Genomic DNA, 54633 nt, shown 5'->3' on the forward strand with positions numbered 1-54633 from the left:
GGCGAGCCCGAACAGTCCGATCCGGGCCGCGCTGAGGTGCCACGGCTCCGCCGCGAGCGGCAGCGCCAGTCCGCTCCACAGCGTCCCGAACGAAGCGAACAGGAAGAACGTGATCAGCCCGCGCGAGAGGAACAGGCGCTCGCGGACGAGCCCGCCCATCGACGCCAGCACCTCCCGGTAGGCCGGGCGCGCGGTGCGCGGGTCGGGCGGCAGCGTGACCCGCACCAGCGCCGCGAGCAGAACCAGGAGCACGGCGAGCACGACGTAAACACCGCGCCACCCCCATGCGGTGGCCAGGGCACCGGCGGCGACGCGGGAACCGAGGACGCCGAGGACCACGCCCGAGGTCACCACGCCGAGGTCACGGCCGCGTTCCCCGGGCCGGGACAGGGTCGCGGCGTAGGCGACCGTCGTCTGCACGACCACCGCGAACAGCCCGGCGAGCGCGAGACCGGCGAACACCATCCCGGCGTGGGTGGCTGTCGCGGCGAGCGCCGCACCCAGCGCCGTCAGCAGGAGGTGTCCCGCGATGAGGGTGCGCCCGTCGGCGACATCGCCCAGGGGCACGAGCACAGCGAGCCCGGCCAGGTACCCCAGCTGACCGGCGGCGACCAGCCAGCCCAGGCGTGCTTCCGGCAGCCCCAGGTCGGCGCCCGCCTGGGCGAGAACGGGCTGCACGGCGTAGAGCGCGGCGACGGCGACCGCGCAGACCGCGGCGAACAGGGTGCGCCGGCCGAGTCCCATGGGGTCTCCAATCGGTAGCAATTTGCAACTGATCGGAGCGTAGGGCAGAATAGTTTCAAACAGCAACTCTTCAGGAGGTGTGGTGACGGGAACCGCGATCAGCGGCGGGGACGTGGCCTGGACCGACCCGGCCTGCCCGGTGGCGCGCACGGCCGACCTGATCGGGGACCGCTGGAGCCTGCTCATCGTCCGCGACGCCATGGACGGCGCGCGGGCGTTCACCGATTTCCAGCAGCGCACCGGGATCGCCCGCAACATCCTCACCGACCGGCTCCGCCGCCTGGTCGACCGCGGCATCCTCGACCGGTGGACCGCGCCGTCGGGCAAACGGCAGCTCTACACCCTCACCGAGGCGGGCCGCGACCTCTTCACGGTCATCGTCGCCCTGCGCCAATGGGGCGAACGGCACGCCTTCGCCCCCGGCGAACCCCACTCCACCCTCGTCGACGACCACGGCCGCCAACTGGCCCCGCTGCGGCCCGCCGACGCGGACGGCAATCCCGCCGACGTCGACACGACCTCGGTGCGCAAGGTGCCCACACCCTGAGCCGGACTCAGAACCCGACCGCGTCGTCCGTGGTGACCGTCGGTGTCAGCGAACGCCTCCGCCAGCGGGGTCTCCAGCGTGCGCTCTGCGGCCTCGGGGTACATCTCCGGCACGTGATCGGCCGTGTGCGTGACCGCCAGCGGCCGGTGGTCACGCTCGATGTAGAGCGGTTCCAGCGCCTGCATCCGCAGCAGCAGCCGGGACAGCGCCGCGGTCAGCGCGTCCTGCTCGGCCGTGGGCAGCTCCGCCCACTTCGGCGCCGCCGAGGCCGCCCGACGTGCCCGCGAACCCGTCGGAGATCGCCAGCGCGCGGTCCACCAGCGGCGCGACGGCCCGATCGACCTCCGCCAGGTACCCGGCCACCGGTTCCAGCGCCGGTCGCAGCGACCCGCCCGCGAACGGAATGTCGAGCCCGGCGAACCGCAAGGGCGCGCGCCGGTGTTGTACTCGCGCAGCCACCGCACGAGGCCCTGGTTCGCCCCGGCCGTGATGGTGCCGCTCAGCCCGGACAGGCCCCCGGCGTCCCCGGCCAGCCATTCGCCGAGCGCGACCAGGCCACGACCTTCGACGGCCTCGATCCCGCCCGGGCCCCCTGGAGTTGATCAACAGTGCGTGAGGAAATGCTCCAGGACCCGCTTGCCGAAGTGCAAACCATCAAGGGGCACCCGCTCGTCCACGCCGTGTGCCATCGCCCGGTACGGGAAGCCCTCGGGCAGCCACAGGGGAGCGAAGCCGTAACAGGCGATGCCCAGCGGGCTGAACGCCTTCGCGTCGGTACCCCCGCCCATGCAGTACGGCACCACCACCGCGTCCGGGTCCTGCGAGCGCAGCGCGGCGGCCATCGCCTCGAACCACGGCGAGTCCACCGGAGCCTGCACGGCGGGCTGGTGCGCGACGAACTCGCGGGTCACGTCGGGGCCGAGCAGCTCGTCGATCTGCGCGAGCAGCCCGTCCTCGGTGCCCGGCAGCGTCCGGGTGTCCACCTGCGCCTGCGCCAGGCTCGGGATCACGTTCACCTTGTACCCGGCGTCCAGCATCGTCGGCGTGGTGCTGTTGCGGATCGTCGGCTCCACAAGGGACGCCGCGGGGCCGAGCCGGGCCATCGTCCCCTCCACATCGGACAGATGGACCGCCACGCCGAGCGCCTCCCCGGTGCGCACCAGGAACGCCTCCACCGTCGGCGTCAGCGCGACCGGCCACTCGTGCGCCGCGATCCGCTGCAGAGCCGCGATCAACCGCACCACGGCGTTCTCGTGGTTGGGCCGGGAGGCGTGCCCGGCGCGCCCGCGCGCGGTGAGCCGCAGGTGCGCGGTGCCGCGCTCGGCCGTCCCGACCGGGTAGAGCCGCTTGACCGACCCGTCCGCGGCGGGCACGTGGTAGGTGTAGCCGCCGGACTCGCTGATCGCGGCCACGCACCCGTCGAACAGTTCGCGGTGCTCGGCCGCCAGCCAGTGCGCCCCGTACTCGCCGCGGTCCTCCTCGTCGGCCACGAAGGCCAGCACCAGGTCCCGCCGCGGCTTCAGGCCGTCCGCCAGCGCGCACAGCACCATCGCGATGAAGTCCTTCATGTCGACCGCGCCCCGGCCCCACAGGAACCCGTCGCGCACCTCGCCGGCGAACGGCGGCACCGTCCAGTCGGCGGCGTCGGCGGGCACCACGTCGAGGTGGCCCTGCACGAGCAGCGCCGGCAGCATCGGGTCCGCGCCCGGGACACGGGCGACCACGTTGGTCCGCCGCGGGGCCGACTCGAGGATCACCGGTTCGATCCCGGCGCCGGCGAGCACACCCGCGACGAACTCGGCCGCGTCCCGCTCGCCCTCGGCGTCGCCGTGGCCGCGGTTGGTGGTGTCGAACCGCAGCAGCTGCGCGCACAGACTTTCGACGTTAGCCATACTTCCCCTGCACCGCGCCCGCGGCGATCGCCGTGACCACCTTGAACGCCTTCATCGCGTCGGTCATCGTGGCCGCGTCGAAGCCGACCCGGCGCACGCCGGTCTGCTCGACGGTCGGCACCACCGCGGCGGCCTGCGCCAGGTGGCTCGCGTCGAACTCGACCTCGATGCGGTGCGTGGCGGCCGTGCCCGGTGTCCGCACCGCTCGGTCCATGCTCGCCCGTGCGGCCGCGCTCAGCATCTCGGCGGTCCTGGACGGGGGAAGGCAGATCGCGGCGTAGCGGCTCACGCACTCCTTCACCGCGACCCGTTCGGCGCCCGGCGCGTAGCCCGCGGCGTCGTCACACGCCTTGTCGTCCCCCGACACCAGCAGCACGGGCACGCCGTACTCGGCGGCGAGCGCGGCGTTGAGCCTGCCCTCGCTCGCGGGCTCGCCGTCCAGCCACACGCCGGTGATCTGGTTCTCCAGGTAGGTGTGCGCGAGCACCCCGTCGGCACCGGCGCCGGCGTGGTAGCCCAGGAACACGACACCGTCGACGCCGGAGTCGATGCCCTGCATCATCGACAGCGGCTTGTGCCGCCCGGTGAGCATGCGGGCGCGCTCGTCGAGGTCCTCCAGCAGCAGGTTGCGCTGCGCCGAGTGCGCCTCGTTGACCAGCACGTCGGTGGCACCGCCGTCGAACAGGCCGCCGATCACGGCGTTGACGTCGCCGGTGAACAGCCGCCGGAAGCGCTGCCACTGCTCGGTGCCCGGCACCACGTCGTCGGTCCAGGTGACGCCGGTGGCGCCCTCCATGTCCGCCGAGATCATGATCCGCATGGTCCAGACCTTACGTCACGGCTCGGCAACGTCGCCGGTGAGTCGTTGACTCCACGTGCTTGGAAGTGGTTACTTTCCGGTTCGCAGAAATCGCAGGAGAGGTGGGGACCCGTGGGGATGCGTTTCCCGAGACGAACGCGCGTGGCCGCGGCGGTCGGCGCAGCGGTGCTGGTGACCGGTCCGTTCGTGCCGGCCGCCCAGGCCCAGAACCAGGGCGGCACCGTGCTGCGCGTGGCGCTGGTCCAGGAGATCGACCACCTCAACCCGTTCCTCGCCTCCTTCGCCTCCAGCACCATGGTGGGCCGGATGACGTGGGAGTTCCTCACCCTGCCCTCGGCGCAGGACAACACCCCCGCGCCCGGCCTGGCCGAGTCGTGGACCACCTCGCCGGACAAGCTGACCTGGACCTACCACATCCGCGACGGCGTGAAGTGGTCCGACGGGCAGCCGGTCACCGCGAAGGACGCCGCCTACACGTTCACCCGGATCATGACCGACGAGAACGCCCAGGAGGCCAACGGCACCTACGTCGAGAACTTCGAGTCCGTCACCGCGACCGACGACCACACCCTGGTCATCCGGACCAAGACGCCGCAGGCCAGCATGACCGCGCTGGACGTGCCGATCGTGCCCGAGCACATCTGGGCGAACCAGCCGGACATGACCAACCCGGCCACCGACGGCGTGCCCGTCGTGGGCGTCGGCGACGGGCCGTTCCTCATCACCGAGTACCGCCCGAACGAACTGGTGCGCCTGAAGGCCAACCCGGACTACTGGCGCGGCAAGGCCAAGATCGACGAGCTGCAGTTCATCACCTACAAGAACTCCGAGGCCGCGGTCAGCGCGCTGCGCAACAACGAGGTCGACTTCGTCAACCGGCTCACCTCGACCCAGTTCGACACGCTCAAAAGCGCCGGCGGCATCGCCACCAACCAGGCCACCGGCCGCCGCTACCGCGAGCTGATCCTCAACCACGGCGCCCAGACCCTGTCGCGCCAGCCGATCGGCGACGGCAACCCGGTGCTCAAGGACGTCCGCGTGCGGCAGGCCATCGCCCGCGCCCTCGACCCGCAGACCCTGGTGGACAAGGTGCTCGGCGGCTACGGCCAGACCGGCGGTGGCATCGTGCCCGCCTCGTTCCCCACCTACCACTGGGAACCGCCGGCCGGCCAGAAGTACACCTTCGACGCCGCGGCCGCCAACGCCCAGCTCGACCAGGCCGGCTACCCGCGCGGCGCCGACGGCACCCGCGTCGGCCCGGACGGCAAGCCCATCGAACTGCGGCTGCTCGGCCGCGCCAGCGAGGACTTCGCCCAGCGCGCCTCCGACTACGTCGTCAGCTGGCTCGGCGACATCGGCATCCGCGTCACCAAGCAGCTGGTGTCGGACAACGAGGTCGACGAGCGCACCAACAACGGCAACTACGACCTGGCGTTCTCCGGCTGGGGCACCAGCCCCGACCCGGACTACATCCTGTCGAAGCAGACCTGCGCGGCCCTGCCCGCCGTCGCCGGCAGCAGCAGTAGCACCTCGTTCTTCTGCGACCCCGAGTTCGACCGCCTCTACGCCGCCGAGAGCACCGAGTTCGACCCGGCCCAGCGCGCCGACCTGGTCAAGCAGGCCCAGGCCCGCTACTACAGCCAGGTGCCCAGCATCGTGCTGGACTACGACAACGTCCTGGAGGCCTACCGCTCCGACAACTTCGCGAGCTTCACCAAGCAGCCCGCCGACACCGGCCAGATCATGGAGCAGAGCGGCTACTGGGGCTTCTACGGCGCCACCCCGGCCGAGGGCGGCTCGGGCGGAGGCGGCGGCCTGTCCACCGGCGCGTGGATCGGCATCGGCGCCGGGATCGTCGTCGTGCTGGTGATCGCCGGCACCGCCGCGGGCCGGCGCCGCAAGTCCGCCGACGACACGGAGTAGCGGCGTGACGAACGCGGTCTCCACCGCCGCGGCGGAGCTCGACGAGCCCCGCCGCGGCACCGGTACGGCCCGGTTCCTCCTCGGCAAGCTCGGCGGCGCGGTCGCGAGCCTGCTGCTCGTGGTCGCACTGGGGTTCCTGCTGTTCCGCATGATCCCCGGCGACCCGGTCACCACCCTGACCCGGGACCGGCCGACCAGCCCGGACCAGCTGGCGCTCCTGCGCGAGCGGCTCGGCGTGGACAAGCCGCTGTACCAGCAGTTCCTCGACTACGCCGGTGGCCTGTTCCGCGGCGACCTGGGCACCTCCTACGGCTACAACCGGCCGGTGGCCACGCTCATCGGGGAACGGCTGGGCCCGACCCTGCTGCTGGTCGGCACCGCGACGGTGCTGGCCGTGGCGCTCGGGCTGTGGCTCGGGGTGCGAGCCGCGTGGCGGCGCGGCAGCCTGTTCGACCGCACCCAGACCGGCATCGCGCTGACCCTGTGGTCAATGCCGCAGTTCTGGCTGGGCCTGCTGCTGCTCATCGCCACCCAGGGCGTGTTCCCCAGCGGCGGCATGCGCTCCCCGGACACGCCGCCGGAGTTCTTCCCGCAGCTGCTCGACGTCGCCCACCACCTCGTACTGCCGTGCGTGACGCTGCTCGCGGTCATCTACGCCCAGTACATGCTCGTCATGCGCTCGTCGCTGCTGGGCGAGATGAACGCCGAATACCTCACCACCGCCCGCGCCAAGGGCCTGCGCGAGGACCTGGTGCGCCGCCGCCACGCCGTGCCCAACGCGCTGCTGCCCACGGTGACCCTGGTGTTCCTGCAGTTCGGCCTGGTGGTGTCCGGCACCGTCACGGTCGAGACCGTGTTCTCCTGGCCCGGGCTGGGACTGCTCACCTACGAGGCGCTGCGGGTGCCGGACCTGCCGCTGCTGCAAGGAGTGTTCGTGGTCATGGCCGGCTCGGTCATCGTGATGAACCTGATCGCCGAGGTGCTCTACCGCGTGCTCGACCCCCGGGTGCGGGCCCGATGACCGCCCCCGCGTCGATCGCCTGGCAGCGCCGCCGCGCCGCGGCCGCCGGGGTCTGGCGCGAGTTCGCCACCGACCGCGGCGGGCTGGCCGGTCTCGGCGTGCTCGTGCTCGTCGTGCTGCTGGCCGTGCTGGCGCCGGTGATCACCGACTCCGCCGGCCTGGACGTGGTCAACGCGCCCGGCCGCCCGCTGCAGCCACCGACCGGGGAGTTCCTGCTCGGCACCGACATCGACGGCCGCTCGGTCCTGCTGCTCACCCTGTGGGGCGCGCGGGTGTCGCTGCTCGTGGGGTTCGCGGCGACGATCCTGTCGGTGTTCATCGGCACGCTGGTGGGCATCCTGGCCGCGCACTTCGGCGGCTGGGTGTCCGCGGTGCTGATGCGGTTCACCGACTTCTTCCTGGTGCTGCCCTCGCTGGTGCTGGCGATCGCGCTGTCCACGGTCCTGCCGCACGGCGTGCCGACGATCATCGTCGCCGTCGGCGTCACGTCGTGGCCGACCACGGCCCGGCTCGTGCGGGCCCAGACCCTGACCATCGAGTCGCGCCCCTACATCGAGCGCGCGCGGGCACTCGGTGGCGGGCACCTGCACGTCATCGGCAAGCACGTGCTGCCCGGGGTGCTGCCGTTGGTGCTGGCCAACACCACGCTCGTGGTGGGCAACTCGATCATCGCCGAGTCCACGCTGTCCTTCCTCGGCCTCGGCGACCCGACCGCACCGTCGTGGGGCCAGATGCTGCAACGCGCCCTGTCCTCGGGTGCGGTCACCGGGGGAGCGTGGTGGTACCTGGTCCCGCCGGGCCTGGCGATCGTGGTGATCGTGCTGTCGTTCACCCTCGCCGGACGCGCGCTGGAAACGGTGCTCAACCCGCGGCTGAAGGGGGAGCACGCGTGAGCCCGCTGCTGGAAGTCAAGGACCTCAACGTCTCCTACCGCGACGTGCATGCCGTGCGGGGCGTCGGGCTGACGCTGGAGCCGGGGGAGACGCTGGGCATCGCCGGCGAGTCCGGCTCGGGCAAGTCCACCGTCGCGATGAGCGTGCTGCGGCTGCTGCCCAGGTCCGCCGCCGTGACCGGCGAGATCCTGCTCGACGGCGAGGACGTGACCACCATGCGCTGGGGCCGGCTGCGCGCGGTGCGGTGGGCCGAGGCGTCGGTGGTGTTCCAGGGCGCCATGCACGCGCTCAACCCGGTCCGCCCCATCGGCGAGCAGATCGCCGAACCGATCCGGCTGCACGACCCGTCCGCCGACGACGTCCGCGCGAGGGTCGCCGAACTGCTGGACTCGGTGGACCTCCCGCCGTCGCGCGCCGGGGCGTACCCGCACGAGCTGTCCGGCGGGCAGAAGCAGCGCGTGATGATCGCGATGGCCCTGGCCTGCCGGCCCCGGCTGATCATCGCCGACGAGCCGACCACCGCGCTCGACGTCATCGTGCAGGCCCAGGTGCTCGACCTGCTCAGCAGGCTGGTCGCCGACCGCGGCCTCGGCCTGGTCATGATCAGCCACGACCTCTCGGTGCTCGCCGCGACCTGCTCCCGGATCGCCGTGATGTACCGCGGCGAGATCGTCGAGCAGGGCCCGTCGGCCGCGGTGATGCGATCGCCGGAACACGCGCACACCCGCGCGCTGGCCGCCGCGTTCCCGACCGTCGGCGATCCGGTCTCGCGGTTCGCCCCGGCGACCAGCACACCGCTGCCGCCGGAGCCGGACACCCCACCCGACCCGGACGTGCTGCTGGCCGCCGAAGACCTGCGGGTCAGCTTCCGCGACCGCCGCGGCGCCCCCATCCACGCGGTCGCCGGGGTGAACCTCGAGGTGCGGCGCAACGAGATCGTCGCGCTCGTCGGCCAGTCCGGCTCGGGCAAGACGACGCTGGCGCGCACGCTGCTGGGCCTGCAGAAGCCCACCTCCGGCGTGGTCCGCTTCGACGGTGAGCCGGTGCCCGCCTCCGGTGCCGCGCTCAAGGCGTACCGGCGGCACGTCCAGCTCGTCCTGCAGGACCCGGCCAGCGCGCTCAACCCGCGCCACACCGTCTACGAGGCGGTCGCCGAGGGGCCGCGCATCCACCGCCTGCCCGGCGACGAACGGCAGATCGTGGTGGAGGCGCTGGAGGCCGCCGAACTCCGCCCCGCGGAGCGGTTCCTGCACCGGCTGCCGCACGAACTGTCCGGCGGGCAACGGCAGCGGGTCGTGATCGCCGGGGCGCTCGCACTGCGGCCCGGCGTGCTCGTCGCGGACGAACCGGTGGCGTCCCTGGACGCCTCCGTGCGCGGCGAGATCCTCGGGCTGCTGCTGCGGCTGCGCCGCGAACTCGGCCTGGCCGGGCTGGTGATCACCCACGACCTCGGGCTGGCGTGGAACATCGCCGACCGGGTCGCCGTGATGTACCGCGGCGAACTCGTCGAGGTGGGCACGGTGGAGGAAGTCCTGCTCGAACCGCGGCACGACTACACCCGGTCCCTGCTCGCCGCGCTGCCCGGTGGGACCGCGCGCACTTCACTACAGTCCTGAATGCCCGCGAGTCAAAAAAAACTTCGTTCCCGCCGGGAACCCGCAGGGGAACGGTGTGTAATCTCCGTGGACGAAATGGCGACCACTACTGACCCCGCCCCCGGGGCGCCCGCGCCGGCGCACCCGGCGGCCCGCGTGCGCGTGCCCTCACGGTTCCCGTACCGCACCGTCGCGATGGGCACCCTCGGCAGCACCCTGCTCCTGCTCGGCGCACTCGGGGCCGGCGGCATCCTCATCCGGGACCCGGTCCTCGGGCACGGCCCGCTGTCCTGGGTCCGCTACGGGCACGGCCGGATGCTGGCCAACGCGGTCGTCTACGGCGGGTTCGCGCTCGTCGTGTGGGCGTGGGTGCGGCTCGGCCGCTACATGCTCGCCGGGCGCGTGGGCAGCCGCCCGATCCTGGTCGCCGCCGCGTGCTGGATGGCGCCGCTGCTGATCTCGCCGCCGCTGTTCACCCGCGACGTGTTCTCCTACCTCGGCCAGGGCGCCCAGCTGCTGCACGGGCTCGACCCGTACGCGCACGGCCCCGCCGAGCTCGAGGTGCTGCCGAACGTGGTGCAGAACGTGCACCCCGTCTGGCAGACCACCCCCGCGCCGTACGGGCCGCTGTTCCTGCTGATCGCCAAGGGTGTCGTCGCGCTGACCGGTGACAACGTCATCGCCGGGGTCATCGTCACGCGCCTGGTGCTGCTGCTGGGCCTGGCGATGATGCTGTGGGCGCTGCCGCGGCTGGTGCGGCACCTGGGCGGCAAGCTGCCGATCACGGTGTGGCTCGCGGTCGCCAGCCCCATGACGGTCATCCACCTCGTCGGCGGCCCGCACAACGACCTGCTGATGCTCGGCTTCCTGACCATCGGTGTGCTGGCCGCGCTGGAACGCCGGCACGCGGTGGCGATCGTGCTGGTCACCGTCGGCATGCTGATCAAGCCCACCGCGGCGGTCGCCCTGCCGTTCCTGGTGTGGGTGTGGGCCAACCACCTGCCCCACCCCAGCCGCGTCCGCAACTTCTTCCAGGCCGGCGCGATCTCGGTGGGGCTGTTCGGCGTCGTGTTCGTGCTGGGCACGTGGGTGTCGCTGGGGTCGTTCAACCTGGGCTGGGTCACCGGCCTGCAGGCGCCGACGCTGGTGACGAACTGGCTGAACTTCCCGACCGGGCTCGGGCAGCTGGTGCACACGCTGGTGAACCTCGTGATCACCGTGCCGGAGTCGCCGTTCGTCACCGTCGCCCGCGCACTGGCGATGCTCACGCTGGCGGTGTTCGGCGTGCGGCAGTGGTGGAAGGCCCGCCGCGGCGGCAACGAGGCGATCTTCCGGATGGCCATGACGCTGCTGGCCACCGCGGTCCTCGCCCCGCCGACCCTGCCGTGGTACCTGACCTGGGGTTTCGTGATCGCCTCGGCGTTCCCCTGGCGGCGCAGGCACCTGGCCATCGTGGTCGCCGTGGCGTCGTTCCTGGTGCTGGCCTACTACCCGACGGGCGAGCAGGCCCTCTACGACTGGTGGTTCGTCGTGGTGGTCACCGCGCTGTCGGTCTACGCGGCGGCGTCCCTGCTGCGTCCCGACCCCCTCGGGCTGGTCGGCGCGTGGCGGCGGCAGCGCGAGGTGCCCGACTTCGTCGGCACGGAGTGATCGCGCCCGGTCACTCCGCCCGGCCGGCCCAGCCGCTCCACCGCGTCACCCGCGTCCGCACCACCGGGCCCTCCGGCGGGCGCCGCGCGTACTGCTCGTACTTGCCGCGCAACAGGGCGATCGCGTCCGGAGCCGAGGCCCCGATCGTCGCCGTGCCGTCGGCGCGGCACCACCACAACCGGGTCCAGTCCTCGTCGTAGGCATCGGCCAGGAAGCTCACCGCCGGGTTCGCCGCGATGTTGCGCAGCCGCCGCAGGTCGGTCGTCGACTTCGGTTTGTGGTCGACCGCGAACACGATCTCGTCGCCGGACACCGCGAACGTCACCGGCACCAGGTGCGGCCGCCCGTCCGCGGACACCGTCGCCAGCCGCGCGACCCGCGCCGCGGCGAACCGCTCCCTGGCCTCCCGCGGATCAAGTCGCATCGGTCACCACGGTCAGCGCTGCCGTGTCCAGTACGGCCTCGACCCCGAGCGGCACGGTCAGCGACCCCTCGACGTGCCCGAACGGCACCCCGGCCAGGATCGGCACGTCCAGGGGCCCGAGCCGGTCCAGCATCAACGCCCGCACGTCGGTCGCCTCGCCGCACCCGGTCCACGTGCCCAGCACGATCCCCGCGACCCCGTCGAACCATCCCGACCGCAGCAGCTGCGTGAGCATCCGGTCCAGCCTGTACACCGGCTCCGTCACGTCCTCCAGCACCACGATCCGGTCGCGCGCGCCGCCCTGCTCGGGGGTGCCGACGCCGGCGGCGAGCAGGCTCAGGTTCCCGCCCGTGAGCCGGCCACGAGCCGTGCCCGCGACGAGCGCCTCCGTGCCGGGCAGCGTGACCGGACCCGGCGAGAACAGCGCGCGCCGCAGGTGCTCGCCGCCCACGTCGTCCCAGAAGTCGCCGGCGGGCATGGGCGAGAACAGCGTCGGCAGGCCGAGGTGCCGGTGGATCGCCGCGTGCAGGGCCGTCACATCACTCGACCCGGCGAACACCGTGGCACCGGCCCCGCGCAGGGCCGGCCAGTCGAGCAGGTCGAGCATCCGCTGGGTGCCGTAACCACCGCGGGCGGCCAGCACGATGCCGACCTCCGGGTCGAGCCACGCCTCGGTGAACAGCTTCGCCCGCACCGCGTCGCTGTCGGCCAGGTAGGGCGCGTGCCGCGCGCCGGGCGTGACGAGGTTGCGCACCCCCACACCCCAGCCGTCGAGCACCGCCAGCGCCCGCTCCAGCCGCTCGGGTGCCACCGGCCCGGCGGGCGCGACCAGGGCGACCGTGGTCATGAGCGCAGCTCCAGCTCCGGCACGCCCGGCGTGGCGAAGCCGAACACCTGGCCGTAGAACGACAGTTCGGCCTCCAGCGCCGCGATCATCGTCTCCGCCCTGCGGAAGCCGTGCTGCTCGCCCTCGAAGGTCAGGTAGGCGTGCGGGATGCCGCTGCCGGCCAGGGCCCGCACGAACCGGTCGGCCTGCTCGGGCGGGCAGATCTGGTCGTCGAGCCCCTGCAGGAGCAGCACCGGCCCGGCCAGGCGGTCCGCGTGCCGCAGCGGGGAGCGCTCGACGTACCGCTGCCGGGCCTCGGGCAGCGGGCCGACGAGCCCGGCCACGTACTGCGACTCGAAGTCGTGGGTCTCGCCGCCGTCGCCGGTCCACTCGGCCAGGTCGAGGATCGGGTACTTGATCGTCGCCGCGCGGTAGGTCGTCACGCTCGTCATCGACGCCGCCGAGGTGTAGCCGCCCGCGCTGCCGCCGCGGACCGCGAGCCGCGCCGGATCCGCGGTGCCCTCGGCCGCGAGCGCCTCGGCGACGGCCGCGCAGTCGTGGACGTCGACCACGCCCCACTGCTCGCGCAGCCGCTCCCGGTAGGCGCGGCCGTAGCCGACCGACCCGCCGTAGTTGACCGCGACGATCCCGATGCCCCGGCTGGTGAAGTAGGCGAAGTCCAGGTCCAGGTCGCCGAACACCCGCCCGGTCGGCCCGCCGTGGACGTGCACCAGGTACGGCGGCAGCTCGCCCTCGGGACCGGTGAAGTCCGGGTTGGCCGGCCGGTAGACGAAGGCCGGGATCGCCACACCGTCCGGGCCGGTGAAGGTCCGTTCCTCGGGCACCGGCAGGTACTCGGCCGGCGGCAGCGCGTGTTCGGCGTCGGCCAGTTCGGTGACCGCCCCGCCGGCGAGGTCCACGCGCACGACGGCGGTTTCGTGCCGGGGCCCGGCGGCGATCCCGGCCACGCCGTCCGCGGTCCGGGCCAGCGTGGGCGCCCAGCTGGTCAGGTGCTCGGCGACGGGGGTGAGGGTCCCGGTGTTCTCGTCGAGCACGGCCAGGCGCCCGGAGTCCAGGACCGCGTGCCGCCCGCCGCCCAGCGGCACGAACCAGTTCGAGCCGATCTTCCACAGCGGCCCGCCCAGTTCGCGCTCCACCGGCACGATCGCGCGGGCGGTCCCGTCGAGGGCCACGCGGTGCAGGTTCCACCACCCGTCCGGGTCGAGCAGCGCCAGGAGGGTGTCCGCGTCCTCCCACTCCAGCTGGCAGACCGAGACGCCGGGCCCGCCGGCGAGCACCCGGTGCGGGCCGAACCCGCCGTCGGCCCGCACCTCGGCCACGCACAGCTCGGTGGAGTCCCACGGCATGTCGGGGTGCTCCCACCCCAGCCACGCGGCGTGGCGGCCGTCCGGGGACAGCTGCGGTGCGGTGAGGAAGTGGTGGCTCGCGGCCAGCGGAACGACCTCGCCGCCGGTCAGGGACACCAGGTCGCGGCGGATGTCGGTGCGCCGCGGCCCGGTGCTCGTCTCCCGCACCGCCCACACCGCGTCGCCGGGACCCGGACGAAGGTCGCCGTACCGGACACCCTGCGGGGTGGGCGGCTCGGGTGTGACCGGAACCACCTCACCGCTGTCCAGGTCGCGGCGGTGGACGCGCTGGTCGTCCCAGTGGGTGAAGTACAGGACGCGGCCGGCCACCAGCCACGGCCGCCCGCCGTATTCGTGCACCCGGTTCCGGGCGTTCCACGGTGCGGGCAGCATCTCCTCGGCACCGTCCTGACCTGCGCGGAGGAGGGTCAGCCTGCCGCCCTCGGCGGGGCGGGCCTCGGCCCACCAGACGGTGCCGTCGACGACGTCGAGCCATTGCGCGCCCCCGCCCGCCGCGGCGACGTCCGCGGCGGGGATGGGCGAGGTCCAGGTGCCGTACGGCGCGGTTTCAGCCACTGCCGCACTCTAACTAAGATGCAAGCAGGGGCGGCGGATGCCGATCATGAAACGGTGGCATAGGGTCGGGGGTGCCATGGCTCGTGTAATCCACGTCTTTCGCCAGCCCGACCGGTTCGTCGCAGGGACCGTCGGGGAACCGGGCGACCGCACTTTCTACCTGCAGGCCACCGAGGACGTCCGGACCGTCAGCGTGACCATCGAGAAGCAGCAGGTCCAGGTCCTCGCCGAGCGCCTGTCGTCGCTGCTGGAGGAGATCGTCGCGCGGTTCGGCGCCGAGGTGCCCGAGACCGTGCCGGACGACCTCGTCGACGTCGACCCGCTCGAGGTGCCGGTCGAGGAGGAGTTCCGCGTCGGCACGATGGGCCTGGGCTGGGACGCGGAGACCAGCGCGGTCGTGATCGAGTTGCTCGCCATGACCGAGGGTGAGGTCGACGAGACCGTCGTGCTGGACGACACCGAGGAGGGCCCGGACGCGGTGCGCGTGTTCCTCAGCCCGGTCGCGGCGCGGGCGTTCGCCGAGCGCGCGGACCGCGTGGTGCGAGCCGGCCGCAAGCCGTGCCCGCTGTGCGGGGAGCCGCTCGACCCGGAGGGGCACATCTGCCCCCGGCAGAACGGCTACCGGCGCAACACCGACCTGACCGACGAGAGCTAGACGGTGGCCCCACCGGTCGGCCCGGCCGATCCTCGCGCCCGGGAGCTGCTCACCCGCGGTCGGCTGACCGTCGAAGGCCGGCTGGTCGACGCCTCCAACGTGACGCTGTTCTGCCGCGTCGAACTGGACGGGCTGTCCGCGCAGGCGGTGTACAAGCCGGTGTCCGGGGAGCGACCGTTGTGGGACTTCCCGGACGGCACGCTCGCCGGCCGCGAGGTGGCCACCGCCCTGCTCTCGGAGGCGTCCGGGCTGGGCAAGGTGCCGCCGACCGTGCTGCGCGACGGGCCGTTCGGCGAGGGCATGGTGCAGCTGTGGGTGGAGACCGGCGACGACGAGCTGATCGACGTGCGCTCGCCGGAGGACGTGCCCGACGACTGGCGGATCGTGCTGCACGCCCACGACCGGCTCGGTGAGCCCGCGGTGCTCGCGCACGCCGACCACCCGGGCATGCGCGACCTGGCGGTGCTGGACATCATCGCGAACAACACCGACCGCAAGGGCGGGCACATCCTGGCCGGCACGGACGGCACGGTGTACGGCGTGGACCACGGCATCTGCCTGCACGCCGAGCCGAAGTTGCGCACGGTGCTGTGGGGATGGGTGGGCGACCCGCTGCCGGCGGACACGCTGGACAAGCTGCGCGCCCTGCCGGGCCGGATCGAGGGTGAACTGGGCGAGCAGCTGGCCCCGCACCTGACGAAGCTCGAGATCAGCGCCATCGCCGAGCGGGCGGAAATGCTCGTGGCGACCGGAGTGTTCCCCGAGCCGGGCGACGACTGGCGCGCCATCCCCTGGCCGCTGTTCTGACCCGTGACGGGGTCGCGGCCCGGATCCGTGTCCACCTGAGACCGGTCTGGTGTCGTTCCGGAGGAGACGCGGACGCGTGCGCCCGGTCAGACCCCCGCGGGGGTTCGCTGCGTGTCGTAGGCGCGGCGGGCGGCGGCGATGGTGCCGCGGTGCTTCTCCGCCCACGAGGTCAGCCCGACGAGCGTCTGGACCAGCTCGCGGGCGATGCCGGTCAGCGTGTACTCCACGCGCGGCGGCACCGTCGGGTACACGGTGCGCACCAGCAGCCCGTCCCGTTCCAGCTTGCGCAGGGTCAGGGTCAGCATGCGGCGGCTGATGCCCTCGACCTCGCGCTCCAGCTCGGTGAACCGGACCGGCCCGTGGGCGGCGGCGACCAGGATCCCGATGCTCCACTTGCCCGCGACGTGGTCGAGCACCTCGACGATCGGGCACGCCTCGGTGATCGGGGAAACGGTGTCTGCCATGCCGCCATGGTTCCAGTTCGTGCCCCCGGTCACCAGTCGTTCCCCATGGCGCTTCGTGGCATGTGTCACACGGGCACTGCCGGGACCAGGAGGGGTACACGGATGTGCCTCTGGTACACGGAATTGCCTTCTTCCCGGCGCGGTTAGGGGCTCACAGGATGACCCCAGTTACAAATCGTGCCCCTTTGGAGGTCAAGGCCATGTCCGACGATCAGCCGGCAGCACGCTCGCGGTGGCTCGCGCTCGCCGTGCTGTCCGCGCAGACGCTCATGATCGTGCTCGACCAGACCATCGTGAACGTCGCCCTGCCCGCGATCCGCGACGACCTCGGCTTCAGCCCGTCGAGCCTGTCCTGGGTCGTCAACGCCTACGCGATCTCGTTCGGCGGGCTGCTGCTGCTCGCCGGGCGCCTCGGTGACCTGGCCGGGCGCCGCCGGGTCTTCCTCGCCGGGATGGCCGTGTTCACGCTCGCCTCGCTGCTCGCCGGCTTCGCCTGGGACGCCGGAACCCTGATGGCCGCGCGGTTCCTGCAGGGCGCCGGCGGCGCCGCCTCGACCGCGGTCGCGCTGGGGATGGTCGTCCGGCTGTTCCCGGAACCGGCCGGGCGCGCCAAGGCGCTCGGCACGTTCAGCTTCGTGCAGGCCGCGGGCGGGTCCATCGGCAGCACGGCCGGTGGTGTGCTGACGCAGGCGCTGAGCTGGCACTGGATCTTCCTGATCAACCTGCCGATCGGCGTGGTCGCCGGCCTGGTGGCGCTGCGGGTGCTGGAGAACGACCGCGGTCTCGGGTTCGGCGCCGGCGCGGACTGGCTCGGCGCGGCACTCGTCACGGCGGCGTTGATGCTCGGCGTCTACACGATCGTCGGCCTCGACACGCACAGCCTCGCGCCGACGCTGGGAACCGGTGCGGTGTCGCTGGTGCTGCTCGCCGCGTTCCTGGTGCGCCAGCGGCGGGCGCGTGACCCGCTGCTGCCGCTGCGGATCTTCGCCTCGCGCGGGCTGTCCGGGGCGAACCTGACGATGGCGCTGCTGGTGTCGGCGATGTTCGGCTTCCAGTTCCTGGTCGTGCTGTACCTGCGGCAGGTGCTGGGGCTGTCCGCCCAGGCGACCGGCCTGGCGATGGTGCCGATCGCGGCGACGATCGCGGTGGTGTCGCTGGCCGTGTCGCCACGGGTGGCCACCCGCTTCGGCGATTTCCGGGTGCTGCTGGCCGGTCTGCTGCTGATCGGTGGCGGGCTCGCGTGGCTGGCGCGGGTCCCCGCCGATGGCGGATACGCCGCCGACGTCCTCGGCCCGACCCTGGCGATGGGCATCGGGTTCGGCCTGGCGATGCCGGCGCTGATGTCCCTGGGGATGGGTGACGCGCGGCCCGAGGACACCGGCCTGGCGTCGGGGCTGTTCAACACGACGCAACAGGTCGCGGGCGCGCTGGGCCTGTCGGTGCTGGCCGTGCTCGCCGCGACCCGCACCGAGTCGCTCACCCGCGTACCCGCCGGGGAAGCACTCACCTCCGGTTACCGCCTCGCGTTCTGGGTGGGCACCGGGCTGGTCGCCGCCGCGTTCGTGGTCACCGTGCTGGTGCTGCGGCCCGGCGTGGCGGCGCGACGAACCGGGGAACCCGGCGCTACCGTGCCGGATCGTGCGCTCCCACAGCTATGACGACATCCTCGCCGGCCCGCGCAGACGCAAGATCCCCGAGGTCGTGGCGGAGCGCGGGCTGGTGGTCGAGGAACCGGGAAGCGGTTTCTGCGGTGCGGTGGTCCGGTTCGAGCACGGCAACGTGGTCCTGGAGGACCGCCGCGGCAGGCACCGGGTGTTCCCGCTCGAACCCGCCGGGTTCCTGCTCGAGGGCAAGCCGGTGACGCTGGTCCGGCCGAAGGCCGCGCCACCGTCACCGGCTTCGGCGCGGTCGGCCTCCGGATCGGTGAAGGTCGCGGGCCTGCGGGCCCGCACCGCGCGCGACTCGCGCATCTGGGTCGAGGGCAAGCACGACGCCGAACTGGTCGAACGCGTGTGGGGGCACGACCTGCGCGTCGAGGGCGTCGTGGTGGAGCCGCTGGACGGCGTCGACGTGCTGGCCGAGCGCATCGACGAGTTCGGCACCGGCCCGGGGCGGCGGCTGGGCGTGCTGGTCGACCACCTGGTGCCGGGCAGCAAGGAGTCCCGCCTCGTCGAGGCGATCCGCGACGAGCACGTGCTGATCACCGGCCACCCCTACGTCGATGTGTGGCAGGCGGTGAAACCGGCGGCGGTGGGCATCCGCGAGTGGCCGTCGGTGCCGCGCGGCACGCCGTGGAAGGAAGGGATCTGCGCGGCGCTGGGCTGGGGCGAGACCTACGAGGGCTGGCAGCGGGTGCTGTCGGCGGTGAGCAGCTTCCGCGACCTGGAAACACCCCTGATCGGCGCGGTCGAGCGGCTGATCGACTTCGTGACCGACCCGGAAGGCTGAATCCGGCAGGTCACGCTGGGATGACATCGGGTCGTACGCTGGTCGCGACCGGTCACTTTCTGCCACGATGGACACATGACACCGGCGCTCGTCTGGCTGATCGTCGCCATCGTCCTGATGGCCGCCGAAGTGCTGTCCGGCGACTTCTTCCTGCTGATGCTCGGCCTCGGCGCTCTCGTCGGCGCCGGGGCGGCGCTGATCACCGGCAACATCGTCGTCGACGCGATCGTGTTCGCCGTCGCCTCCGGCGCGCTGATCTTCCTCGCCCGGCCCGCGCTCAAGCGCCGGTTCCTGTCCGGGACGGGTCACCGCACCAACACCGAGGCGCTCATCGGCGCCAGGGCCGTGGTCCTGTCCGTTGTGGACGGCCACTCCGGGCGTGTCAAGCTGGCCGGCGACGTGTGGTCGGCACGGTCCATCACCGACGGTCAGCGAATCGAACCCGGCACGGCCGTGACCGTGGTAGAGATAGCGGGCGCCACGGCCGTGGTGGCGCCCGAGCCGTAACCGGACCTCAATACGAGGAGATCGATCTTGGGAACCGCAGCGATCATTGTTGTCGCGGTCATCGCCCTGTTCGTGATCGTGACGATCGCGAAGGCGATCATGGTGGTCCCGCAGGCCCAGGCCGCGGTGATCGAGCGGCTGGGCAGATTCAAGTCGGTCGCCTCGCCCGGCCTGAACTTCCTGGTGCCGTTCCTGGACAAGGTGCGGGCCCGCATCGACCTGCGCGAGCAGGTCGTGTCGTTCCCGCCGCAGCCGGTGATCACCGAGGACAACCTGACGGTGTCGATCGACACCGTCGTCTACTTCCAGGTCACCGATGCGCGGGCGGCGGTGTACGAGATCTCCAACTACATCGTCGGTGTCGAGCAGCTGACCACCACGACCCTGCGCAACGTGGTCGGTGGCATGACGCTGGAGCAGGCGCTGACCTCCCGCGACCAGATCAACAACCAGCTGCGCGGCGTGCTCGACGACGCCACCGGCCGGTGGGGCATCCGCGTGGCGCGGGTCGAGCTCAAGGCGATCGACCCGCCGCCGTCCATCCAGGACTCGATGGAGAAGCAGATGCGCGCCGACCGGGAGAAGCGCGCGATGATCCTCAACGCCGAAGGTCAGCGGGAAGCGCAGATCAAGACGGCCGAGGGCCAGAAGCAGTCGCAGATCCTGGCCGCGGAGGGCGCCAAGCAGGCCACCATCATGGCGGCCGAGGCGGAGCGGCAGTCGCGCATCCTGCGGGCGCAGGGTGAGCGCGCGGCCCGCTACCTGCAGGCGCAGGGGCAGGCCAAGGCGATCGAGAAGGTGTTCGCCGCGGTCAAGGCCGGCAAGCCGACGCCGGAGGTGCTGGCCTACCAGTACCTGCAGACCCTGCCGCAGATGGCGCAGGGCGACGCGAACAAGGTGTGGCTGGTGCCCAGCGACTACGGCAACGCGCTGCAGCAGTTCGCCCGCGCGTTCGCCAAGCAGGACGACGACGGCGTGTTCCGGTACGAGCCGGCGCACACCGACGGCGCCGAGCCGCCCACCCTGGACGACGACGAGGTGGCCAGCTGGTTCGACACCTCCACCGACCCGCGCATCGCCGAGGCGGTGCGCGAGGCCGAGGCGGTGGCCCGCAAGGAGGTGCCGGGGCCGATGGCGCACACGCCGCAGCCGCCGACGCCGCCGGCGACCAGTGCGCTGCGCGGCAGCCCGGTCGCGGAGGAGGCGCAGGAGACCCCGGCCGCGGAGCCGCCCGTGCCGCCGGTCCAGCCCGAGCCGCCGGCGATCCCGCCGACGGCGCCGACGCAGCAGTTCCCGCCGACGGCCGGCGGGCAGCAGGGCCAGCTGCCGACGCGCAACCCGGGCCAGCACTACACCAACCCGCCGCGGGGTCAGTACCCGCAGCAGCCGCCGCCCGCGCCGCCGCAGCAGTAGGCGCTTTCCGATGGGGGCCGCACCGGATCGGTGCGGCCCCCATCGTTGTCGGGTGGGTGGCCGGCTTCCCGTGAGGCGAGCGGTGTCGAAGGGCGACAGGCGCTCGGGGGTGAAGTGACCTCGCACCTCGGCGGAGGCGCTTGAGATGCAGCCGGCGCAGGGGGTCACGCCGGCGCTCGTTCCGGGGCCCGGCGGCGCGGCCGCGGCGCGGATGCCACCCTGGACCAATGAGCGAACAGCGCGATCCGGCCGTCACCGCGCAGCGCCGCCGCCTGCGGTGGGGCTCGATCCTCGCCACGGTGCTGGCACTGGCGATCCTGCTGCCGGGTGCGGCCGGCGCGCTCGGCACCACGTCGAACTGGCTGCCGTACGGGGTCGCCCTGGCGGTGCTCGCCGCGATCGGCTGGTACCAGTTCCGCCGGCTCAGCGGAGGTACACCGCGTCGTCCGTGATGTCGGCGCGGGACCGGTCCTTCAGCAGCACCACGCAGACGATCGTGACCGCCGACGCCAGCACCACGTACGCCGAGATCGAGTACGGGGTGCCCGTCACGTGCAGCAGCCACGTCGCCAGCAGTGGTGCGGGCCCGCCGGCGAACACCGACGCCAGCTGGTAGCCCAGGCCCGCCCCGCCGTAGCGCAGGTGCGTGGGGAAGCTTTCGCCGATCAGCGCGGCCTGCGGCCCGTACTGCATGGCGTGCGGGATCAACGACACCACGATCGCGATGAAGATGATGACCATGCCGCCGCTCTTCAGGACCGCGAAGTACGGGAACGCCAGCGCCCCGGTCAGCACCGCCCCGGTCAGGTAGACCCGTTTGCGGCCCAGCCGGTCCGACAGCTGCGAGAACCACGGGATCAGGGCCAGCTCGAGCGCTGCGCCGAGCAGCACCGCGTTGAGCACGAACGTCTTCGAGTAGTGGTGCTGGGCGACCACGTAGACCAGGACGTAGCTGGTGTAGAGGTAGAACGGCATCTGCTCGGAGAACCGCAGCCCGGCCGAGAGCAGGATCTCGCGCCAGTGGTGCTTGACCGCGTCCGTCACGGGGCTGCGGGAGGTCCGCTTCTGCGCCACGACCTTGGCGAACATCGGGGTCTCCAGGATCCGCAGCCGCATCACCAGGCCGATCCCGACCAGCACCAGGCTGGCCATGAACGGCACGCGCCAGCCCCACGAGGTGAACGAGGCGTCCGACAGGACCGCCGACAGCAGGGTCATGCCGCCGGTGCCGAGCACCAGGCCGACCGGCACGCCGATCTGGGCGAAACTGCCGAGCAGGCCGCGTTTGCGCTGGTCACCCCATTCCATGGCGAGCAGCACCGACCCGCTCCACTCGCCGCCGATCGCGATGCCCTGGATGAGCCGCAGTGCCACCAGGATCAGCGGGGCCGCGATCCCGATGGTCGCCGCACCGGGCAGGAAGCCGACCAGGCCGGAGGCGATGCCCATCATCAGCAGCGTGACGATGAGGGTCGTCTTGCGGCCGATCCGGTCGCCCCAGTACCCGAAGATCGCCGCGCCGACGGGCCGGGCGGCGAACCCCACCGCGTAGGTGGCGAAGGACTGCATCGCCCCCGCGTAACTGGAGGAGGCGGGGAAGAACAGGTGCGGGAAGATCAGTGCCGCGGCCGTGTTGTAGAGGAAGAAGTCGTACCACTCGATCGTGGTGCCGATGGCGCTGGCGACGGCCGCGCGCCGCACCTGGGTGCTCTGCTGACTGCTCTGAGCCTGAAGAACCGAGTCCGCTTCGTTGCGTCCGAGAACCATGTCGTCGTGCCTCCTGTGACCGGCCTCACTTGACGAAGACCATCCCTCACACGTGTGACGATGTCCAGGCCTGGATCGTCATTTCCCGCCCGTGACCACATCCCGCCGTGACCCCACCGAGATCTACGATTCGCCGCATGACGGAACCGAAGCCGCTGCGCGCCGACGCCCGGCGCAACCGGGCGCGCGTGCTGGACGCCGCCGAGACGGTGTTCGCCGCGCGGGGCACCGGCGCGCCGACCGAGGAGGTCGCGCGGGAGGCGGGTGTGGGCATCGGGACCGTGTTCCGGCACTTCCCGACCAAGGCGGCGCTGCTGGAGGCGGTGCTGGCGGAACGGATGCGCCGGTTCGTCGAGGAGGCGCAGTCCTTCGCCGCGGCCGAGGACCCGGAGAGCGCGTTCTTCGTGTTCCTGGGCCGGTGGGCGGAGATGTCGGCGGCCAAGAACGCCTACACCGACGCCCTGGCCGCCGCCGGTGCCGACGTGCCGCGCCTCGGGCCGGAGATCGGCGCCCAGGTGCGGGAGGCGGTGGGGGCTCTGCTGTCGCGGGCCCAGCTCACCGGTGCGGTGCGCGAGGACGTCGGGGTGACCGAGCTGATCGCGCTCATGGTCGGCGCGGCCCGCGCCGCCGAATACCTCGGCGAGGACGCGGCGCTGCGTGCCCGCACGCTGGGGATCGTGTTCGACGGGCTGCGGGCCCGCTGATCACCCGACCGGTCGCAGCGAAGGCCGTTTCGGGGCGAGCGCGTCGCCGGAGGACTCGCCGCGCAGGCGGCGGCCGATCCAGGGCAGGACGTGCTCGCGTCCCCACTTCAGGTTCTCGGCGCGCTGCCGGCGCGGGTGGACCAGCTCCCGCGGACCGAGCGCGGCGGGGGAGAGCTTGTGCGGGCGGCCGAGGAGGTCGAGCACGGCGATCGCGACCTCGGTGTGGCCGAGTGCGTTGAGGTGCAGGCGGTCGGCCGACCACAGTCGCCGGTCACGCAGCTGGCGCATCGCCCACATGTCCACCACGCGGGCCCCGTGCCGCTGAGCGATCACGCGGGTGTGCTCGTTGTAGATCGCGGTGCGGCCGCGCAGTTTGCGGAACACCGGGTCCTCCACACCGTCGACGCCGGTGAACAGCAGGACCGTGGCGCCGGTGCTGGCGAGCCGTTCCACGGCGTTCTCGAACCGGGCAGCCAGCGCGTCGATGTCGGCCTTGGGGCGCAGCAGGTCGTTGCCGCCGGCGTAGATCGACACCAGGTCCGGTTCCAGCGCCAGCGCCGGTTCCAGCTGCTCGGCGAGCACCTGGTCGAGCAGCCGTCCGCGGATGGCGAGGTTGGCGTAGCGGAACCCGGGGTCGGCGGCGGCGAGTTGCTCGGCCACCCGGTCGGCCCAGCCCCGCACGCCGTTCGGGCGCGCCGGGTCGTCGTCACCGACGCCTTCGGTGAAGGAGTCGCCGAGGGCCACGAAACGCTTGCACATGCTCAGCACTCTAGGCGCCGGGCCGGACCGGGCCGACGCCGTGCACCGTGCCGCCGGCAATGGCACGCAGTTTGTCCGGATTGGCCACGTTGTGGATGGTGCTGATGCGGCCGTCGGCGTCGAAGTCGAAGGTGACCGTGGCGATGACGCGGCCGGGGCCGCGGAACACCACGCCCGGCCCGCCGTTGATCTCGGCGAGTTCGGCGACCACGTCGGCCGGCTCGACGCCCTGGTAGGTGACGGTGCCGAGGGCCGCGAACCACGAGGCCACCGTGGCGGCGCCCACGACCGGGCGCAGGGCCTGGCGCACCTTGCCGCCGCCGTCGGTCCACAGTGTCACGTCCGGGGACAGCAGGTCCAGCAGGGCGTTGACGTCGCCGCCGGTCGCGGCGGCGAAGAACCGCTCGGTGACCGCCCGCTGCCGGGCGCGGTCGGTGGTGAAGCGCGGCCGGCGGGCCCGCACGTGCTCGCGGGCGCGGTGGGCGGCCTGCCGCACCGCGGCTTCGGAGCGGTCCACCGCCTCGGCGATCTCGGCGTGGCTGAAGGCGAAGACCTCGTTGAGCACGAACACCGCGCGCTCCAGCGGGCTCAACGTCTCCAGCACCACCAGCATCGCCATGGACACCGACTCCGCGCCGGTGACGGTGTCGGCGGTGTCGCCGCTGGTGAGGATCGGCTCCGGCAGCCACGGGCCCACGTAGGTCTCCCGCTTGTGCCGCGTGGAGCGCAGCCGTTCCAGTGCCAGGTTGGACACGATCCGCGCCAGGTAGGACTTGGGGTCGGCGACCTGCGACCGGTCGGCGGCCGACCACTTGATCCAGGCGTCCTGGACCGCGTCCTCGGCGTCGGCCGCGGTGCCGAGGACGCGGTAGGCCACCGCGAACAGCAGATCGCGGTACTGCTGGAACACCTCCTGATCGCGCTGGGTCACCTGGCGCCCCGCGTGAAGCGGCCACCGCGCGGCCAGAACGCGCCCGAGGCGGGCATCTTCTTCATGCGGCCGTAGGTCGGCCAGGGCGAGGCGGTCACGGTTTCCTTGTACCGCACCGCGAACCGGCCGGTGAGGTGAATCCGACGCGGACTGTCGTCGGGGTGGGTGAACTGCACCACCGCGTCGTGGCGGCCCAGGCTCACCGGGGTGTGGTAGTAGCCGAAGCGGAACGGCTTGGGCTCCTTGCCGTCCAGTGCGCGCAGGATCGACAGCGCCGCGTGCACCCCGGTCGGCATCCCGCTCTGGCAGGTGCCGTGCAGGACGCCGTAGCGCTGGCCGATCGCGGCGGCGTCGCCGACGGCGTAGACGTCGGGGTGCGACACCGACCGCAGCGCGGCGTCGGTGACGATACGGCCGCGGTCGTCGACGGTCAGGCCGGCGGCGGCCGCCAGCGGTGCGGCGCGGGTGCCGGCGGCCCACAGGACCACGTCGGCGGGGACGGTCCCGCCACCGGCGAGTTCGACCGCGTCCGGCAGCACCTTCACCACCTCGGTGCCGCTGCGGACTTCGACGCCCAGGCGGTGCAGGGCCGCATCGAGGTAGGCCTTGGCCTTGCGGTTCATCGCCGCGCCGGGTTCGCCGCGGCCGAGCAGCACGACGTCGAGTTCCGGGTGCTGTTCGGCGATCTCGGCGGCCGCCTCGATGCCGGTCGGCCCGGTGCCGGCGACCACGACCGTGCCGCCGCCGAGCCGGGTCAGCCGGCCGGCCAGCAGCTCGGCGTCCTCGGCGCTGTCGAGCGTGTGGGCGTGGTCCGCAGCGCCGGGCACGGTCGTGTCGGCCACACCGCCCAGTGCGTAGACGAGGGTGTCGTAGGGCAGGACGCGCTCGTCGTCGATCCGCACGGTCGAGGCGCCGAGATCCACCGCGGTCACCCAGCCCGGTACGAACCGCGCGCCGGTGCCGTCCAGCAGGTCCGGGATGCGCAGGTCGGCGAGCTGCTGCCCGGTGGCCGTCATCGGCAGGCGCAGCCGTTCGGTGAACCGCTCCCGCGCGTTCACCACGGTCACCTCGACGCCCTCGCGGCGCCGGGCGGCGAGCTGGATCGCCGCCGCCATGCCCGCATATCCGGCGCCCAGGATCAGGATTCGGTGGGTGGTCATCGTCTTCGCCTTCCTCGCTCGGATGGGGACGACCACCAGATGGAAGCTGCGACCGCGGACGTGACCCGATATGAGCCACGTCACAGCACAGGTGGCGGGAACTCCGGGTCGACGCCGGTCACGCGCCGGCCCTCATCTCGCGGAGGAAGACGATGTCGAGGTCGCGGATGCGGCCGGCGTCGCCGTCGACGGTGATGCGGCTGATCTTCCCGTCGGTGACGGTGAACCTGAAGACCGCCTTCGCCTGGCCGCGGTGTGTCCACACGGCCGCCGGGACGCCGTCGACCAGGGCGAGCCGGGCGGCCTGCGCGCGGCCGGAGAAGAACGCCGCCACCGCCCGGCCGCCGCGGATCTCGCCCGCCACCGCATCCGGGTCGAGCAGTTCGACCAGGGCCTCGAAGTCCCCGCCCCGGCAGGCGGTGAGGAAGGCGGCCACGATCTCCCGCTTCGGCGACCGCGCGGCGGCGGAGGTCTCGGCCGCCCCCTGCACCCGGCGCCGCGCCCGGCTGGCCAGCTGCCGCGCCGCGGCCGGCGACCGGTCGATGATCTCGCCGATCTCGCCGAACGACACGGCGAAGACGTCGTGCAGGACGAACGCGAGCCGCTCGGCCGGGGTCAGCGTGTCCAGCACGACCATCAGGGCGACACCCACCGAATCGGCCAGCAGCACCTCGTCCTCGGGCCCGGCCGGCCGGACGCCCGCACGCTCCTCCCGCGGCTCGGGCGGCAGTGCCCCGGCCGGGTCCTCGCGGCGGGACCGGCGCGCCTCGAGCATGTTCAGGCAGACCCGGGCCACGACCGTGGTCAGCCACCCGGCCGGGTTCTCCACCCGATCGGTGTCGGCGCGGCTGACCCGCAGCCACGCCTCCTGCACCGCGTCCTCGGCCTCGGCGCGCGAGCCGAGCATCCGGTGGGCCACCGCGCGCAGGCGGTCCTGGTGCTCGGTGAACCGCTCGCTCAGCCAGTCCTGCTCAGCCATCTGTCACGTTCCTCCGTCCCGGCCTGTCATACCCGTTGACCGGCGCCGTGGCGCCGATGTGACCAGCAGAACCGCAACCACCAGGAGACAGCCGTGTCGATTCAGGTGAGCGCCATCATGCTCGGTGTCCAGGACCTGGGCCGCGCCAAGAAGTTCTACGCCGAGGGCCTGGGCTGCGAGATCGAGCGGGACACCCCGCATTTCGTGTCGTTGAAGCTGGGCGAGGGGTCCCAGCAGCTGGCCCTGTACGAATGGGAGGCCGCGGCGCAGGACGCCGGCGTCTCCCCGGAGGGGTCGGGTTTCCGCGGTGCCTCGTTCCACATCGACCCCGGCTCACGGGAGGCCGTGGACGAGCTGATGCGCAACGCGGTCGCGGCCGGTGGCAGCGTGGTCAAGGAGGCGGCCCCCGCGCAGTGGGGCGGCTACTTCGGCTACTTCAGCGACCCGGACGGCTACCTGTGGAAGGTCACCACCTACGCGTCCTAGATTCCAGGGGGTCCCCGTGGCGCACGCCGCCACCGAACGGGAGCTGGGACTGGCCGCCACCGCCCGCGCGAGCACGTGCCGGCGATCGACAGTGCGAAGAAGGTGCAGCCCGGGGAGCCGGTCAGGCGCCGCACGCGGTAGCGGCTCGCGGCGTCAGGAGGCGCGGGCGCGGTGCTCGGCGACGTGCACCCGCGTCGCGCAGCGGGTGGAGCAGAACCGGCGGCGGCCGTTGCGCGAGGTGTCGACGAAGACGACGTCGCAGCCGTCGCGACCGCAGGTCCCCAGCCGTCCGCCGTCCTCGCACAGCAGGTGCGCCAGACCGCCCGCGGTGAAGGCCCGGATCCGCGGCGGCAGCGCGGCGTCCTCGGCGGCGTAGTGCAGGTGCGCGGGCAGGCCGTCGTGGCGGGAGATGAACGGGCGGCACGCGGTCTCCGCCAGCAGGTCGTTAACCAGGTCGATCCGCCGGTCCGGATCGGGCTCGGCGAACACCGGGCGCAGCCGCCGGCCCCACGCGCGCGCTTCGGCCGCGTCGGCGTCGGTGAGCCGGGTCAGCGACATGCCCGCGTCGCGCATCATCCGCAGCAGGTCGGCGGCGGATGCGCCGGGCATGTTGACCAGTCCCGCGGCGACCTGGGCGGCCGGCCCGCCGTAAGGGTTGAAATGCACAAAGTCATTACATCACGCTGGGGCCATGAACGACGATCGGTGCCCCCGGTGCCAGTGGCCCCTGTCCGATCTCCTCCACGGCGGGTCGAGCCATCCGGTCGCCGCGGGCCGGCTCGACTACCGGCGGTGCGTGTGCGGGACGTGGCTGCTGATCGTCAACGGCGCGCTCGCCGGGGCCACGCGGGGGCCTAAGATCGCGTCATGACGCGTGCGCTCGTGCTCGGCGGTGGTGGTGTGGCCGGAATCGCGTGGGAAACCGGTTTGTTGCACGGTTTGTCCGAGTCCGGTGTGGACGTTCTGGCGGCCGACCGGTTCATCGGCACCTCCGCCGGGTCGACGGTGGCCGCGCAGGTCACCACGGGGGTCCCACTGGCGGAACTGTTCCGCCGTCAGGTGGATCCGGCGCTGCGGACGCCGGAGATCACCGCGAACATCGACACCGAGGCGATGGTGGCGATGTTCGCCGAGGCGATGAGCGGGGCGACCGACGCCCGTGACGCGCGGCGTCGGATCGGCGAGTTCGCCCTGGCCGCGGAGACGGTGTCCGAGAGCGACCGGCTGAAGGTGATCGAGGCGCGCCTGCCGGTGCAGGAGTGGCCGGCGCGGGAGCTGCAGATCGTCGCGGTGGAAGCGGAGACCGGCGACGAGGTGATCTTCACCGCGGACTCCGGGGTGCCGCTGGTGCAGGCGGTCGCGGCCAGCTGCGCGGTGCCGGGCACCTGGCCGCCGGTGACCATCGGCGACCGCCACTACATCGACGGCGGAGTGCGTTCGATGGACAACGCCGACCTGGCCGCCGGTTCCGACCGCGTGCTGGTGCTGCAGGTCATGGAGATGCCCGGCGACGACGCCCTCGCCGGCCAGGTGGAGCGCCTGCGCGCCGGCGGCGCCCGCGTCCAGGTGGTCAAGCCGGACACCGCCGCCCTCGACGCCATCGGCCCCAACCCGCTCGACCCGGAAGTCCGCGGCCCAGCGGCCCAGGCCGGGTTCGAGCAGGGCAAACGCGCCGCCGCCGAGGTTTCCACGCTCTGGGGCTAGGGGACGCTCCGGCGTGCGGCCGGCGCCGGTGGGCTGTCGTGCCGTCGGATCGGTGTCCTGGATTTTTTGAAGAAATCCGGGCGGCGGTGTCGGATCGGGGTCGCGGTGTTCGTAGCAGGGGTGAGAGGCCGCCCACGAGGGGTGCCCCGAAGGACGAGGGAACCGCGATCATGAAGCTGACGACCACGACTCAGGTCACCATCGACGGTGTGATGCAGGGAAACGGCGGCGCGTCGGACGAGGACCGCAGGAACGGGTTCGAGCGCGGCGGATGGGCCCTGGGCAAGGGCGACGCCGAGACACAGGCGTTCATCAAGCAGACCTACCAGCGTGCCGACGCCTTCCTGTTCGGCAGGCGCACCTACGAGCTGTTCGCCGGATCGTGGGGGTCCCAGGCGGTCGGCGATGCCCCGGGCTGGGAACCCGTGTGGCAGGCGTTGAACACGCGGCCCAAGTACGTGGCATCGACCACCCTCACCGATCCGGCGTGGGCGGGCACCACCGTCCTGCCCGGAGACCTCGCGGCCGCCGTCCGGGAGCTGAAGGCCAAGTCGGGGGGTGAGCTGCAGGTCCACGGCAGTGGCGCCCTGACCCGGTGGCTGCTCGAGAACGATCTGGTCGACGAGATGACCCTGATCGTGGTCCCGGTGGTTCTCGGCCAGGGCGCGCGGTTGTTCCCGGAGACCGGCCCCGACCTCGCGCTCGACCTGGTCCGGTCGCGCGCCGACTCGAAGGGCGTGACGATCCAGGTCTACCGGCCGGCCGGGCGTCCGCGGTACGCCACGGCGTGAAGTCCCCGAACCGTGTTGACACCACAGGAGAGGATCCCGATGCGGTACCTGGTTTCCGTGATCGACGACAAGAGCAACCCGGGCAGCACCGACAGGCGGCCCGCCATCAGCGCGTTCAACGAACGACTGATGGCCGAGGGCTACTGGGTGTTCGCGGGCGGACTCGCGGACACCGACACCGCCACGGTCGTCGACAACCGGGGCGAGCAGCCGGTGATCAGCGACGGGCCGTTCGTGGAGTCGAAGGAGTACCTCGCCGGGGTCTGGGTGTGGGAGGTGCCCGATCTCGATGTGGCGCTCACGCTCGCCACCGAGGCGTCGAAGGTCTGCGATCGGAAGCTCGAGGTGCGGCCGTTCCTGTGACCGCCTCCCTGACCGGGCCGACCGCCGTGGGGCCGCTCAGCTCAGCTCGTAGCCGAACCAGATGTGTTTTGAACGCGCCGGCCCGGCCCCGCAGCGTCCCTTCGAACGACTCCGTGGCCACGTACTAGGTCCGGGTCACGGGCGGCCGGCGCGCGGCACGTCGACGCGGAAGGCGAGCAGGGCGGCCTCGCGGGTGTCCTTGCGGGTGTGCTCGAAGAAGTCCGGCGCCGCGCAGGCGAACAGGGTGCGGCCGTCGACGCCGCCGAGCATGCAGGCGAACACGCCGGTGCCCGGGTTGATCTCGTCGACGATCTCACCACCCTCCCGGACGCGGAGCAGCCGTCCGCCGATCCCGTCGGCGATCCACATCGCGCCCTCGGCGTCCAGGCAGCAGCCGTCCGGGGCGACGACGATCTGCGGCAGCGCCTTCCCGAAGTCCCGTTCGGTGGGCATGTCACCGAACTTCGCCCACGTGCGGCGGTTCCGCAGCGAGCCGTCGGGGGCGATGTCGAAGGCGGTGACGCGGTTGGCGAAGGTCTCGTCGACCATCAGCACGCCGTCGTCGGTGATGACGCTGCCGTTGGGGAACCACATGTCCTCGGCGACCGTGGTGACCGTGCCGTCGGGATCGACGCGCAGCAGGGCCGCGGGCGCGACCGGCGCCTGGTTCATCAGGTCGAACCCGAAGTTGCCGACGTAGGCGCGGCCCTGGGCGTCGACGACCATGTCGTTGAGGTGCCCGGTGACCTGGGCCGAGAGGTCGGCGTGGGTGACGAGCGTGCCGTCGGGCTCGCGGCGCAGCAGGCGCGCGTCGCGCATCGACACGATCAGCAGGCGGCCGTCGGGCAGCCAGCCGAGCCCGGAGGGCTGCTGCGGGACCTCGGCCTCCACGCGCAGGTCGCTGCCGTCCTCGGTCGCGGAGAACACCCGGTGGGTGTAGAAGTCGGCGAACCAGATGCGCCCCTCGTGCCAGCGCGGGCACTCGAGGTAGGAAAAGCCGTCCAGAAGCGCCTGTGTCACTGTGGTTCTCCCGTGGGGTCGCTGTGCGGTGTGGACAGTCAGCCACGCCCTCCGGTCGGTGTCAAGATCGCCGGTGGCGGGCGTCGGCGAGCAGTTGCGCGAGTGTGTGGACCGGCGAGGTCTCCAGCTTGTGCCGGTGCGCGTCGTAGTGGTCGCGGGTGGTGCGGATGTCGGCGTGGCCCAGCAGGTCCTGCACCTTCTGCACCGGCACGTCGTGGGCGAGCAGCAGGGTGCCGGTGGTGCGCCGGGCGGTGTGCGGGCTGATCGTGCTCGCCGCCTCCAGTCCCGCCGCCTCGGCCTGGGTGCGCAGCAGGTGCCAGACGTGGCGCTGGGAGAGCGCTTTCCCGCCGGGCTTGGCCGGGTCGTGCGGGTGCGGGGTGGTCGCGAGGAGCGGCCCGCGCAGCTGGTCGAGCGTGACCCCCGTGCGCGCGGCGCGCAGTTCGAGGTAGCGCCGCAGGGGGTGCAGGGCGGCCGGGACGAGGGGCACGAAGTCGCGGTGACCGCCTTTGCCGGTGTAGCGCAGGATCGTGTGCCCGGCGTCGCTGTCGAGGTCCCCGACCTCGGCCGTGGTGACGGCCGAGACGCGCACACCGGTGTAGAACAGCAGCGCCACCACGGCCGCGTCCCGCCAGGAGGCCTCGGTGTCGTTGCGGCGCGCGCGGTCCTCGACGTGGTTGAGCAGGGCCGCGGCGGAATCCCGGTCGAGCGCCGGCAGCGGCGGGCGCTTGCCGGTTTTCGGGCGGTTGACGGCGGCGACCGGGTTGCGCTCGGTCAGGTCGTTGGATTGCAGGTACCGGTACCAGCTCGAGACGCCGGCCAGGGTGCGGCCGACGGTCGACGGTGAGGCGGGCCGGACCGTGCCGTCCCGTCCGGTGACGGTGAGGCCGTTCTTCCAGGCGTCGACGTCCGCGCGGCGGGCCTGCAGGGGATCGAGCCCGGTGCGGTCGCACCACGACAGCCAGGCGGCGAGGTCCGCGTAGTAGGCGCGGCGGGTGTGCTCGGTCTTGTCCGTCTCCAGCCACAGCACCGTCACGTGACGAATCGCGTACCGATCCCGGGGGTCGGCCGGGGGCAGTGCGGGCAGCAGGTCGACCGCGGCCGCAAGCGTCTCCCGGAGGGTCGCCGGCGAGCCTCCGGGGAGGGTCAGGGCGTTCGTGATCGGCACCAGCGGGGCAGGGTCGGTCATAACTGGCATTATCACCGAGCAAGATCACGGGGTTGTTGAGCAGTTTCGCGTGTCGTTCAACCGATTTAGCTTACGCGTACGCGAAACTAGACGGGTGACGATGGACCTGGTGGAGGGCGGAATCTGCGCCCTGGACGGCTGTGAGAACCCGCTGCCCGCGCCGGCGGTGGACGAGAACGGGCGACGCAAGGGCGGGCGGCCGTCGTCGTACTGCTCGAAGGCGCACGCGGACGCCGCGTCCCGGGCCCGGCGCGCGCTGCAGACGGCGGCGACCGTGGAGCCCCTGGCGGAGTTGCGGCGGGTGACCGAGGCGCTGGATCCGGTGGTGGCGCCGCTGCTGGAGGCGCTGGCGGGGATGCGGTCGCGGCTGGCGGAGGCGGAGGAGGGTGCGCTGGCGCAGGTGCGGCAGGCCGAAGAGGACGCCCGTGCGGCGCGGGCGGAGGCCGAGGAAGCCGGCCGGCGGGCGGAGCAGGCCGCGCGCGAGCGGGACCGGGCGCTGGTGGCGGCGCGCGAGGATCAGTCGGCGCGCGCGGCGGCGGAGAAGGCGGCCGCGAAAGCGGTCGCCGAGTCGGACCGGGTGCAGCGTGAGGCGTGGGCGACGGTGGCCGAGCACGAGCGCGCGAAGGGCGCGGCAGAGTCGGCCCGCGCCGCGGCGGAGCGGTCGCGGGACGAGATGGCGGGGACCTTGCGGGCGACACAGTCACAGCTGGACCGGGTGCAAGAGGACCGCGAGGGATTGCGGCACGAGCTGGATGGCCTCCGCGCCCAGCTCCGGGAAAGCGCCACCGAGCTGGCGGTGCTGGCCGAACGGCTCGCTGCCGCGCAGGCGCAGCTCACCTCTGCCGAGCGGGCGGCCGAGCACGCCCGCCGGGAGATCGCCGTGGCCCGCGAGGCGGCCGAGCGGAGCCGCTCCGAGCGGGACGAGGCCCATCGCCGACTGGCGGAGGAGCAGGCCGCGCGTCAGGTCGCGCAGGCACGCGCCGATGCGGCGGAGTCGACCGCCGCGACGACCCGTGCCGAACTGGCCCAGATCCGCGAGCGCCTCGAGCATTTCCTGGCGACGCGCCCCACGTCCGACGCCACACCCCCGGAGAGCGAAGCGCCTGCGTCCGAGAGCTCCGCAGCGGAGACGGCCACGGCGGAGTAGGGGGTGGCGTGCCTGGAGGCGTTGCCCGGCGACCCGCGGCCTTCGGTTTGCAGGTGAACGCGTACCGGGAAGGCTGAGCCTGGTCGCGTCGGTCGATCAGACCGGGCAGGTCGAGCAGCGGCCCGCGTTGCGCTACGACCGCACCATGCAGTACTTCGCGACCGTCTTGTCCGGCGAGGCGAAAGCCGTGCTCGACGCGGCCGAGCTGCTCGTGAAGATCCACTCCCGGGCCACGGGTCCGGAGCCGGTCACCGGCCGCCGTGGCATTCGATCCGCTACCCCTACGAGGTGTTCGGCCCCGGCAAGCTGGCGGGCCTGGGCGGCGGCCGCGCATTTCCAGACGATCGACCCGGACGCCGTGCCGCGGAACCGCGCGGGGGTGCGTGAGTACTTCGAACGCTACCGGCCGAAGCTGGTCGGCTCCGAGGTCGCGCAGGACATGATGGACTTCCTGCTCGACGCGTCGCAGTACCTGGTACCGAAGCGGATTCCCGCGTGGCTGCGTCTGGTCATCACCCGTGGGGTGCGGATGGGCGTCGTCGCGCCGCGTGCGGTTCCGGTCGTGGCGCCGGTGCCGCTGGGCGTCCCGCCGGAGCGGGACGTGATCTGGTTCCCGGCGGAGGCCTACCGCCATTTCGGCAAGCAGACGCCGCGCGAACAGTACGCGACGTTGATCGGGTCGGGCACCGCGCCGCAGCCGTATCCGGTGCACCACCACGAGCCGGTAGTGGAATTCGCCGCCGGGAAGGCGCCGCGGACCGCCTGACTTGCGGGTCCGCTTGGTGAGTTCCGGGCCCCGAACACGCCCACGGGCCGCGACGGTGGCCGGGCAGCCCCGGGGTCAGGGCCGGGTGGCGGTGAAGATCGCGTGGCCGGCGTGCAGCCAGACGAGGTCGACGCCGGCGAAGCCGGCCTCGCTCAGCCAGGTCAGGTTCTCGGCGACCGAGGAGGGGGTGTCGACCGGGTCGGGGCCGGGCAGGCGGTAGTAGTTCCACTGCGCCTGCGCGAACGCGCGAGCGGCCTCCGCGCCGCCCGCCTCCAGCACGGCGCGGTCCCAGTGCGCCGCCGCGATGTCGCGGGCCCGCGCGCCGACGGGTTCGACCAGGTCGGCCATGACGAACACCCCGCCGGGCACGAGCATGGCGTACAGGTCGCGGTACAGATCGCGTTTGCCGGGCCCGTCGAGGTGGTGCACGGCGAGCGAGGTCATCACACCGCCGTACGCCCCGCACCGCCAAACGCGGTCGTGGACATCGGCCCGCACGTGCTCCCACCGGGTGCCGAAGCGCGCCAGCCGCTGCGCGGCCTTGTCCAGCATCTCGGGGGAGCCGTCGAGCAGGGTCACGCGCCCGGCGGCATGACGGCGCAGGTACTCCTCGGCCAGCAGACCCTCACCGCAGCACAGGTCGAGCACGTGCGGCTCGGCCAGATCGTCCAGCAGATCGGCCACCGTCTCGATCTGCTCACGCCGCCGGGGCACGAACGCGTCGCCGTAGGTGGTGAAGAGGTCGCTGTCGGACGGCCGCCAGCCGGCGATCCGGTCATCGGGCATGAGCCCACCGTAGCCAGTACCGGGCCGGTCACCCCAGCGCGGCGCGGGCGCGGTCGAGGAACACGCGCGCCGCCGGGCTCACCGGTCCCGCCGCCCGCCACGCGAGAGCCAGGCAGCCCCGCAGCGGCGGATCGGTGATGGGCAGCGGGTGCAGGTCGGGACGCGCCGTGGCGACCGACTCCGGCAGGATCGCGACCCCGAGCCCGCGCGCGGCGAGGTCGGCCAGCACCGTCGGGTGCGCGGCCTCGAACCCGATCCGCGCGGTGAGCCCCTTGGCGGCGAACGCCTCGTCGAGCCGCGCCCGCAACCCGGTGCCGGCGGGCAGGCTGATCAGGGGGCGGGACCGCAACTCCTCCAGCGGCACGTCCGCGCGTGCGGCCCAGGCGTCGTCGCGGCCCACAGCCGCGAAGATCGCCTGGTCGGTGAGGACCGCGACGTCCAACCCGGACGGTCGCTCGTCGGTGGCCATGCTGACGATCGCCGCGTCCAGCCGCCCGGTGCGGATGCCGTCGGTCAGCTGCTCGGACCGGTCCTCGACGAGCGTGATCTCCACACCGGGGTACTCGTCGTGGAAGTCGGCGAGCAGGCCCGGCACGTCGAAGTTGTGCGAGGTCACCATGCCGAGCGCGACCCGGCCGCGCACCAGCCCGCGGAACTCGTCGGCGACCAGGCGCGCCCCGGCGACCGCGGCCAGGGCCGCCCGGGCGTAGGGCAGGACCGCCTCGCCGACCTCGGTGGGCCGCACGGCGCGCCCGGACCGGTCGAGCAGCTCGTGGCCCAGCTCCCGTTCCAGCCGCCTGATCTGGGCGGACACGCCCGGCTGAGCCACGTGCACCCGCTCCGCGGCGCGCGTGAAGTTGCCCTCCTCGGCGACCATCACGAAGTACTCCAGCTGGCGCAGTTCCATAACAGTCGATTCTAACTCCTAGATTCACCAGCTCTTGGACTTCTGGCCGTGGCCAGGACACGCTGGGGGAGACGAAAGGAGCACAACCATGATCGAGAAGGCCACCACACCCGAGGACCTGGCCGTGATGTTCGTCGAGCGCGCCAACGCGCGGGACGCGAAGGCGATGTCGGAGCTCTACGCCGAGGACGCGGTGCTGGCGTTCCCGCCCGGTTCGCAGACGGTCGGGCGCGAGGCCATCCGCACGGTGCTCGAACGGCTGGTCGAGCAGGGCGGCGAGTTCCAGGTCGAGGACCCGATGCCGACGGTGTACTACGGCGATCTCGCCCTGACCTCGACACGGCCCGCCGACGACACCGGCGGACGCGTCCAGGTCGTGAAACGGCAGCCGGACGGGACCTGGCTGCGGATCATCGACCGTCCGGAGATCCACCGTCCCCGGTGAGCCGGGCCCGCCCCGCGCGGTACGGTGATCGTCACGACGACCGAGGAGGTGAGACCCGTTTCCGCAACCGCAACCCGGGTGCTCCCTTCCGGCGGCCACCACGACCGGTGAGCCGCGAGCGCCCGTTCTCCCGAAAGGCGCTCCCATGTCGCTCGATTCCGTTCTCGTCGGCCGTCTGCGCGCGGCCGGCTGTGTGTTCGCCGAGGACGAAGCCCGTCTCCTGCTCGAAGCCGCCCGCACGCCGGCCGAGCTGGAGGTGCTCACGGCCCGGCGGGTCGCCGGTGAGCCGCTGGAACACCTCCTCGGCTGGGCGGAGTTCCGGGACCTGCGCATCCACGTGGAGCCGGGGGTGTTCGTGCCGCGCCGCCGCACCGAGCTGCTGGTCGAGCAGGCGGTGCGGTTCGCCCCGGCGCACCCGGTCGCCGTGGACCTGTGCTGCGGTTCGGGTGCGGCGGGCGCCGCCCTGGCCGCCGAGCTCGACCTCGCCGAGCTGCACGCCGCCGATCTCGATCCCGCCGCCGTGCGGTGCGCCCGGCGCAACATCACCCGTGGGCAGGTCCACGAAGGCGACCTCTACGACGCGCTGCCCGCACGGTTGCGCGGGCGCGTGGACCTGCTGGTGGCGAACGCACCGTACGTGCCGACGGAGGCCGTCGCGCTCATGCCACCCGAGGCTCGGCTGCACGAGCCGCAACTGGCCCTCGACGGGGGCTCCGACGGGCTCGACATCCTACGCCGCGTGGTCGCCGGTGCACCGGACTGGCTCGCGCCGGGCGGCCACCTGTTCGTCGAGACGAGTGAACGGCAAGCACCGGTGCTCGCCGGGGCGGCGACCGCGGCCGGACTCGCGGCACAGGTGGTCACCTCCGCCGACCTGGACGCCACGGCGATCGTCGCCCGCCGTGACTGACCGGGTCGAACACCGCTACGGGCCGGAGAACATCCGGCTGGTCACCGCGTCCTTCCGCGGCCACCACTTCGTGCCACACACCCACAGCGAGTACGCCATCGCGGTCGTCGAACGCGGCGTCGAGGCGGTGCGGTACCGCGGCGTCACCGAACACGCGCCCGCGGGCAGCCTCTTGCTCCTCGACGCCGACACCGTCCACGCGGGACGACCGGCGGTCGCCGAAGGCTGGGACTACCGCGTCTTCTACGTCCCACCGGAGCTTCTGGCCGAACTGGCCGGGCACCGGCCGCGCTTCACCACGCCCACGCCGCACGATCCCGACCTCACCGCCCGGCTCACCGGCCTGCACCGCGATCCGGCGCTGGACACCCTCGAGGAAGCGTTTTCCCTCGTCCTGGCCCGGTATTCGAGCACCGCTCCGGACGAGGCCGACGCGCCCGCCGTCGTGCGGCGCGTGCGGCGCGCCCTGCACGCCGATCTCCACCACACCCCGAGCCTCGAGGAGCTCGCGGAGTTCGCCGGGATGCCCCGCTTCCAGCTCCTGCGGGCCTTCCGCCGGGAGACCGGCCTGACCCCGCACGGTTATCTGCGGCAACTGCGGCTGCGGCACGCGCAGCAGTTGCTCACCGCCGGCCACACCGTCGCCCGCGCCGCCGCGGAAAGCGGTTTCCACGACCAGTCGCACCTGCACCGGCATTTCCGCCGCACCTTCGGCGGGACCCCGGGCAGCTTCGCGCGCAACGACGTACAAGGCGGGCGGCGGTGCGACTCCTAGCGTCACCGGTCATGGACGAGTACACCCGCCCCGAGTTCTCCCGCAGCGCCCTGCTGACGATCGACCTGCAGCAGGATTTCCTCGACATCCCCGGAACACGTGCGGTGCTGCCCGCCGTGCGGCGCCTGACGCGCGCCTTCCTCGACGCCGGGCGGCCGGTCGTGCACGCCGTGCGCCTGTACCGGCCGGACGGCAGCAACGCCGAGCGGTGCCGGCGCGCCACGATCGCCGCGGGCAGCACCATGGCCGCGCCGGGTTCGGCGGGCTCCCAGCTCGCCGACGGTCTCGGTGGCGTACTCGATCACGAGACCCTGCTGGCGGGCGAGGTCCAGGAGTTCCGGCCGGGGGAGTACGCGATGTACAAGCCGCGGTGGAGCGCGTTCTTCCGCACGCCCCTGGCCGAGCACCTGGCGCCGGTCACGACGGTCGTCGTGACCGGCGCCAACTACCCGAACTGTCCGCGCTCGACCCTGATCGAGGCCACCGAACTCGACTTCCGCACCGTGGCGGTGCGCGACGCGATCTCCGGCTGGGCCGACGCCGCCGACCGCGAACTGGCCGGCCTGGGCATCGCCTGCCTCCCGGAGGCGGAGGTGCTGTCCGGCTTGGCCGGTGTCACCGCGTGCCGCGGCGGGACGGCACACTAGGCCGGACGGAGGTTTTGCCTTGTGTCGACCAGACCAGCTGTGGCTTCTTAGGACCGCGTACCAGCTGCCGGATGAGGAGTGCCGTGAGCCAGGCCAGTGAACTTTCCGGGCACGACCGCACCGACCCGGTGCGCGAACGGGCCCGCACCTTCGATCACCTCGACCCGGCGGTGGCGGGAACCGTGCACGAGGTGCTGGGCGAGTTCCGGCGGGAATGCCCGGTCGCGCACAGCGAAGCACACGGCGGCATGTTCGTGGTGACCCGGTTCGACGACCTCAAGCACGTCGCCGAGCACGGGGAGGTCTTCTCCTCGGCCGCGGAAGTCGGAGCGGTGGTCGTGGCGCCCGAGACCGGCGCCGTGATCGCGCCACTGTTCGAACAGGACCTGGCCGAGCACGCCGCCTGGCGGCGGCATCTCCAGCCGTTCTTCACCCCACGCGCCGCGGCGACGCACACCGACTACGTGCGCCGCGTCGCCCGGGAAGTCGTGGCCGAGCTCGCCCCGCTCGGCGAGGCCGATCTGGTGCCGGCGTTGTGCGCGCGGATCCCGCCACTGGTGATCGCCTCGCTGATGGGCATCCCGGAACCGGAGCGGCCGGTGCTGGCGTCGCTGGTGCACCGGCTGGCCGGCGCCGGCAGCGAGCAGGAGGCCGCCGCCGTCGGCCAGGAGTACACCGAGTTCCTGCTCGCCCAGATCCGGTCCCGCCGCGGCAAGGACGGCGACGACGTGCTGACCTCGGTCGTCAACAGCGAGATCGGCGGCAAGCTCGCCGGCGACTACGAACTGCTCAAGTTCGCGTTCCTGCTCGTGGCCGCGGGGAATCTGACGACCACCGACCAGCTGGCCAGCATCCTGCTCGAGCTGGCCCAGGACCCGGCGCTGCGCGCTCGTGTCGTGGCCGACCCCGGCCTGATCCCGCAGCTGGTCGAGGAGAGCGTGCGGCACGAGTCGGCGGTCGCGGCGACCGGCCGTACCGTGGTCGCGGAGACCGAACTGGCCGGCGTGCCGTTGCGGCCAGGTGACCGGATGCTGCTGACCTGGGGCTCGGGCAACCGCGACGAGCGCTACTTCCCCGACGGCGACGAGTTCCGGCTGGGCCGGCCGCGCAAGCCGCACCTGGGCTGGGGCGCGGGCGCCCACCGCTGCCTCGGACTGCACGTGGCGCGCGTGGAGCTGCGGGTGATCTGCGAAGAACTGCTCGCCGCCATCCCGGATTTCACGTTGCCCCCGGGGTTCGTGCCGCAACGCACCTACGGCGTGATCCGGGGCGTGAAAGCGCTTCCCGTGGTGTGGTCAGCCGACCGCTGAGCGGATGCCGCGCAGGACGGGTTCCAGGTTCGCCACCGTGGCAGCAACGGCTGCCTCGGCGTCGCCGCGTTCCAGGGCCTCGAGGAGGTCGGCGTGGGCGGGGGAGGAGTCCGGCAGGTCCGTCTCGTGGCGGACCAGTTCGGTCAGGATCTCCCGCAGCACCGGCTCGGCGGCGGTGAACAGGCTGAGCAGGAGGGCGTTGCCGGACAGCTCCACGACGGCGCGGTGGAAGGCGAGATCGGCGTCGACGAACACCGCCGGGTCGCTGTCCTTCGTGTTCTGCCGCTCCTGAAGGCCCGCCCGGAGGCGTTCGACGTCCTCGGGCCGGACGCGCTGCGCCGCGAGGCGGGCGGCCTCGACCTCCAGCGCCCGGCGGACCTCGTAGACCTCGAGGACGCGTGCCCGTCGCACCAGCCGGCGCACGTCCCCGGTGTCGTTCTCCGCGGCGGCGACGAACGTCCCGGCGCCGTGCCGGACGTCGAGCAGCCCGTCCTGGACCAGCAGGCGAACCGCCTCCCGCACCGAGGAACGCCCGACGCCGAACTCGGCCGCGAGCTGCACCTCGTTGGGGAGCCGGTCGCCGGTGGACCAGTCGCCGCGCCGCAGACGCTGCCGCAGCAGGCTCGCCACCTGGGGCACCACCGGTCCACGGCGCAGCTCGGTCATGGCGGGAACCGTAGCACCGCAGACGTCTGAGGACTCTGGCCGCGCTCACAGTGCGGCCGATCAGGCGCCGTGGCGGCGCGCCCCATCGGGCGGGAGGTCAGCGGGGGAGATGCGTGCTGTGCGCGTCGAAGGCCCGTTGCAGCTCCCAGTCGGTGAGCAGGAAGAGGAACGGGCGGCCCGCGCAGCGGGGGCACACCGTCGCGCAGGCGGCCTCGAAGCCGTCCGGCCCGCTGAACACCGAGGTGACGACGCGCAGATCGTCGTCGTCGGCGCCGCACCCGTCGCACTTCTCGGCGATCGGGCAGGCGCTGCGGTCGGTGAGCGCGTCCCGCGACGGGTCGAAGGCCAGGTTGTCCAGATCGTCGTCGTCCTGCCACGCCGGCGGCCGGGACTGGCGCAGACGCCGCCAGCGGCTCTGCAGCTTCAAGGCCATCGCGCTGTCCCTTCCTGCCGCGGTGGGTGGATCTCCATGCTGGGACGGCTGTCGCCGGAGGGGCGGGAAGATGACCGGGTCGGGTGGCAGGAACGCACCGATCAGGGGACGCGGCGGCGCTCACCGGGGTGAGCCTTTTCCGGCCCGGCACCAGGCCGCAACCACACCTTTGCCGAGGCGAACACGGCCGAAAACGAGGCCAACCTCATCAACGGCTACTACGCGCGGCCCGCGATCCTGAACTGGCCGGGGATGTGACCGGCAGGCAGGTTCTCGACGCCGGCTGCGGTTCCGGGGGCCCTGTCCGCGGTGCTGCGCGACCGGGGAGCCATCGTGACCGGCTTCGACTCCAGCGCCAGGATGGTGGAGCTGGCTCGGCAGCGGCTCAGCGCCGACGCGGCTGTGCAGGTGGCCGATCTGGGCAGCCCGCTGCCGTTTCCCGACGGCGCGTTCGACGATGTCGTCGCCGCCTTGGTACTGCACTACCTGGGGGACTGGACCGCGCCACTGGCCGAGTTGCGGCGCGTGCTCAGGCCCCGCGGCCGGCTGATCGTGTCCGTCCACCACCCGACAGAGGGCCGTGCTGACCTACTGGCAGCGGGGTTCCGAACAGCCGTCATCAGCGAACCGCGCCCAGCACCCGGTGCCCGCGACCTGTTCCGGGATGAACTCGCGGACAGGTCGGCGTTTCTGTGCTTTCTGTTCTTCGTCCTGGAGGCCGCCTCTCGATCAAACGACGAGCGGTGACGGGACGGGCGGCTCGGCGAACTCCCGCTAGCCGCCTTTTTTGCGGTGGTTGGCATTGAAGCGCGCCTTCTTCTGCCGGTTCCCGCACGTGTTCATGTCACACCATTTGCGCGTGCGACTTTGGCTGGTGTCGAAGAAGGCGGCTTGACAGGTTGGTGATGCGCACAGGGCCAATTTCCCGTCTCGTTCGCCCGCGATGATGCTGATCGCGTCGGCGGCGATGACGCCGAGGGCATCTTCCACGCAGGATGCCGAGCTGAGCTGCCATCGGCGCTCACCCTCGGGGGTCAGGACAGCCGCGGCCCGGCCCTGAGCGCTGCAGTCGTTGATGACCCGGACCGCGGACGCGGGGAGGGCGTGCCGGAGCGCGGCCGCTGTCGCGGCGGCGTGAATCGCTTCCCGCAATTCCCAAGCGCGTTCGAGCTGGGCGGTGGTGCAGGCCTCCACGGCAAGACCGTTCACCGCCAGCCAGTCGGCGAGTCGCTGGGGCGTGGGAATGCGCTCGACAGCATTGCCGTGACGCTCCGACAGAGTCCCCGTGAAGCTCGTCGCCAGCACGTTGCCGAGGCGGAAGTCAGGGAACCCGGCCGGCATGGAACCACCTTAGCAGGTTGCTCGCTGGCGTCAGCGCGTGCTAGAACCGTCTAAGCCGGTTCCTACGATGGCCAGGAGGTCTCATGTCCCGCCCACCCAGCGACGTGCAAGCATGTGAAGCCCGCGCACCCGAGGCCGACCTCGACGATCTGCGCGCGCGACTGGCCGCGGCGCGGCTACCGGAGGTCGAGACGGTCCATCGCGCTGGGCCCGACCCTCGCCGATGGGAACAGGGTGTTCCTCTCGCCGACCTCGTGGACGTCGTCGACTACTGGCGGACCGGGTACGACTGGCGGGCGTTCGAAGAGCGGCTCAACCGTATCGGCCAGTTCCGCACGACCCTCGATGATCTGGGAATCCACTTCCTGCACCGCCGGTCCGCGCGCGCGGACGCCACTCCGCTGATCTTGACGCACGGCTGGCCAGGAAGCATTGCCGAGTTCGTCGATCTCGTGGACGAGCTGGCAGATCCGGACGATGCCGGCGCGCCGGCGTTCCACGTCGTGGTTCCCTCGCTACCGGGCTTTGGTTACAGCGACAAGCCGGCGACCACCGGGTGGGGAACCGAAAAGATCGCGGCCGCATGGGTGGAACTGATGGGAAGGCTGGGCTACCGCGAGTTCGTGGCCCACGGCGGCGACTGGGGCGGCAATATCACCACGGTTCTCGGCGGCAGGTTCCCGGCGCACGTTCTCGGCATCCACACGACGTTCGCGGAGGGACCGCCCGGGTTGACAATGGACGGGCTGACGGCGGTCGAGCGCACATGGGCCGAGGACACTCGCGATTTCTGGCGCCACCGTGCGGCGTACGCGAAGCAGCAGGCCACTCGACCGCAGACCATCGGCTATTCGCTCGTCGACTCACCGGTCGGGCTTCTCGCCTGGATCCTCGACAAGTTCGCCGAGTGGTCGGACACCGAAGACAGCCCGTTCGAGACGATTTCCAGGGACCGCATTCTCGACGACGTAACCCTGTACTGGCTGACGCGGAGCGGCGCATCATCGGCCCGCATCTACTACGAAAGCCACAACTCGCTGGACCCCGACCTCCGGGTCGACGTCCCGTCGGCGATCACCATGTATCCCCGCGACGTCGAGAAGTGCCCGCGCCCCTGGGCGCAGGAGCGGTACCGGCAGATCGTCCGATGGAGGTCGCCCGAACGCGGGGGACACTTCCCGTCGCTGGAGGTTCCCGGGTATTTCGTCAAGGACCTGCAGGAAGGGCTCGCCGCAGTGCTGGCCGCTCATCGGTGAACGCGTCTGGGTGCCGGGCCTCGGGTGACACACCAGGGGAGTCACGAGACCCGGCTCAGCCGCTGGGCCACGGGGGAGAGCAGCTCATCGGCCCAGTCCATCACCGCCCGCCGTCGGCTGCGCGGCCGGTCTATGCGGCGTATCCGCCGTCGATCCTGAGCACTGCGCCGGTGACGTAGGAGGCTTGTGGGCTGGCGAGGAAGACGACGCCGGCGGCGATCTCCTCGGGCCTGCCGTACCGCCCCATCGCCGCGGTCGGGAGGAACGTGGCTGCGGCCGGGCCGTCGGCGGGGTTTCCTTCGGTGTCGATGAACCCGGGCTGGATGACGTTGACCGTGATGCCCCGCTGCGCCAGATCGCGCGCCGCGCCCCGGCTGAAGCCCTCCAGGGCCGACTTCGTGCCCGTGTAGTACGCCATCCCCTGGAAGCCCGCCCGGGTGGCGACACCCGAGCTGATGCTGACGATCCGCCCGCCCTCGGGCAGCACCGGCACCGCCGCCTGGATCGCGGCCACCACGCTGGTGTAGTTGACGGCGAGCTGCCGCTCGATGGCGGCCTGGTCGACCACCTCGGCGCCGACGAGACCGCCACCGCCCGCGGCCGCGTTGTTGACCAGGATGTCCAGCTTCCCGAACTGCTCGACCACGCTGTGGATCAGGCCGGCCGCCTGCGACGCGTCCGCCTGGTCGGCCCGCAACGCCGCCGCGCGCACTCCCTGTGCCTCCAGGTCGGCGACCACGGCCTTGGCCCGCTCCGCCGAGGACGAGTAGCTGATCGCGACGTCGGCTCCTTCCTCAGCCAGCGCCAGGGCCGATGCCGCCCCGATGCCGCGCGATCCGCCGGTGACGATCGCTACCTTGCCGTCCAGCTTTCCCATGTGCTTCCCACTCTCCTGGGGTGCGTCACGCACCGCGTTCTTGACTGCCCGGTCCACAATAGGGATAGTGGACCGGGCAGTCAAGAATCCGTATGCTGGCCGGCATGGCACGTCCGCGAGCCTTCGACGAGAAGCAGGTGCTCAACGCCGTCCGGGAACAGTTCTGGAACGCCGGTTACGCCGCGACCTCGCTGGAAGACCTGATGCGGGTCAGCGGGCTGGGCAAAGGCAGCCTGTATGCGGCCTTCGGGGACAAGCGACAGCTCTTCCTCCGGGCGCTGCGCAGCTACACCGAGGACAACCACGAAGCTCTTCGGAAGGCCCTCGCCGAGCCTCCACGAGCTGTGGACGCACTCCGCATGCTCCTCGAGGCACCGATCGACCCCCGCACGCGGCGTGGCTGCCTGCTGGCCAACAGCACCTGCGAACTCGGCAACGCCGACCCGGACGTCCTCGCTCACGCCCACCGCGCCTACGAGACGACCACCGCGCTGATCGGGGACTGCGTCGCCCGCGCCCAACGCGAAGGCGACCTGCCGGCCGAAGCGGATCCGATCGCGCTGGCGCGGGCCCTCCTGGCCGCGCAACAAGGGATCGTGTTCATGAGCCGGACCGGGCTGGACACAGCCACCCTCACCGCCACAGCACGATCACTCGCGGCTCAACTCCTACCGACCCACTCCGGCGACTGTCCCCCCTGCCCGCGAACGGACCGTCCGCGGGCAGGGGGGACAGCGGATTCATCAGGCGCAAAACACGCTTACTTGACATAATGTGCATTATCGGCACACCGGACCGCGTCGGTTTCCGGTGCCGTGAGGCCGGTGATGTCCAAAGTGCCGTCAGCGGAGTCGTTCGAGGTCCCGGGCGGCTTCGGCCAGTTCGAGTGCCATCCGGCGCAGCTCGTCGGCGTCGGCGCCGTCGTCGGCCGCGGTCACCACGTCCTCGGCGGCGCAGCGCAGCTGGAACAGACGATCCTGCAGTGCGGTCAGCTCGCTGCCGGACAGCACGACGGCGTCCTCGGGCAGGCCGCTGCGCTGCACGGCGAGCCGGCGTTCGTAGGCGCGCTGGCGGCAGGACTGGCCGCAGTAGCGTCGCCGCCGCCCGGTGCTTCCCTGCTCCAGGCGCCGCCCGCACCACCCGCAGTGCAGCGCCGCGCCATCCCGTCGCGCACGCCGCGAAACGTCACGTGACGCTTCGATCTCGTCCACCTGTCCGCTCACGCAGCAGACCCTAACCGGCCACCGCCGGCTCATGACGTGGCCACGCCGATGCCGCAGACTGGTGGGGTGCAGATCAACCACCCGTACCTGAGCGGCACCCTGCCCCGCGCGTTCGCCCATCGCGGGTGGCACCTGGACGACCTGGCCGGGCTGGAGAACTCGCTGCCAGCCTTCCAGCGGGCCGTCGCCGAGGGCTACAGCTACGTCGAAACCGACGTGCACGCCACGGCGGACGGGGTCGTCGTCGTCCACCACGACGCGCTGCTGGACCGCACCACCGACGCGCACGGCCCGATCGCGAAACAGACGTGGTCGTCGGTCCGGCGCGCGAAGATCGGCGGCCGCACTCCGGTGCCACGGCTGGAGGACGTGCTGGAGGAACTCCCCGACACCCGGTTCAACATCGACATCAAGACCAGTCGCGCGGTCGTGCCGTTCGTCCGGACGATCGAACGGATGGGCGCGTTCGACCGGGTCGCGGCGGCCGCGTTCTCCGACAGCCGGCTGGCCGCGATCCGCAAGCTGGCCGGGCCCAAGCTGATCACGTCGATGGGACCGCGGTCGGCGGCGGTGCTGTGGGCCAGCGGCTGGCTGCCGTGGGCGCGGCTGGGATTCCTGGCCCGCGGCGAGATGGCGCAGGTCCCGGCCCGGCAGGGCGCGATGACGGTGATCGACCGCGGGTTGGTGCGCAGCGCCGAGCGGGCCGGCGCCGAGGTGCACGCCTGGACGATCAACGACCGCGGGCACATGGAACGGCTGCTCGACATGGGTGTGCACGGCATCGTCAGCGACCGGCCGGACGTCCTGCGCGACGTGCTGCGGGAGCGCGGCGCCTGGCCGCCGTCCGCCGGCTAGCGCGGCGGCCTGCCCTCCCAGGCGGCGGCCCACGTCTTGGGGCCCAGGCGGCCCGAGTCGTTGATGCCGTTGGCGCGTTGCAGGTCGAGGACGGCCTGACGGGTCTTGTCGTAGTAGCAGCCGGTGCCGGTGAAGCCGTAGCCGTAGGCGTTCATGCGCAGCTGGAAGGTCTCCAGGGCGGCGGCGCAGTCGCCGTAGGCGTAGACCACGCCGGGCCAGGCGGGCTTGGTCGCGGGCACCGGGGCCGGGACGTGGCCGCCGCCGATGTAGGCGCTCTCGGCGTAGGTGGGGACGCGTTTGCTGCGGGCGTCGGAGTCGTTGCGCAGGCCGAGCATGCCGGCGCACTCCCAGGGCTGCCAGCCGCGCATCCGGTAGAGGTAGAGGGCCCGGTAGTCCTGTTCGGCCGGGGTGGCGAGGTCCGGGTGGCCCTGGCCACCGACGCTGCGCCAGGTGGGCAGGTCGAACTGGTAGGCGCCGTAGTAGCCGGTGCCGGTGTTGACGGAGTAGCGGTTGCTGGACTCGCACATGCGCAGCTTGAGCCAGGTCGCGGCACTCGGGTCGGCCGAGGCGGACGCGACGGCGACCAGCTGGCACCCGAGGGCCAGCAGCGCGGCGAGGACGAGTGCGCGCGCCGAGGGTCTCCACCGTCGTCTGGTCATGCGATCACGGTAGGTTCGCGCACCACAAGCCACAACTGTCACAAGTGCCCCACCTGCATCGCAGCGGCTCTCGAGATGGCCTTGCGCGATAGCCGGAATGACCAGCGGGAGGCTGGTGGAACCGGACAAACCACGCACTCCCCTGTCGTCGGCCGCCGGGCGCCCCGGCTTCGCTGTTTTCACCCGATCAAGGGAGGTTGCGGCCGGGCTGGATAGGGTCGTCGGTCGTGACCACCCTTGGCGACTCCGATCCGGACCCGACCGACGCCCTGTCCCCGCTGCCGTCGCGCAACGGCTCGGGCGCGCGGGCGCGGGGCAGGCTGCGGTTCTGCTACGGCCCGATGGACTGCGGCAAGTCGACGCTGGCGCTGCAGATCGACCACAACCACGCGCGGCAGGGGCGGCGCGGGATGCTGCTCGTGCGGCACGACCGGTCGGGGGCGCCGCGGATCAGCAGCCGTATCGGGATCACCCGCGAGGCGGCCGAGGTCGGCGAGGGCATGGACCTGCGGCAGCTGATCCGCCGCGAGTGGGTCGCCGGGCGGCACCTGGACTACCTGATCGTGGACGAGGCGCAGTTCCTGTCCACGGCGCAGGTCGAGCAGCTGGCGGAGCTGGCCGACGAGGTCGGCCTGGACGTGTACTGCTTCGGGCTCGCCACCGACTTCCGCAGCAGGCTGTTCCCGGGTGCGCGGCGGCTGTTCGAACTGGCCGACGAGCTGCAGCCGGTGCAGGTGGAGGTGCTGTGCTGGTGCGGCGCGCCGGGCCGGTTCAACGCCCGCGTGGCCGACGGCGAGGTCCTCCGGGACGGGGACACCGTGGTCGTCGCCGACACCCTTCCGGGGGTAGTTGAAAACACAAGTTCACCACAGTGGCAGACCGAACCTGCTACGTTGCGTTATCAAGTACTATGTCGGCGCCATTTCCGCCTCGGCGACCTGGGGCCCGCCGCCCCGCAACACGGTCAACTGCGACTGACCTGAACGGATCAGAGGCTCCCCCGCGCGGGGGAATATGCCGAGAAGAGCGAGACATCCGCGTCACGTCGTGCACCGAATCCACTCTCTAGAGAGGAAGCTGTTGCCGAGGGGTGAGCCAGCTCATCGTGAGTGACGACATGGTGCCGTGGGAATTCCCAGTTGCCAGTAGCCGTTGCATAGGGTGAGCATCACCCTGGCTCTAGACCCGGAGCCGACCGAAAGGACGTCATCATGGCCGACCGTGTTCTCCGTGGAAGCCGGCTGGGAGCGGTCAGCTACGAGACCGACCGCAATCACGATCTGGCCCCGCGCCGCACAGTGCGTTACGCGTGTCCGAAGAACCACGAGTTCGAGGTGCCCTTCTCCGACGACGCCGAGATCCCCTCGGTGTGGGAGTGCCGCCTGCACGGCAGCGAGTCCGAGATCGTCGATGGCGCGCAGCCCGAGCAGAAGAAGGTCAAGCCGCCGCGTACGCACTGGGACATGCTGCTCGAGCGGCGGAGCATTCCTGAGCTCGAGGAACTGCTGAACGAGCGTCTCGCTGAGCTGAAGGGACGGCGCACGAGCAAGTCGGCGTAGTCCCCTGCCCCTCCCACCGCACGAAGGCCCCCGTGTCCTCCCGCCACGGGGGCCTTTTCGTGTGCGCGGGTGGCGGCTGGTCCGTTCGGGAGGTGGCGGTTGGTCCTTTCGTGGGGTGGGTGCCTCGGTCCCTACGAGGGGCGGCGGCTCGGTGCGTTCAGGGCGGTGACGCGTCCCTTGAAGGCGGTGACTGGTCCGTTCGCGGCGCGGCGGTTCGGCGGTGGCCGCGCAGTTGGTCGCCTTGCCGGCGCGGTCCGGGCCGAAGCCCACGACGAACAGCAGGCCACCGACCGCCGCTAGCTCGGTGGAGCCACCATCACCCTGCTCACCACCCGCCCACCGGTCGAGGAAGAGGTAGCTACCGAGCTCATCAGGCCGTGATCTGAACCGCAGAGCCCCTCGCGCACCGACTTGCACCACCCGCCGGGACGTGACCTCGTCTCGCCGGTCATGAACGGACCGCTGCTGCTGGGCGAGGGCGAGCATTCGTGGCTCACGAACGGTCCGTTCACGGCGGCGTGAAGGGTCCGTTCACCGCGGCGCGAACGGCCCATTCACCTCGCGGCCGGGTGATTGGCCCGTTGGTGCCCGTACGACCGGACCAGCCGTGCACATCCGCACGACGGGGCCACTGGTGCGCCCCTCATTGGACCGATCATGTCCGAGCCGCTGGACCGTTCACGTCCGAGCGAACGTCCCTCGCGCGCCCGAACCAGGCGTTCGGATGCTGGAGGCACGGCGCCGCCACACGAGCGGCCCGACGGCGCACCCACGACGGCTCCAATGACGCGCTGATCAACCGTCCAATGACGCGCTGACGCCGCAGCCATGCTGCCCCACGCTCAGCAATCAGCGCCGCTAGCGCACTCGACGGTCAGCAGCGCCGAGCGCGCTCGGCAACCAGACCCCGCCCCACGCTCGTACAGCCGGCGCCGAGTGCGCGCCGCGCCCCGCTGAGCGCCCACCTCACCGCCGCCGAAGGCGTCGGGTCCGGGCAGGGACGGGGCGGAACTCAGCGCCGTAGCAGGGAGCGCACCTGTTCGTACCGGTGGCGCGCTCCCCAGATGCCCACGCGCACCAAGGCCTCGCGGATGATGGCTCCGCTCATCTTCGACTGCCCGATCTCGCGTTCGGTGAAGGTGATCGGGACCTCGGCGACCTCGAAGCCCGTCCGGACGGTCCGCCACGCCAGGTCGATCTGGAAGCAGTAGCCGCGCGAGGCGATCTCCTCCAGCGGCAGCTTCTCCAGCACCTCGCGCCGGTAGGCGCGGAACCCCGCGGTCACGTCCTTGATCCGCACCCCGAGCGCCAGCCGCGAATACAGGTTGGCCATCCGCGACAACACCTCACGGTGCTTGGGCCAGTTCACCAGGCTCCCGCCGGGCACGTACCTCGACCCGAGCACCAGGTCGGCCTCTTCGAGCGCCGCCAGCATCCGCGGCAGGTCCTCCGGCGCGTGCGAACCGTCGGCGTCCATCTCGACGATCGTCAGGTAGTCGCGCTCCAGGCCCCACCGGAAACCGGCCACGTAGGCCGCCCCCAGGCCGGCCTTCTCGGTCCGGTGCAGCACGTGCACCCGCGAATCCCCGGCGGCGATCTTGTCCGCCAGCTCCCCCGTGCCGTCCGGGCTGCCGTCGTCGACCACCAGTGCGTGCACCTCGGGCAGCGCGCGGTGCAGCCGGTCCAGGATGAGCGGCAGGTTCTCGCGCTCGTTGTAGGTCGGGACCACCACCAGCACCGGATCGATCGGTCGCGCGTGCGCCATCCCCATGTCCTCCCCCGCGGAGAAACCTCACTCCGCCCTGGTCGCCGTCGTGCTCGTCCCCCGGGTGCGCGCACGGAGCACGAGCCCGGCCAGTACCGCGGCGACCGCCACGCCGACCAGCCCGTACTCCGTCCAGGCCCCGAGTCGATCCGACAGCGTAGTCTCCGTCCGCAGCGGCACGCTCCCCACCAGGGATTCGGCGGTGAACTGGCTGGTCGACCGGGTCACGGTGCCGTCCGGTTCGACGAGCGCGCTGACCCCGCTCGTCGAGGACACCACGACCGCGCGGCCGTGCTCGACCGCCCGCAACCGCGCCATCGCCAGCTGCTGGTAGGTCATCTCACTGCGCCCGAACCAGGCGTTGTTGGTGGGCAGGACGATCAGCTGAGCCCCGTCCTGCACCGCGTCCCGGGAGACGTGGTCGTAGGCGATCTCGTAGCAGATGGGCACGGCCACGCGCGTCCCGGCGACGTCGAGCACCGAGGGCTTCGTGCCGGGCAGCATGTCACCCGTGTCGTCGACGAACGGGGTGAACCAGCGCGCGATCGAACGGGCGGGCACGAACTCGGCGAAGGGCACCAGCTCCTGCTTGCTGTAGCTCTGCCCGCGGCCGGTGGCCGGGTCCCACACGAACTCGGTGTTCTGCATCTTCAGCCCGGGTGCGCGGTAGCGCGCGCCGATCAGGGTCGGGCTGCCCAGGTCGCGCACGGCCTGGTCGATGACCGGGTCGAACCCGGCGAGGTCGGTGGCGGTCTCCGGCCAGACGACCAGGTCCGGGGCGGGCACCGCGCCGGCGCGGATTTTCCCGGCCAGCAGCTCGCTCTGGGCGAGGTGGTTCGCGCGCAGGGTGGGCTCCTCGGTCATCAGGTCGAGGCCGACGTCCGGGGCGTTGCCCTGCACGACCGCCACCGTCCGGGTGCCGTTCTGCGCGCCGGTGCCGATCGTGGGCCACAACGCGAGCCCGGCCACGACCGGGAGGACCGTGGCGATCACCGGCAGCCGCACCGCGCGCCAGTCGCGACGGCGCGCGTGCACGAGCAGTGCGCTGAGGCCGAACCCGGTGACCACGACGGCGAACCCGACCAGCGGCGCGCCGCCGACCGAGGCGAGCGGTACGAACGCGCCGTCGGGCTGGCTGAACGCGACCCGCCCCCACGGGAACCCGCCCAGGGGCCACCAGGTGCGCGGCGTCTCGCTGGCGATGATGACCATCGCCATCCACACCGGCGCACCGGGCAGCCGGGCGACGAGGGTGCACAAGGCGCCCGCGACGCCGAGGTAGGCGGCGAGAGCGCCGGACAGCGCCAGCCACGGCGCGGAGCCGAACCCGCGACCGAGGAAGTCCTGGATCCAGTACAGCAACGGCAGGTAGAGGCCGAGCCCGAACACGAACCCGTAGCCGAGGCCGCCCCACAGCCGCCGGCCGCGCAGCACGAAGCCCAGGCCGGCGAAAGCCGCCGGCGCGAGCCACCACAGGTCGCGCGGTGCGAAGCTCAGGTAGAAGACGAACCCCGACGCCGCGGCGAGCACGAGCCGCAGCAGCCAGGACCGCCAGTCCCGCTTCGTCCGGACGGGTGCCGACGGTTCGGCGGATTCGGCCACGGGTGCTGCTGCCACGCGAGCAACCTTATTCCGCGGAGGTGAACGCGTCGTAGAGAACCTGGCCCGCCCGCACGGTGCGCAGGCACACCGGGAGCGGCGCGTCCGGGTCGAGCGGCGGGAGTGCGGGCACCCGGGAACGCGGGTCGGTCGACCAGCGCTGCACCCGCGAGTCGGGGGCGGCGACGACGAGGTCGGCGGCGTCCCAGATCGTGTAGTGCGCGGGGGCGCCGGGGACGAGGCTGCCGGTCACGCCGTCGTTGACGCCGGCGGCGCGGTGCCCGCCGCGGGTGTGGGCGGTGAAGGCGGCGCGGGCGGACAGCCCGGCGCCGGGCGTGTGGTGGTGGACCGCGGCGCGGACGCTGTCCCAGGGCTGCAGCGGCGTGACCGGGCAGTCGGAGCCGAACGCGAGCAGCACCCCTTCCGCGGCGAGCAGGGAGAACGGGTTCATCCCCGCGGCCCGCTCCACGCCCAGCCGCTGGGCGTACATGCCCTCCGGCCCGCCCCACAGCGCGTCGAACTGGGGCTGCATGGAGCCGGTGACGCCCCACCCGGCGAGGGCCTTGGCCTGCTCGGCGTCGACCATCTCGAGGTGTTCGAGGCGGTGGTGGCCGCCGGCGAGGGCGCGTTGCCCGACGGTCTTTTCCGCCAGCTGGAAACCTCGCACGACCTCGGTCACGCCGGCGTCGCCGATGACGTGGAACCCGGCCTGCAGTCCGGCCTCGGTGCAGGCGACCAGGTGGGTGGCGATGGCGTCGGCGTCGAGGTAGCGGGCGCCGGTGTTGCCGGGTTCGTCGAGGTAGGGCTCGTGCAGTGCGGCGGTGCGGGAGCCCAAGGCGCCGTCGACGAACAGGTCGCCGGCCAGGCCGCAGGCGCCGAGGCGGCGGGCGGTGTCGACGGCTTCGAGCTCGCCCCAGTAGCCGACGACCTCGGGGTGGCCGGGTTCGGCGGCGAGCGCGAGGAGGTCGGTGAGGTCGTCCTCGCCGGAGATGTCCGGGCCGGCGCACTCGTGGACGCTGACGATGCCGCGGGCGGCGGCCAGCCGGAGGAACGCTTCCTGGGCGCGGCGGCGCTGCTCGCGGGTGAGCGCGGCGCGCACGGCGCCGCGGACGTGGTGGTGGGCGTCACGGGTCAGGGGGCCGTCCGGTGACCAGCCTGCGGTGTCGCGGGCGGCGGGAGCGAGTTCGACCAGCGCGGTCGAGACCAGGGCCGAGTGGACGTCGACGCGGCTGAGGTAGACCGGCACGCCCCCGGCGGCCTCGTCGATCTCGGCGCGGCTGGGCAGGCGGGGCGTGGTCCAGGTGGTCTCGTCCCAGCCGTGGGCGATGAGGACCTCGCCGGGGCGGGCGGCGGCGCGGATCGCGGCGAGCAGGCCGGCGGCGTCGGTGACCCCGCCGAGGTCGACCCCGGCCAGGTGCAGACCGGTGGCGGTGGCGTGCACGTGGGCGTCGACGAAGCCGGGGGCGACGAACGCGCCGTCGAGGTCGTGGATCCGGGCATCCGGGTGGAGGGCGCGGCCGGGGCCGTCCTGGCCGACCCAGACGATCGTGCCGCCGGTGATGGCCATCGCGGTGGCGTCGGGGTTGCCGGGCGAATGGATCCGCCCGCCCAGCAGGAGCGTGGTGCTGTCGTCCGTCACGGTGTCGAGTGTGCACGATGGGGTCGCGACGAAAGCTTTTACGTCGTATTGTCGTTTTCACCGCAGATTTTGACGCCGAACCGCCGACGAGGAGCAGAGATGACTGCGATCCAGGAAGTCTCCCCCGCCGACAGCACCGATGTCGAGCAGCCCTACGCCTACCGCCGCACGGAGCTGACCGAACCGGACTGGCGCCGGTTCCCCGGCTGGCGGGACGTGACGGAGGCGCAATGGCGGGACGCGCAGTGGCAGCGGGTGCACTGCGTGCGCAACATCAAGCAGCTGCGGGCCGTGCTGGGCGATCTGATCGACGAGCGGTTCTACGACGATCTCGCGGCCGACCAGCGGGAGCTGGCGACGATGTCGATGCTGGTGCCACCGCAGATGCTCAACACCATGTCGGTGGACTCGACCGACGCGCTCTACGCCGACCCGGTCCGCCGCTACATGCTGCCGGTGCGCAGCGACCGCGACGCGGAGTGGCCCAGCCACCCGCATTCGGCGCGCGACTCGCTGCACGAGGCCGAGATGTGGGTCGTCGAGGGCCTGACGCACCGCTACCCCACCAAGGTGCTGGCCGAGCTGCTGTCGACCTGCCCCCAGTACTGCGGGCACTGCACCCGCATGGACCTGGTGGGCACGTCGA

The 54633-nt window shown here is 72.3% G+C and carries 58 protein-coding genes and 1 pseudogene (2 of these 59 running past the window's edge); 33 read left to right on the plus strand and 26 right to left on the minus strand.

Features of this window, described 5'->3' with window-relative positions:
* A protein-coding gene (locus FB470_RS28190; RefSeq protein ID WP_306996431.1) for an MFS transporter crosses the window boundary here: on the minus strand, positions 1-744 show its 5' portion. Its footprint begins 540 nt before the window's first position; the window shows 744 of its 1284 coding nt (coding positions 1-744); it begins with the start codon at positions 742-744; its stop codon lies off the left edge, out of view.
* 82 nt (positions 745-826) lie between these two features.
* Between FB470_RS28190 and FB470_RS28195 the strand changes: the two genes are divergently transcribed.
* Positions 827-1291 carry a winged helix-turn-helix transcriptional regulator gene (locus tag FB470_RS28195; protein ID WP_306996432.1) on the plus strand — a complete coding sequence of 155 codons (465 nt, stop codon included), beginning with the start codon at positions 827-829 and terminating at the stop codon, positions 1289-1291.
* A gap of 602 nt (positions 1292-1893) precedes the next feature.
* Here the strand turns inward: FB470_RS28195 and FB470_RS28200 are convergent.
* Both FB470_RS28200 and FB470_RS28205 read right to left on the minus strand, forming a co-directional pair.
* Positions 1894-3183, minus strand: coding sequence for a M20/M25/M40 family metallo-hydrolase (locus FB470_RS28200; protein WP_306996433.1), 1290 nt, complete (start codon positions 3181-3183; stop codon positions 1894-1896).
* Positions 3176-4003 (minus strand): M55 family metallopeptidase, encoded by an 828-nt coding sequence (locus tag FB470_RS28205; protein ID WP_306996434.1) that lies wholly within the window; start codon positions 4001-4003, stop codon positions 3176-3178. The genes FB470_RS28200 and FB470_RS28205 overlap by 8 nt, the downstream gene beginning before the upstream one ends.
* A 141-nt stretch (positions 4004-4144) precedes the next feature.
* Between FB470_RS28205 and FB470_RS28210 the strand changes: the two genes are divergently transcribed.
* The 5 genes from FB470_RS28210 to mptB all read left to right on the plus strand — a co-directional run bounded on the left by FB470_RS28210 (position 4145) and on the right by mptB (position 11085).
* Complete coding sequence (locus FB470_RS28210; RefSeq protein WP_306996435.1) at positions 4145-5926, plus strand: ABC transporter substrate-binding protein; 1782 nt, start codon at positions 4145-4147, stop codon at positions 5924-5926.
* A gap of 4 nt (positions 5927-5930) precedes the next feature.
* Positions 5931-6947, plus strand: coding sequence for an ABC transporter permease (locus FB470_RS28215; RefSeq protein WP_306996436.1), 1017 nt, complete (start codon positions 5931-5933; stop codon positions 6945-6947).
* Complete coding sequence (locus tag FB470_RS28220) at positions 6944-7840, plus strand: ABC transporter permease (protein ID WP_306996437.1); 897 nt, start codon at positions 6944-6946, stop codon at positions 7838-7840. Before FB470_RS28215 ends, FB470_RS28220 begins: the two co-directional genes overlap by 4 nt.
* Positions 7837-9456, plus strand: coding sequence for a nickel ABC transporter ATP-binding protein NikE (nikE, locus tag FB470_RS28225; protein ID WP_306996438.1), 1620 nt, complete (start codon positions 7837-7839; stop codon positions 9454-9456). The genes FB470_RS28220 and nikE overlap by 4 nt, the downstream gene beginning before the upstream one ends.
* A 75-nt stretch (positions 9457-9531) precedes the next feature.
* Positions 9532-11085, plus strand: a complete 1554-nt coding sequence (mptB, locus tag FB470_RS28230; RefSeq protein WP_306996439.1) for a polyprenol phosphomannose-dependent alpha 1,6 mannosyltransferase MptB — start codon at positions 9532-9534, stop codon at positions 11083-11085.
* A 10-nt stretch (positions 11086-11095) separates the two neighbouring features.
* On the opposite strand, the gene FB470_RS28235 is transcribed toward mptB, so the two are convergent.
* From FB470_RS28235 to FB470_RS28245, 3 genes are read right to left on the minus strand one after another with little or no spacing between them, the layout of a single operon-like run.
* A complete protein-coding gene (locus tag FB470_RS28235) occupies positions 11096-11509 on the minus strand; it encodes a TIGR03668 family PPOX class F420-dependent oxidoreductase (protein ID WP_306996440.1) in 414 nt (137 codons plus the stop codon).
* A complete protein-coding gene (locus FB470_RS28240; RefSeq protein WP_306996441.1) occupies positions 11499-12356 on the minus strand; it encodes a S66 peptidase family protein in 858 nt (285 codons plus the stop codon). Before FB470_RS28240 ends, FB470_RS28235 begins: the two co-directional genes overlap by 11 nt.
* Positions 12353-14278 (minus strand): S9 family peptidase, encoded by a 1926-nt coding sequence (locus FB470_RS28245; protein ID WP_306996442.1) that lies wholly within the window; start codon positions 14276-14278, stop codon positions 12353-12355. Before FB470_RS28245 ends, FB470_RS28240 begins: the two co-directional genes overlap by 4 nt.
* A gap of 76 nt (positions 14279-14354) precedes the next feature.
* Between FB470_RS28245 and FB470_RS28250 the strand changes: the two genes are divergently transcribed.
* Positions 14355-14933: a DUF3090 domain-containing protein gene (locus FB470_RS28250; RefSeq protein WP_306996443.1), complete on the plus strand. Its 579-nt coding sequence runs from the start codon at positions 14355-14357 to the stop codon at positions 14931-14933.
* A gap of 3 nt (positions 14934-14936) precedes the next feature.
* On the plus strand, positions 14937-15740 hold the full coding sequence (locus tag FB470_RS28255; protein ID WP_370876592.1) for an SCO1664 family protein: 804 nt from the start codon (positions 14937-14939) through the stop codon (positions 15738-15740).
* Between the two features lie 86 nt (positions 15741-15826).
* Here the strand turns inward: FB470_RS28255 and FB470_RS28260 are convergent, their stop codons facing one another.
* Entirely contained in the window at positions 15827-16204 is a 378-nt protein-coding gene (locus FB470_RS28260; RefSeq protein ID WP_306996444.1) for a winged helix-turn-helix transcriptional regulator, read from the minus strand.
* Positions 16205-16404: 200 nt separating this feature from the next.
* Here FB470_RS28260 and FB470_RS28265 point away from each other — a divergent pair, with 200 nt between their 5' ends.
* From FB470_RS28265 to FB470_RS28285, 5 genes are all read left to right on the plus strand, one after another.
* Positions 16405-17862 carry an MFS transporter gene (locus FB470_RS28265; RefSeq protein ID WP_306996445.1) on the plus strand — a complete coding sequence of 486 codons (1458 nt, stop codon included), beginning with the start codon at positions 16405-16407 and terminating at the stop codon, positions 17860-17862.
* Positions 17843-18652, plus strand: a complete 810-nt coding sequence (locus tag FB470_RS28270; RefSeq protein ID WP_306996446.1) for a DUF3097 domain-containing protein — start codon at positions 17843-17845, stop codon at positions 18650-18652. The genes FB470_RS28265 and FB470_RS28270 overlap by 20 nt, the downstream gene beginning before the upstream one ends.
* 75 nt (positions 18653-18727) lie before the next feature.
* A complete protein-coding gene (locus FB470_RS28275; protein WP_306996447.1) occupies positions 18728-19159 on the plus strand; it encodes an NfeD family protein in 432 nt (143 codons plus the stop codon).
* Between the two features lie 27 nt (positions 19160-19186).
* On the plus strand, positions 19187-20572 hold the full coding sequence (locus FB470_RS28280; RefSeq protein WP_306996448.1) for an SPFH domain-containing protein: 1386 nt from the start codon (positions 19187-19189) through the stop codon (positions 20570-20572).
* Positions 20573-20799: 227 nt separating this feature from the next.
* Complete coding sequence (locus FB470_RS28285; RefSeq protein ID WP_306996449.1) at positions 20800-21024, plus strand: hypothetical protein; 225 nt, start codon at positions 20800-20802, stop codon at positions 21022-21024.
* Here FB470_RS28285 and FB470_RS28290 read toward each other — a convergent pair.
* Positions 20996-22339 carry an MFS transporter gene (locus FB470_RS28290; RefSeq protein WP_306996450.1) on the minus strand — a complete coding sequence of 448 codons (1344 nt, stop codon included), beginning with the start codon at positions 22337-22339 and terminating at the stop codon, positions 20996-20998. The two genes, FB470_RS28285 and FB470_RS28290, sit on opposite strands and share 29 nt — an antisense overlap.
* Before the next feature lie 137 nt (positions 22340-22476).
* Between FB470_RS28290 and FB470_RS28295 the strand changes: the two genes are divergently transcribed.
* Positions 22477-23043, plus strand: a complete 567-nt coding sequence (locus FB470_RS28295; protein WP_306996451.1) for a TetR/AcrR family transcriptional regulator — start codon at positions 22477-22479, stop codon at positions 23041-23043.
* Here the strand turns inward: FB470_RS28295 and FB470_RS28300 are convergent, their stop codons facing one another.
* From FB470_RS28300 to FB470_RS28315, 4 genes are all read right to left on the minus strand, one after another.
* The gene (locus tag FB470_RS28300; RefSeq protein ID WP_306996452.1) at positions 23044-23802 is read right to left on the minus strand and encodes an SGNH/GDSL hydrolase family protein; all 759 of its coding nucleotides are present in this window, start codon (positions 23800-23802) and stop codon (positions 23044-23046) included.
* Positions 23803-23812: 10 nt separating this feature from the next.
* Positions 23813-24733: an RNA polymerase sigma-70 factor gene (locus FB470_RS28305; protein ID WP_306996453.1), complete on the minus strand. Its 921-nt coding sequence runs from the start codon at positions 24731-24733 to the stop codon at positions 23813-23815.
* Complete coding sequence (locus FB470_RS28310; protein ID WP_306996454.1) at positions 24730-25893, minus strand: NAD(P)/FAD-dependent oxidoreductase; 1164 nt, start codon at positions 25891-25893, stop codon at positions 24730-24732. Before FB470_RS28310 ends, FB470_RS28305 begins: the two co-directional genes overlap by 4 nt.
* Before the next feature lie 118 nt (positions 25894-26011).
* Positions 26012-26872: a sigma-70 family RNA polymerase sigma factor gene (locus tag FB470_RS28315; RefSeq protein WP_306996455.1), complete on the minus strand. Its 861-nt coding sequence runs from the start codon at positions 26870-26872 to the stop codon at positions 26012-26014.
* A gap of 93 nt (positions 26873-26965) precedes the next feature.
* Here FB470_RS28315 and FB470_RS28320 point away from each other — a divergent pair, with 93 nt between their 5' ends.
* Positions 26966-27358 (plus strand): VOC family protein, encoded by a 393-nt coding sequence (locus FB470_RS28320; RefSeq protein ID WP_306996456.1) that lies wholly within the window; start codon positions 26966-26968, stop codon positions 27356-27358.
* Positions 27359-27511: 153 nt separating this feature from the next.
* Here the strand turns inward: FB470_RS28320 and FB470_RS28325 are convergent, their stop codons facing one another.
* Positions 27512-28024, minus strand: coding sequence for a CGNR zinc finger domain-containing protein (locus FB470_RS28325; protein ID WP_306996457.1), 513 nt, complete (start codon positions 28022-28024; stop codon positions 27512-27514).
* Between the two features lie 25 nt (positions 28025-28049).
* Between FB470_RS28325 and FB470_RS28330 the strand changes: the two genes are divergently transcribed.
* From FB470_RS28330 to FB470_RS28345, 4 genes are all read left to right on the plus strand, one after another.
* Complete coding sequence (locus FB470_RS28330) at positions 28050-28229, plus strand: hypothetical protein (protein ID WP_306996458.1); 180 nt, start codon at positions 28050-28052, stop codon at positions 28227-28229.
* Positions 28226-29062, plus strand: a complete 837-nt coding sequence (locus FB470_RS28335) for a patatin-like phospholipase family protein (RefSeq protein WP_306996459.1) — start codon at positions 28226-28228, stop codon at positions 29060-29062. The genes FB470_RS28330 and FB470_RS28335 overlap by 4 nt, the downstream gene beginning before the upstream one ends.
* Positions 29063-29232: 170 nt before the next feature.
* On the plus strand, positions 29233-29853 hold the full coding sequence (locus tag FB470_RS28340) for a dihydrofolate reductase family protein (protein ID WP_306996460.1): 621 nt from the start codon (positions 29233-29235) through the stop codon (positions 29851-29853).
* 39 nt (positions 29854-29892) lie between these two features.
* Positions 29893-30216 carry a YciI family protein gene (locus FB470_RS28345; RefSeq protein ID WP_306996461.1) on the plus strand — a complete coding sequence of 108 codons (324 nt, stop codon included), beginning with the start codon at positions 29893-29895 and terminating at the stop codon, positions 30214-30216.
* A 135-nt stretch (positions 30217-30351) separates the two neighbouring features.
* On the opposite strand, the gene FB470_RS28350 is transcribed toward FB470_RS28345, so the two are convergent.
* Together FB470_RS28350 and FB470_RS28355 are read right to left on the minus strand one after the other, a co-directional pair.
* On the minus strand, positions 30352-31236 hold the full coding sequence (locus FB470_RS28350; protein WP_306996462.1) for an SMP-30/gluconolactonase/LRE family protein: 885 nt from the start codon (positions 31234-31236) through the stop codon (positions 30352-30354).
* 61 nt (positions 31237-31297) lie between these two features.
* Positions 31298-32422, minus strand: coding sequence for a tyrosine-type recombinase/integrase (locus FB470_RS28355; RefSeq protein ID WP_306996463.1), 1125 nt, complete (start codon positions 32420-32422; stop codon positions 31298-31300).
* A gap of 100 nt (positions 32423-32522) precedes the next feature.
* Here FB470_RS28355 and FB470_RS28360 point away from each other — a divergent pair, with 100 nt between their 5' ends.
* Both FB470_RS28360 and FB470_RS28365 read left to right on the plus strand, forming a co-directional pair.
* Complete coding sequence (locus tag FB470_RS28360) at positions 32523-33569, plus strand: coiled-coil domain-containing protein (RefSeq protein ID WP_370876706.1); 1047 nt, start codon at positions 32523-32525, stop codon at positions 33567-33569.
* 145 nt (positions 33570-33714) lie between these two features.
* Positions 33715-34335: an oxygenase MpaB family protein gene (locus FB470_RS28365; protein WP_306996465.1), complete on the plus strand. Its 621-nt coding sequence runs from the start codon at positions 33715-33717 to the stop codon at positions 34333-34335.
* Between the two features lie 75 nt (positions 34336-34410).
* On the opposite strand, the gene FB470_RS28370 is transcribed toward FB470_RS28365, so the two are convergent.
* Positions 34411-35121 carry a class I SAM-dependent methyltransferase gene (locus tag FB470_RS28370; protein WP_306996466.1) on the minus strand — a complete coding sequence of 237 codons (711 nt, stop codon included), beginning with the start codon at positions 35119-35121 and terminating at the stop codon, positions 34411-34413.
* A 28-nt stretch (positions 35122-35149) separates the two neighbouring features.
* Positions 35150-36028 carry a LysR family transcriptional regulator gene (locus tag FB470_RS28375; RefSeq protein WP_306996467.1) on the minus strand — a complete coding sequence of 293 codons (879 nt, stop codon included), beginning with the start codon at positions 36026-36028 and terminating at the stop codon, positions 35150-35152.
* A gap of 88 nt (positions 36029-36116) precedes the next feature.
* Between FB470_RS28375 and FB470_RS28380 the strand changes: the two genes are divergently transcribed.
* The 5 genes from FB470_RS28380 to FB470_RS28400 all read left to right on the plus strand — a co-directional run bounded on the left by FB470_RS28380 (position 36117) and on the right by FB470_RS28400 (position 40115).
* Entirely contained in the window at positions 36117-36473 is a 357-nt protein-coding gene (locus FB470_RS28380; protein ID WP_306996468.1) for a YybH family protein, read from the plus strand.
* Positions 36474-36618: 145 nt separating this feature from the next.
* Positions 36619-37383: a putative protein N(5)-glutamine methyltransferase gene (locus FB470_RS28385; RefSeq protein WP_306996469.1), complete on the plus strand. Its 765-nt coding sequence runs from the start codon at positions 36619-36621 to the stop codon at positions 37381-37383.
* Positions 37376-38158, plus strand: coding sequence for an AraC family transcriptional regulator (locus FB470_RS28390; protein WP_306996470.1), 783 nt, complete (start codon positions 37376-37378; stop codon positions 38156-38158). Before FB470_RS28385 ends, FB470_RS28390 begins: the two co-directional genes overlap by 8 nt.
* An 11-nt stretch (positions 38159-38169) precedes the next feature.
* Positions 38170-38805, plus strand: a complete 636-nt coding sequence (locus FB470_RS28395) for a cysteine hydrolase family protein (protein WP_306996471.1) — start codon at positions 38170-38172, stop codon at positions 38803-38805.
* A gap of 83 nt (positions 38806-38888) precedes the next feature.
* Positions 38889-40115 carry a cytochrome P450 gene (locus FB470_RS28400; protein ID WP_306996472.1) on the plus strand — a complete coding sequence of 409 codons (1227 nt, stop codon included), beginning with the start codon at positions 38889-38891 and terminating at the stop codon, positions 40113-40115.
* Here FB470_RS28400 and FB470_RS28405 read toward each other — a convergent pair.
* Both FB470_RS28405 and FB470_RS28410 read right to left on the minus strand, forming a co-directional pair.
* Positions 40101-40781: a FadR/GntR family transcriptional regulator gene (locus FB470_RS28405; protein ID WP_306996473.1), complete on the minus strand. Its 681-nt coding sequence runs from the start codon at positions 40779-40781 to the stop codon at positions 40101-40103. The two genes, FB470_RS28400 and FB470_RS28405, sit on opposite strands and share 15 nt — an antisense overlap.
* Positions 40782-40878: 97 nt before the next feature.
* Positions 40879-41214: a hypothetical protein gene (locus FB470_RS28410; RefSeq protein ID WP_306996474.1), complete on the minus strand. Its 336-nt coding sequence runs from the start codon at positions 41212-41214 to the stop codon at positions 40879-40881.
* A gap of 207 nt (positions 41215-41421) precedes the next feature.
* Here FB470_RS28410 and FB470_RS28415 point away from each other — a divergent pair.
* Positions 41422-41961, plus strand: a pseudogene (locus FB470_RS28415) (class I SAM-dependent methyltransferase).
* Positions 41962-41988: 27 nt separating this feature from the next.
* On the opposite strand, the gene FB470_RS28420 reads toward FB470_RS28415, so the two are convergent.
* Positions 41989-42555, minus strand: coding sequence for a CGNR zinc finger domain-containing protein (locus FB470_RS28420; RefSeq protein ID WP_306996475.1), 567 nt, complete (start codon positions 42553-42555; stop codon positions 41989-41991).
* An 83-nt stretch (positions 42556-42638) separates the two neighbouring features.
* Here FB470_RS28420 and FB470_RS28425 point away from each other — a divergent pair, with 83 nt between their 5' ends.
* Entirely contained in the window at positions 42639-43811 is a 1173-nt protein-coding gene (locus FB470_RS28425) for an epoxide hydrolase family protein (RefSeq protein WP_306996476.1), read from the plus strand.
* Positions 43812-43941: 130 nt separating this feature from the next.
* Here FB470_RS28425 and FB470_RS28430 read toward each other — a convergent pair whose 3' ends face one another.
* Positions 43942-44688, minus strand: a complete 747-nt coding sequence (locus FB470_RS28430) for an SDR family NAD(P)-dependent oxidoreductase (protein WP_306996477.1) — start codon at positions 44686-44688, stop codon at positions 43942-43944.
* Positions 44689-44792: 104 nt separating this feature from the next.
* Between FB470_RS28430 and FB470_RS28435 the strand changes: the two genes are divergently transcribed.
* Entirely contained in the window at positions 44793-45461 is a 669-nt protein-coding gene (locus FB470_RS28435; RefSeq protein ID WP_306996478.1) for a TetR/AcrR family transcriptional regulator, read from the plus strand.
* 69 nt (positions 45462-45530) lie between these two features.
* Here FB470_RS28435 and FB470_RS28440 read toward each other — a convergent pair whose 3' ends face one another.
* A complete protein-coding gene (locus FB470_RS28440; RefSeq protein ID WP_370876593.1) occupies positions 45531-45911 on the minus strand; it encodes a hypothetical protein in 381 nt (126 codons plus the stop codon).
* 48 nt (positions 45912-45959) lie between these two features.
* Between FB470_RS28440 and FB470_RS28445 the strand changes: the two genes are divergently transcribed.
* On the plus strand, positions 45960-46766 hold the full coding sequence (locus FB470_RS28445; protein WP_306996479.1) for a glycerophosphodiester phosphodiesterase: 807 nt from the start codon (positions 45960-45962) through the stop codon (positions 46764-46766).
* Here FB470_RS28445 and FB470_RS28450 read toward each other — a convergent pair.
* A complete protein-coding gene (locus tag FB470_RS28450; RefSeq protein WP_306996480.1) occupies positions 46763-47425 on the minus strand; it encodes a transglycosylase family protein in 663 nt (220 codons plus the stop codon). The two genes, FB470_RS28445 and FB470_RS28450, sit on opposite strands and share 4 nt — an antisense overlap.
* A 227-nt stretch (positions 47426-47652) precedes the next feature.
* Here FB470_RS28450 and FB470_RS28455 point away from each other — a divergent pair, with 227 nt between their 5' ends.
* Positions 47653-48408: a thymidine kinase gene (locus tag FB470_RS28455; protein ID WP_306996481.1), complete on the plus strand. Its 756-nt coding sequence runs from the start codon at positions 47653-47655 to the stop codon at positions 48406-48408.
* A gap of 228 nt (positions 48409-48636) precedes the next feature.
* A complete protein-coding gene (locus FB470_RS28460) occupies positions 48637-48984 on the plus strand; it encodes an RNA polymerase-binding protein RbpA (protein ID WP_017982421.1) in 348 nt (115 codons plus the stop codon).
* A gap of 1012 nt (positions 48985-49996) precedes the next feature.
* Here the strand turns inward: FB470_RS28460 and FB470_RS28465 are convergent.
* Genes FB470_RS28465 through FB470_RS28475 form a run of 3 tightly spaced genes read right to left on the minus strand, consistent with a single transcriptional unit; the run spans position 49997 to position 53987 of the window.
* Positions 49997-50749: a polyprenol monophosphomannose synthase gene (locus FB470_RS28465; protein ID WP_306996482.1), complete on the minus strand. Its 753-nt coding sequence runs from the start codon at positions 50747-50749 to the stop codon at positions 49997-49999.
* Positions 50750-50776: 27 nt separating this feature from the next.
* A complete protein-coding gene (gene lnt, locus FB470_RS28470; protein WP_306999517.1) occupies positions 50777-52351 on the minus strand; it encodes an apolipoprotein N-acyltransferase in 1575 nt (524 codons plus the stop codon).
* Positions 52352-52376: 25 nt separating this feature from the next.
* Positions 52377-53987, minus strand: a complete 1611-nt coding sequence (locus FB470_RS28475) for an amidohydrolase (RefSeq protein ID WP_306996483.1) — start codon at positions 53985-53987, stop codon at positions 52377-52379.
* A 99-nt stretch (positions 53988-54086) separates the two neighbouring features.
* On the opposite strand from FB470_RS28475, the gene FB470_RS28480 reads away from it, so the two are divergent.
* Positions 54087-54633: the start of a KamA family radical SAM protein gene (locus FB470_RS28480; protein WP_306996484.1), read on the plus strand. It continues 824 nt past the right edge of the window; only the first 547 of its 1371 coding nucleotides appear in the window; the start codon lies at positions 54087-54089; the stop codon falls past the right edge of the window.

It is taken from the genome of Amycolatopsis thermophila, from assembly GCF_030814215.1.
Classification (GTDB): Bacteria; Actinomycetota; Actinomycetes; order Mycobacteriales; family Pseudonocardiaceae; genus Amycolatopsis_E; species Amycolatopsis_E thermophila.

Bases quoted from the DNA above. Each gene is read 5' to 3' on its own strand.
- FB470_RS28345 (WP_306996461.1), top strand. From the start codon at position 29,893: ATGCGGTACCTGGTTTCCGTGATCGACGACAAGAGCAACCCGGGCAGC.
- FB470_RS28380 (WP_306996468.1), top strand. From the start codon at position 36,117: ATGATCGAGAAGGCCACCACACCCGAGGACCTGGCCGTGATGTTCGTC.
- FB470_RS28405 (WP_306996473.1), bottom strand. From the start codon at position 40,781: ATGACCGAGCTGCGCCGTGGACCGGTGGTGCCCCAGGTGGCGAGCCTG.
- FB470_RS28300 (WP_306996452.1), bottom strand. From the start codon at position 23,802: ATGTGCAAGCGTTTCGTGGCCCTCGGCGACTCCTTCACCGAAGGCGTC.
- FB470_RS28295 (WP_306996451.1), top strand. From the start codon at position 22,477: ATGACGGAACCGAAGCCGCTGCGCGCCGACGCCCGGCGCAACCGGGCG.
- FB470_RS28365 (WP_306996465.1), top strand. From the start codon at position 33,715: ATGCAGTACTTCGCGACCGTCTTGTCCGGCGAGGCGAAAGCCGTGCTC.
- FB470_RS28330 (WP_306996458.1), top strand. From the start codon at position 28,050: ATGAACGACGATCGGTGCCCCCGGTGCCAGTGGCCCCTGTCCGATCTC.
- FB470_RS28315 (WP_306996455.1), bottom strand. From the start codon at position 26,872: ATGGCTGAGCAGGACTGGCTGAGCGAGCGGTTCACCGAGCACCAGGAC.
- FB470_RS28430 (WP_306996477.1), bottom strand. From the start codon at position 44,688: ATGGGAAAGCTGGACGGCAAGGTAGCGATCGTCACCGGCGGATCGCGC.
- FB470_RS28205 (WP_306996434.1), bottom strand. From the start codon at position 4,003: ATGCGGATCATGATCTCGGCGGACATGGAGGGCGCCACCGGCGTCACC.
- FB470_RS28260 (WP_306996444.1), bottom strand. From the start codon at position 16,204: ATGGCAGACACCGTTTCCCCGATCACCGAGGCGTGCCCGATCGTCGAG.
- FB470_RS28220 (WP_306996437.1), top strand. From the start codon at position 6,944: ATGACCGCCCCCGCGTCGATCGCCTGGCAGCGCCGCCGCGCCGCGGCC.
- FB470_RS28335 (WP_306996459.1), top strand. From the start codon at position 28,226: ATGACGCGTGCGCTCGTGCTCGGCGGTGGTGGTGTGGCCGGAATCGCG.
- FB470_RS28355 (WP_306996463.1), bottom strand. From the start codon at position 32,422: ATGACCGACCCTGCCCCGCTGGTGCCGATCACGAACGCCCTGACCCTC.
- FB470_RS28420 (WP_306996475.1), bottom strand. From the start codon at position 42,555: ATGCCGGCCGGGTTCCCTGACTTCCGCCTCGGCAACGTGCTGGCGACG.
- FB470_RS28445 (WP_306996479.1), top strand. From the start codon at position 45,960: ATGCCGCAGACTGGTGGGGTGCAGATCAACCACCCGTACCTGAGCGGC.
- FB470_RS28250 (WP_306996443.1), top strand. From the start codon at position 14,355: ATGGCTCGTGTAATCCACGTCTTTCGCCAGCCCGACCGGTTCGTCGCA.
- FB470_RS28435 (WP_306996478.1), top strand. From the start codon at position 44,793: ATGGCACGTCCGCGAGCCTTCGACGAGAAGCAGGTGCTCAACGCCGTC.
- FB470_RS28235 (WP_306996440.1), bottom strand. From the start codon at position 11,509: ATGCGACTTGATCCGCGGGAGGCCAGGGAGCGGTTCGCCGCGGCGCGG.
- FB470_RS28265 (WP_306996445.1), top strand. From the start codon at position 16,405: ATGTCCGACGATCAGCCGGCAGCACGCTCGCGGTGGCTCGCGCTCGCC.
- FB470_RS28285 (WP_306996449.1), top strand. From the start codon at position 20,800: ATGAGCGAACAGCGCGATCCGGCCGTCACCGCGCAGCGCCGCCGCCTG.
- FB470_RS28450 (WP_306996480.1), bottom strand. From the start codon at position 47,425: ATGACCAGACGACGGTGGAGACCCTCGGCGCGCGCACTCGTCCTCGCC.
- FB470_RS28370 (WP_306996466.1), bottom strand. From the start codon at position 35,121: ATGCCCGATGACCGGATCGCCGGCTGGCGGCCGTCCGACAGCGACCTC.
- mptB (WP_306996439.1), top strand. From the start codon at position 9,532: ATGGCGACCACTACTGACCCCGCCCCCGGGGCGCCCGCGCCGGCGCAC.
- FB470_RS28410 (WP_306996474.1), bottom strand. From the start codon at position 41,214: ATGGCCTTGAAGCTGCAGAGCCGCTGGCGGCGTCTGCGCCAGTCCCGG.
- FB470_RS28310 (WP_306996454.1), bottom strand. From the start codon at position 25,893: ATGACCACCCACCGAATCCTGATCCTGGGCGCCGGATATGCGGGCATG.
- FB470_RS28200 (WP_306996433.1), bottom strand. From the start codon at position 3,183: ATGGCTAACGTCGAAAGTCTGTGCGCGCAGCTGCTGCGGTTCGACACC.
- FB470_RS28340 (WP_306996460.1), top strand. From the start codon at position 29,233: ATGAAGCTGACGACCACGACTCAGGTCACCATCGACGGTGTGATGCAG.
- FB470_RS28465 (WP_306996482.1), bottom strand. From the start codon at position 50,749: ATGGCGCACGCGCGACCGATCGATCCGGTGCTGGTGGTGGTCCCGACC.
- FB470_RS28375 (WP_306996467.1), bottom strand. From the start codon at position 36,028: ATGGAACTGCGCCAGCTGGAGTACTTCGTGATGGTCGCCGAGGAGGGC.
- FB470_RS28425 (WP_306996476.1), top strand. From the start codon at position 42,639: ATGTCCCGCCCACCCAGCGACGTGCAAGCATGTGAAGCCCGCGCACCC.
- FB470_RS28275 (WP_306996447.1), top strand. From the start codon at position 18,728: ATGACACCGGCGCTCGTCTGGCTGATCGTCGCCATCGTCCTGATGGCC.
- FB470_RS28290 (WP_306996450.1), bottom strand. From the start codon at position 22,339: ATGGTTCTCGGACGCAACGAAGCGGACTCGGTTCTTCAGGCTCAGAGC.
- FB470_RS28240 (WP_306996441.1), bottom strand. From the start codon at position 12,356: ATGACCACGGTCGCCCTGGTCGCGCCCGCCGGGCCGGTGGCACCCGAG.
- FB470_RS28360 (WP_370876706.1), top strand. From the start codon at position 32,523: ATGGACCTGGTGGAGGGCGGAATCTGCGCCCTGGACGGCTGTGAGAAC.
- FB470_RS28460 (WP_017982421.1), top strand. From the start codon at position 48,637: ATGGCCGACCGTGTTCTCCGTGGAAGCCGGCTGGGAGCGGTCAGCTAC.
- FB470_RS28395 (WP_306996471.1), top strand. From the start codon at position 38,170: ATGGACGAGTACACCCGCCCCGAGTTCTCCCGCAGCGCCCTGCTGACG.
- FB470_RS28385 (WP_306996469.1), top strand. From the start codon at position 36,619: ATGTCGCTCGATTCCGTTCTCGTCGGCCGTCTGCGCGCGGCCGGCTGT.